This window comes from Bradyrhizobium sp. WSM4872 (genome assembly GCF_055811715.1).
Genome location: NZ_JBVVPT010000042.1, coordinates 1 through 46,991, shown reverse-complemented (window position 1 = coordinate 46,991; position 46,991 = coordinate 1). Strand labels below are relative to the sequence as shown.

46 protein-coding genes are annotated in these 46,991 nt (G+C 63.4%); 31 read left to right on the top strand and 15 right to left on the bottom strand.

Translation table 11 applies throughout. The features are described 5' to 3' along the window. The first annotated feature begins 341 nt into the window (after nucleotides 1-341). From AC0L3C_RS33760 to AC0L3C_RS33730, 7 genes are all read left to right on the top strand, one after another. The gene (locus AC0L3C_RS33760; RefSeq protein WP_473410152.1) at nucleotides 342-680 is read left to right on the top strand and encodes a hypothetical protein; all 339 of its coding nucleotides are present in this window, start codon (nucleotides 342-344) and stop codon (nucleotides 678-680) included. Between the two features lie 34 nt (nucleotides 681-714). Continuing rightward, nucleotides 715-1,098, top strand: coding sequence for a phage terminase large subunit (locus AC0L3C_RS33755; protein WP_473410151.1), 384 nt, complete (start codon nucleotides 715-717; stop codon nucleotides 1,096-1,098). Next, on the top strand, nucleotides 1,095-1,394 hold the full coding sequence (locus AC0L3C_RS33750) for a hypothetical protein (RefSeq protein WP_473410150.1): 300 nt from the start codon (nucleotides 1,095-1,097) through the stop codon (nucleotides 1,392-1,394). Before AC0L3C_RS33755 ends, AC0L3C_RS33750 begins: the two co-directional genes overlap by 4 nt. A gap of 64 nt (nucleotides 1,395-1,458) precedes the next feature. Next, nucleotides 1,459-1,887: a GNAT family N-acetyltransferase gene (locus tag AC0L3C_RS33745; RefSeq protein WP_473410149.1), complete on the top strand. Its 429-nt coding sequence runs from the start codon at nucleotides 1,459-1,461 to the stop codon at nucleotides 1,885-1,887. A 237-nt stretch (nucleotides 1,888-2,124) separates the two neighbouring features. Then, nucleotides 2,125-3,393 carry a CaiB/BaiF CoA transferase family protein gene (locus AC0L3C_RS33740; protein WP_473410148.1) on the top strand — a complete coding sequence of 423 codons (1,269 nt, stop codon included), beginning with the start codon at nucleotides 2,125-2,127 and terminating at the stop codon, nucleotides 3,391-3,393. Nucleotides 3,394-3,580: 187 nt separating this feature from the next. Continuing rightward, nucleotides 3,581-4,810: an acyl-CoA dehydrogenase family protein gene (locus AC0L3C_RS33735; RefSeq protein WP_473410147.1), complete on the top strand. Its 1,230-nt coding sequence runs from the start codon at nucleotides 3,581-3,583 to the stop codon at nucleotides 4,808-4,810. 9 nt (nucleotides 4,811-4,819) lie between these two features. Next, nucleotides 4,820-5,365: a flavin reductase family protein gene (locus tag AC0L3C_RS33730; RefSeq protein WP_473410146.1), complete on the top strand. Its 546-nt coding sequence runs from the start codon at nucleotides 4,820-4,822 to the stop codon at nucleotides 5,363-5,365. 25 nt (nucleotides 5,366-5,390) lie between these two features. Here the strand turns inward: AC0L3C_RS33730 and AC0L3C_RS33725 are convergent, their stop codons facing one another. Continuing rightward, complete coding sequence (locus tag AC0L3C_RS33725) at nucleotides 5,391-6,428, bottom strand: NAD(P)-dependent oxidoreductase (protein WP_473410154.1); 1,038 nt, start codon at nucleotides 6,426-6,428, stop codon at nucleotides 5,391-5,393. 56 nt (nucleotides 6,429-6,484) lie between these two features. Between AC0L3C_RS33725 and AC0L3C_RS33720 the strand changes: the two genes are divergently transcribed. From AC0L3C_RS33720 to AC0L3C_RS33695, 6 genes are all read left to right on the top strand, one after another. Next, complete coding sequence (locus tag AC0L3C_RS33720; protein WP_007601560.1) at nucleotides 6,485-7,468, top strand: ABC transporter substrate-binding protein; 984 nt, start codon at nucleotides 6,485-6,487, stop codon at nucleotides 7,466-7,468. Between the two features lie 78 nt (nucleotides 7,469-7,546). Continuing rightward, entirely contained in the window at nucleotides 7,547-9,241 is a 1,695-nt protein-coding gene (gene ilvD, locus AC0L3C_RS33715; protein ID WP_473410145.1) for a dihydroxy-acid dehydratase, read from the top strand. A gap of 121 nt (nucleotides 9,242-9,362) precedes the next feature. After that, on the top strand, nucleotides 9,363-10,208 hold the full coding sequence (locus AC0L3C_RS33710) for an ABC transporter ATP-binding protein (RefSeq protein WP_473410144.1): 846 nt from the start codon (nucleotides 9,363-9,365) through the stop codon (nucleotides 10,206-10,208). Further along, nucleotides 10,205-10,990, top strand: a complete 786-nt coding sequence (locus AC0L3C_RS33705) for an ABC transporter permease (protein WP_473410143.1) — start codon at nucleotides 10,205-10,207, stop codon at nucleotides 10,988-10,990. The genes AC0L3C_RS33710 and AC0L3C_RS33705 overlap by 4 nt, the downstream gene beginning before the upstream one ends. Next, entirely contained in the window at nucleotides 10,987-11,754 is a 768-nt protein-coding gene (locus AC0L3C_RS33700) for an ABC transporter permease (protein WP_473410142.1), read from the top strand. Before AC0L3C_RS33705 ends, AC0L3C_RS33700 begins: the two co-directional genes overlap by 4 nt. A 37-nt stretch (nucleotides 11,755-11,791) precedes the next feature. Next, entirely contained in the window at nucleotides 11,792-12,838 is a 1,047-nt protein-coding gene (locus AC0L3C_RS33695) for a 2,5-dihydroxypyridine 5,6-dioxygenase NicX family protein (protein ID WP_473410141.1), read from the top strand. Here the strand turns inward: AC0L3C_RS33695 and AC0L3C_RS33690 are convergent. The 5 genes from AC0L3C_RS33690 to AC0L3C_RS33670 are packed head-to-tail and all read right to left on the bottom strand — an operon-like array spanning nucleotide 12,835 to nucleotide 18,541. After that, the gene (locus AC0L3C_RS33690) at nucleotides 12,835-13,827 is read right to left on the bottom strand and encodes a 3-hydroxybutyryl-CoA dehydrogenase (RefSeq protein WP_473410140.1); all 993 of its coding nucleotides are present in this window, start codon (nucleotides 13,825-13,827) and stop codon (nucleotides 12,835-12,837) included. The two genes, AC0L3C_RS33695 and AC0L3C_RS33690, sit on opposite strands and share 4 nt — an antisense overlap. 3 nt (nucleotides 13,828-13,830) lie before the next feature. After that, the gene (locus AC0L3C_RS33685; protein WP_473410139.1) at nucleotides 13,831-14,919 is read right to left on the bottom strand and encodes an NAD/NADP octopine/nopaline dehydrogenase family protein; all 1,089 of its coding nucleotides are present in this window, start codon (nucleotides 14,917-14,919) and stop codon (nucleotides 13,831-13,833) included. Beyond that, complete coding sequence (locus tag AC0L3C_RS33680) at nucleotides 14,916-16,439, bottom strand: class I adenylate-forming enzyme family protein (RefSeq protein WP_473410138.1); 1,524 nt, start codon at nucleotides 16,437-16,439, stop codon at nucleotides 14,916-14,918. The genes AC0L3C_RS33685 and AC0L3C_RS33680 overlap by 4 nt, the downstream gene beginning before the upstream one ends. 2 nt (nucleotides 16,440-16,441) lie before the next feature. After that, complete coding sequence (locus AC0L3C_RS33675; protein WP_473410137.1) at nucleotides 16,442-17,731, bottom strand: acyl-CoA dehydrogenase family protein; 1,290 nt, start codon at nucleotides 17,729-17,731, stop codon at nucleotides 16,442-16,444. Between the two features lie 12 nt (nucleotides 17,732-17,743). Continuing rightward, entirely contained in the window at nucleotides 17,744-18,541 is a 798-nt protein-coding gene (locus AC0L3C_RS33670; RefSeq protein ID WP_473410136.1) for an alpha/beta fold hydrolase, read from the bottom strand. Between the two features lie 215 nt (nucleotides 18,542-18,756). Here AC0L3C_RS33670 and AC0L3C_RS33665 point away from each other — a divergent pair, with 215 nt between their 5' ends. From AC0L3C_RS33665 to AC0L3C_RS33650, 4 genes are all read left to right on the top strand, one after another. After that, the gene (locus AC0L3C_RS33665; RefSeq protein ID WP_473410135.1) at nucleotides 18,757-19,518 is read left to right on the top strand and encodes an SDR family NAD(P)-dependent oxidoreductase; all 762 of its coding nucleotides are present in this window, start codon (nucleotides 18,757-18,759) and stop codon (nucleotides 19,516-19,518) included. A 43-nt stretch (nucleotides 19,519-19,561) separates the two neighbouring features. Next, nucleotides 19,562-20,398: an enoyl-CoA hydratase family protein gene (locus AC0L3C_RS33660; protein WP_473410134.1), complete on the top strand. Its 837-nt coding sequence runs from the start codon at nucleotides 19,562-19,564 to the stop codon at nucleotides 20,396-20,398. Between the two features lie 93 nt (nucleotides 20,399-20,491). Beyond that, nucleotides 20,492-22,843 (top strand): bifunctional salicylyl-CoA 5-hydroxylase/oxidoreductase, encoded by a 2,352-nt coding sequence (locus tag AC0L3C_RS33655; RefSeq protein ID WP_473410133.1) that lies wholly within the window; start codon nucleotides 20,492-20,494, stop codon nucleotides 22,841-22,843. 54 nt (nucleotides 22,844-22,897) lie between these two features. Then, the gene (locus AC0L3C_RS33650) at nucleotides 22,898-24,148 is read left to right on the top strand and encodes a flavin-dependent oxidoreductase (protein ID WP_027519267.1); all 1,251 of its coding nucleotides are present in this window, start codon (nucleotides 22,898-22,900) and stop codon (nucleotides 24,146-24,148) included. 2 nt (nucleotides 24,149-24,150) lie between these two features. On the opposite strand, the gene AC0L3C_RS33645 is transcribed toward AC0L3C_RS33650, so the two are convergent. Together AC0L3C_RS33645 and AC0L3C_RS33640 are read right to left on the bottom strand one after the other, a co-directional pair. Continuing rightward, nucleotides 24,151-24,606, bottom strand: a complete 456-nt coding sequence (locus AC0L3C_RS33645) for a cupin domain-containing protein (RefSeq protein WP_007601580.1) — start codon at nucleotides 24,604-24,606, stop codon at nucleotides 24,151-24,153. 29 nt (nucleotides 24,607-24,635) lie between these two features. Then, entirely contained in the window at nucleotides 24,636-25,811 is a 1,176-nt protein-coding gene (locus AC0L3C_RS33640) for an ABC transporter substrate-binding protein (RefSeq protein WP_027519266.1), read from the bottom strand. A 64-nt stretch (nucleotides 25,812-25,875) separates the two neighbouring features. On the opposite strand from AC0L3C_RS33640, the gene AC0L3C_RS33635 reads away from it, so the two are divergent. The 4 genes from AC0L3C_RS33635 (at nucleotide 25,876) to AC0L3C_RS33620 (ending at nucleotide 28,896) form a co-directional block, all read left to right on the top strand. Then, entirely contained in the window at nucleotides 25,876-26,067 is a 192-nt protein-coding gene (locus AC0L3C_RS33635) for a hypothetical protein (protein ID WP_156949011.1), read from the top strand. 21 nt (nucleotides 26,068-26,088) lie between these two features. After that, entirely contained in the window at nucleotides 26,089-26,580 is a 492-nt protein-coding gene (locus AC0L3C_RS33630; protein ID WP_473410153.1) for a MarR family winged helix-turn-helix transcriptional regulator, read from the top strand. 144 nt (nucleotides 26,581-26,724) lie between these two features. Then, nucleotides 26,725-28,416 carry a benzoate-CoA ligase family protein gene (locus AC0L3C_RS33625; RefSeq protein WP_473410132.1) on the top strand — a complete coding sequence of 564 codons (1,692 nt, stop codon included), beginning with the start codon at nucleotides 26,725-26,727 and terminating at the stop codon, nucleotides 28,414-28,416. 15 nt (nucleotides 28,417-28,431) lie between these two features. Next, on the top strand, nucleotides 28,432-28,896 hold the full coding sequence (locus tag AC0L3C_RS33620; RefSeq protein WP_199198712.1) for a RidA family protein: 465 nt from the start codon (nucleotides 28,432-28,434) through the stop codon (nucleotides 28,894-28,896). A gap of 45 nt (nucleotides 28,897-28,941) precedes the next feature. On the opposite strand, the gene AC0L3C_RS33615 is transcribed toward AC0L3C_RS33620, so the two are convergent. After that, on the bottom strand, nucleotides 28,942-29,670 hold the full coding sequence (locus AC0L3C_RS33615; protein ID WP_473410131.1) for a CBS domain-containing protein: 729 nt from the start codon (nucleotides 29,668-29,670) through the stop codon (nucleotides 28,942-28,944). Nucleotides 29,671-29,855: 185 nt separating this feature from the next. Between AC0L3C_RS33615 and AC0L3C_RS33610 the strand changes: the two genes are divergently transcribed. Both AC0L3C_RS33610 and AC0L3C_RS33605 read left to right on the top strand, forming a co-directional pair. Continuing rightward, complete coding sequence (locus AC0L3C_RS33610) at nucleotides 29,856-30,275, top strand: hypothetical protein (protein ID WP_473410130.1); 420 nt, start codon at nucleotides 29,856-29,858, stop codon at nucleotides 30,273-30,275. Then, nucleotides 30,272-32,122 (top strand): PHA/PHB synthase family protein, encoded by a 1,851-nt coding sequence (locus tag AC0L3C_RS33605; protein WP_473410129.1) that lies wholly within the window; start codon nucleotides 30,272-30,274, stop codon nucleotides 32,120-32,122. Before AC0L3C_RS33610 ends, AC0L3C_RS33605 begins: the two co-directional genes overlap by 4 nt. On the opposite strand, the gene AC0L3C_RS33600 is transcribed toward AC0L3C_RS33605, so the two are convergent. Then, nucleotides 32,119-33,090: a CHAD domain-containing protein gene (locus tag AC0L3C_RS33600; protein WP_473410128.1), complete on the bottom strand. Its 972-nt coding sequence runs from the start codon at nucleotides 33,088-33,090 to the stop codon at nucleotides 32,119-32,121. The genes AC0L3C_RS33605 and AC0L3C_RS33600 overlap by 4 nt on opposite strands. A 12-nt stretch (nucleotides 33,091-33,102) precedes the next feature. Further along, nucleotides 33,103-34,635, bottom strand: a complete 1,533-nt coding sequence (locus tag AC0L3C_RS33595) for a bifunctional aminoglycoside phosphotransferase/ATP-binding protein (protein WP_473410127.1) — start codon at nucleotides 34,633-34,635, stop codon at nucleotides 33,103-33,105. A 193-nt stretch (nucleotides 34,636-34,828) separates the two neighbouring features. Here AC0L3C_RS33595 and AC0L3C_RS33590 point away from each other — a divergent pair, with 193 nt between their 5' ends. Further along, on the top strand, nucleotides 34,829-35,668 hold the full coding sequence (locus AC0L3C_RS33590) for a universal stress protein (protein ID WP_473410126.1): 840 nt from the start codon (nucleotides 34,829-34,831) through the stop codon (nucleotides 35,666-35,668). Nucleotides 35,669-35,738: 70 nt separating this feature from the next. Beyond that, a complete protein-coding gene (locus tag AC0L3C_RS33585; protein WP_473410125.1) occupies nucleotides 35,739-38,432 on the top strand; it encodes a bifunctional acetate--CoA ligase family protein/GNAT family N-acetyltransferase in 2,694 nt (897 codons plus the stop codon). A 9-nt stretch (nucleotides 38,433-38,441) separates the two neighbouring features. Here the strand turns inward: AC0L3C_RS33585 and AC0L3C_RS33580 are convergent, their stop codons facing one another. After that, on the bottom strand, nucleotides 38,442-38,930 hold the full coding sequence (locus tag AC0L3C_RS33580; RefSeq protein WP_027519255.1) for a phage holin family protein: 489 nt from the start codon (nucleotides 38,928-38,930) through the stop codon (nucleotides 38,442-38,444). Continuing rightward, nucleotides 38,931-39,197: a hypothetical protein gene (locus tag AC0L3C_RS33575; protein WP_473410124.1), complete on the bottom strand. Its 267-nt coding sequence runs from the start codon at nucleotides 39,195-39,197 to the stop codon at nucleotides 38,931-38,933. 175 nt (nucleotides 39,198-39,372) lie between these two features. On the opposite strand from AC0L3C_RS33575, the gene AC0L3C_RS33570 reads away from it, so the two are divergent. The 3 genes from AC0L3C_RS33570 to AC0L3C_RS33560 are packed head-to-tail and all read left to right on the top strand — an operon-like array spanning nucleotide 39,373 to nucleotide 42,386. Further along, the gene (locus AC0L3C_RS33570; RefSeq protein WP_027519253.1) at nucleotides 39,373-40,509 is read left to right on the top strand and encodes an MlaE family ABC transporter permease; all 1,137 of its coding nucleotides are present in this window, start codon (nucleotides 39,373-39,375) and stop codon (nucleotides 40,507-40,509) included. 2 nt (nucleotides 40,510-40,511) lie between these two features. Further along, complete coding sequence (locus AC0L3C_RS33565; RefSeq protein WP_027519252.1) at nucleotides 40,512-41,279, top strand: ABC transporter ATP-binding protein; 768 nt, start codon at nucleotides 40,512-40,514, stop codon at nucleotides 41,277-41,279. 3 nt (nucleotides 41,280-41,282) lie between these two features. Next, nucleotides 41,283-42,386 (top strand): ABC-type transport auxiliary lipoprotein family protein, encoded by a 1,104-nt coding sequence (locus tag AC0L3C_RS33560; protein WP_027519251.1) that lies wholly within the window; start codon nucleotides 41,283-41,285, stop codon nucleotides 42,384-42,386. A 6-nt stretch (nucleotides 42,387-42,392) separates the two neighbouring features. Here the strand turns inward: AC0L3C_RS33560 and AC0L3C_RS33555 are convergent, their stop codons facing one another. After that, a complete protein-coding gene (locus AC0L3C_RS33555; protein WP_027519250.1) occupies nucleotides 42,393-42,710 on the bottom strand; it encodes a c-type cytochrome in 318 nt (105 codons plus the stop codon). Nucleotides 42,711-42,858: 148 nt separating this feature from the next. Between AC0L3C_RS33555 and AC0L3C_RS33550 the strand changes: the two genes are divergently transcribed. Together AC0L3C_RS33550 and AC0L3C_RS33545 are read left to right on the top strand one after the other, a co-directional pair. Further along, a complete protein-coding gene (locus AC0L3C_RS33550; RefSeq protein ID WP_027519249.1) occupies nucleotides 42,859-43,569 on the top strand; it encodes a helix-turn-helix domain-containing protein in 711 nt (236 codons plus the stop codon). A gap of 496 nt (nucleotides 43,570-44,065) precedes the next feature. Beyond that, entirely contained in the window at nucleotides 44,066-44,794 is a 729-nt protein-coding gene (locus tag AC0L3C_RS33545; RefSeq protein WP_007601607.1) for a Crp/Fnr family transcriptional regulator, read from the top strand. On the opposite strand, the gene AC0L3C_RS33540 is transcribed toward AC0L3C_RS33545, so the two are convergent. Then, a complete protein-coding gene (locus AC0L3C_RS33540) occupies nucleotides 44,791-45,567 on the bottom strand; it encodes a cyclase family protein (protein WP_027519248.1) in 777 nt (258 codons plus the stop codon). The two genes, AC0L3C_RS33545 and AC0L3C_RS33540, sit on opposite strands and share 4 nt — an antisense overlap. Nucleotides 45,568-45,889: 322 nt before the next feature. On the opposite strand from AC0L3C_RS33540, the gene AC0L3C_RS33535 reads away from it, so the two are divergent. Further along, nucleotides 45,890-46,861 (top strand): TRAP transporter substrate-binding protein, encoded by a 972-nt coding sequence (locus AC0L3C_RS33535; protein ID WP_027519247.1) that lies wholly within the window; start codon nucleotides 45,890-45,892, stop codon nucleotides 46,859-46,861. The last annotated feature ends 130 nt before the right edge of the window (nucleotides 46,862-46,991 follow it).

The window sequence follows — 46,991 nt, the reverse complement described above, 5'->3', positions numbered from 1 at the left end:
GCGGCCCGGGTCCCCCGCGCCGGCCGCCGCCGCCCGGGCCCCGCCCGCCCCCCCGCCCCCCCCCCCCCCCCGCGGGGGCCCCGCGCGGGCCCCCCCCCCCCCGCCCCCCCGCGCGCCCGCCCCCGCCGCCCCCCCGCCCCCCCCGCGCCGGGCGCCGCCGCCCCCCCCCCCCCCCCCCCCCCGCGGCGGTCTCCGGAACGGAGATAGGGTTCGCGCCCGAAACGATCGCGCCTCATTCGCGATCTGCCGCGCATTTCTTTTCAAGGAGAGACGATGACCGCCTATCTGATATCGCTCGCGCTCGCGGGCCTGGTTGCAATCGCGCTGTGGGAGACGTTGTCTTGAGCGAGGACATGGAAATTGCCCTCGTGAGCGAGCCGGTCCGCGCGCCTGCGCGACGGAAGACGTCCAGCGCGCGCACCCTGACCGAAATCCGCTCGCTGGCGCGGAGCCACACCAGGACCGCGCTCAGGGTGCTGGTCGGCGTCATGCGCAGCGACGACGCGACACCGGCCGCCCGTGTCTCGGCCGCCAATGCAATCCTCGATCGCGGCTGGGGCAAGGCGGCGCAGCCGATCGAGAGCGGCGAGGATGGCGTGCTGGAACTGATTCACCGGATCGAGCGGATCATCGTGTATCCGGGGAATGCGGCTGGCGGCACCGCTGGGCGCGACGCCTGAGCCAACGGCTGTGAAGGGTGAGCGAGCGCATCCATTGTCCATCCTGAAAATTCCGACGGCCAAGATCTTCGAGCCGCTGCTCAAGCCCGCCCGCTACAAGGGCGTCTACGGCGGGCGCGGCTCGGGCAAATCGCATTTTTTCGGCGAGCTTCTCGTCGAGACCTGCCAGGCCGAGCGCGGCACGCTGGCGGTCTGCATCCGCGAGGCGCAGCGGACGCTGGCGCAGTCATCCAAGCGGCTGATCGAGGGCAAGATCGCAAGTCTTGGTCTCGGCCACGGCTTCCAGTTGTTCAGCGACAAAATCGAAACGCCCGGGGACGGGTTGATCATCTTTCGCGGGCTTCAAGCCAATCTGGTTGTCTCCTTCTACTTCGCCAAGCGCGGCTTCGAGAATGTTGCGAGGGTCATCAAGCGGTGAAGATGCCAGATGACGAGATCAGGGCGATCGTTGCCGAGATGCTGGCTGAGCAACACAGGCTTCAGCAAGCGAATATCGATGCGATCGTATTGAGGACGGTGGCGTCGGTGCTGGCGTCTTTCGGAATCGAGAATGACGACCGAAAGGAGCTGAGGGCTGATTTTCAGCACCTGCGCCGATGGCGAACGAGCGTGGAGCAGGCGCAGAGCTACACCTTCAAGGCTGTCATTACGGTGATCGCCACCGGGCTGATGGGCGCGGTTTGGCTAGGTGTCAAGGTCGTGCTGGGCAAGTGAGCCTCAATCGGCACGACATTCTGCACTTCCACTCACGTTCATTTCGTCTCCAATGGACCGTCCCATGTACAGAATTCGCACCGTCGATGCATCCGATGACGACATCGTCGATACATTGGCCGACCTGCATCAGTCGACGTTCTTCGATGCGGCTCCCTTGCCACAATTCGAGTTAGGGACGTGGTGGCTTGCCTATCACGGCGATGAGCCAGTGGCCTTCGCCGGTGCCGCGCCGTCAACGCACATTCGAAATGGCGGTTATTTCTCCAGGGTCGGTGTGTTGCAGCGGCACCGGGGACGTGACCTCCAGTGCAGGCTGATGCGGGTGATCGAGGCAAGGGCACGGCGTATTGAATGGGACAGCATCGTCTCGGATACGACGGACAATCCGGTGTCTGCCCATAATTTCATCCGGGCGGGCTATCGGCTCTTTGAACCTCATGTGCCCTGGGCTTGGTCGCATACGCTTTACTGGCGAAAGGCGCTTCGCTGAGCGAATGGAGCGAAGTTTCCCGTGGTGCGGAACGTGATTCACGCAACGTAAGAATGGTTCGCACGAGATGAAGCGCAACACGGACGTTCAAGGGCCCGGCAGCTTGACAGCTGCCGGGCCCTTTTTGCGTATTGAAGCGATGCGGGCGAAGGACTTGCGAAGTCAGCGGTGGCGGGCTTTAAGTTTGCTCCTGCGGGAAATTCGGCAACCATAAGCCGATGTAAGGGAGCGCCGTCGATGCCCACCAAGCCTCAATTGCCGGAACGTTCGTCGCGCGCGACGGGGGCGCCTACCGCGCTCGACGGTCTGCTGGTCGTCGATTTCACGCGTGTGGTTGCTGGCCCGGCCTGTACGCAGACGCTTGCTGATTTCGGCGCGCACGTCATCAAGATCGAGAATCCAGACGGGGGCGACGACACGCGTGCGTATGAGCACGCCGAGATCGGTGGAGAGAGTGCTGCCTATCTGAGCCTCAATCGCAACAAGCGCGGCATCACGCTCGACCTTACCGTGCCGGAGGCTCGTGAGATTGCGCTGGATTTGATTCGCAAGGCCGACGTGGTCGTCGAGAACTTTTCCAGCGGGGTCATGAAGAAATTTGGCCTCGACTATGAAACGGTTGCGCCGCTCAATCCGCGGTTGGTCTATTGCTCGATCTCCGCCTACGGGCGCACCGGACCGTTTGCCTCGCGTCCCGGCTTTGATCCGATCACGCAGGCGGAAAGCGGCTTCATGTCGCTCAACGGATTTGCTGATGGCCCTGCGGTTCGCACCGGCCCGCCCATCGTGGACATGGCGACGGGGATGTCTGCCTGCAACGCCATCCTGATGGCGCTGTTGGCGCGGGATCGGCTCGGTCGCGGCCAGCATGTCGAGGTCGCCCTGTTCGACGTCGCGATGGGTATGACCGGCTTCTATGGCATGGCCTATCTGATCAACGGCGAAAATCCCGGCCGGTTTGGTAATTCGCCGAGTGGCTCTCCTACCGTCGGCGTGTACGAGGCCTCCGATGGACCGCTTTACATGGCCTGCGCGAATGACCGGCTCTATCGCCGGCTGGTCGTTGAAGTGCTGAACCGGCCGGATCTGATCACCGATCCGCAGTTTGCCTCGCGCAAGGCGCGTTCCGAGCACAAGGGGCTTCTGCGGGCAGCCATCGCGGAGGTCTTTGCGAGCGATACTCTCGAGAACTGGATGACCAAGATGAAGCTGGCCAATATCCCGGTCGGCTATCTCCGGACGGTCGAGGAGGGGTTCAATGCACCGGAGGCGCGAGCGCGCCATCGCTTGAACCGGATTCCACATCGTACGGCAGAGTGGGTCCCGAACATCGAGCCGCCGATTGCCATGAGCTTGACCGGCCCGGTTGATCCTGTGGCTGCTCCGTTGCTGGGCGAGCACACGGAGCAGGTGTTGCGTGATACGCTCGGTTACGACGAACGTCGGATATCGCAGTTCGCCCAAAAGGGTGTCTTTGGCTCGGGCAAACCCGCGACGTCGGGCTGAGCCTGAGCGTTGATCGTACAGGCCAGGCCTCGCGCGGCTTGCGGATCACGGCTTGGCGATGCCGGCGCCTTCGCGACATCGCATCCTTCCTGGCAGCCGGGTTCAGGGCGACCATACCCGGCCAGCGCGGCCTTGGCTTGATTTGGCGATGTTCCAGCCGCATAAATGCTTGAAGCGAGGGATACGAATGGCGCCTAGTCAAGAGCCGAGCGCGGGCCGGTCCGCGGCGGCGCAATCCGATGAAACTGCCCATGCGGCCATGGTCGCGAAGGCCCGTGCGCTCGTCCCACGGCTGCGAGAGCGGGCGGCGCGGACGGAGGAGTTGCGGCATCTGCCGCCCGAAACGGAGAAGGATCTGCACGACGCGGGCCTGTTCCGGATGCTTCAGCCCAAGCGCATTGGCGGCGCAGAACTCGACTATGTCGCCTTGATCGATTGCGCGGACCTGCTCGGACAAGCAGATGCCTCGGTGGCATGGAATCTGGCCAATCTGGCGAGCCATCATTGGATGCTCGGCATGTTCGAGCCGACGGCGCAGGATCTGGTCTGGGGTCGTGACCCGGACGCGCTGATCGCGTCCTCGTTCATTTTTCCGGCCGGGCGTGCCACGAGAGTCGCGGGCGGATACCGGCTCCATGGCAGCTGGCCGTTCTCCTCGGGCGTTGCCTCTTGCGCATGGAACATGCTTGCAAGCGTCGTCTACTCCGACGACGAGGCAGACGGCATCGAGTATCGGATATTTCTGCTGCCGAGAGCCGACTACAAGGTCCTCGACACCTGGAATGTCGCGGGACTGCGGGGGACAGGGTCTTGCGACGTGGAGGTCAGGGACGCTTTCGTGCCCGACGATATGACGGTCGCGGTCGGCGATCTCGACGGCGGCCCGACGCCGGGAAGCAAGCGCAATCCCAACCCGCTGTATGCGCTTCCGGTGTTCTCGCTGTTTCCCTACGTCCTCTCCGGCGTCGCGCTGGGGAACGCGCAGGCGTGTCTCGACGATTATGCGGAGGTCGTCCGTCATCGCATTTCCACCTACAACCACGCCAAGCTGAGCGACTTTCAAAGCACCCAAATCAAGATCGCCAAGGCCTCGGCGAAGATCGACGCTGCACGCCTGATCATGCGCTCGGCCTGTCTGAATGCCATGGAGGATGCACGGCGCGGTCGTATCCCCGATATGGCGACCAAGACCAGATATCGGCGCGACGGTGCTTTTTCAGTAAACTTCTGCACGGATGCGGTGTCGATGCTGTTTGCCGCGAGCGGAGCGCGAGGCCTGTTCACGACGGGCGCGTTGCAGCGGCAATTCCGCGATGCGCACGCGATCAATTCGCATCTCGCGTTCAATTTCGATGCGGCCGGAACCAATTATGGACGTGTGGCACTGGGCCTGCCGTCCGAGAATCTCACGCTGTGAGGCCGGCCGATGAATGATCTGCCGAAGCAGCCGGCCGTTCCCGATCCGGGCAACGAACTCGCGAGCGACAACTCGCCGATCGATCCCCGTGATTTTCGCAGCGCGCTCGGCACCTACGCCACGGGGGTGACGATCATCACGGCTGCGGCTCCTGACGGCAAGCCCTATGGCCTGACGTGCAATTCGTTCGCCTCGGTCTCGCTGAATCCGCCGTTGGTTCTTTGGAGCCTGGTCGTCTATTCCTCTAGTCTGACCATCTTCCAGAACGCCAGTCATTTCACGGTCAACGTGCTTCGCGTTTCGCAACAGGCGCTTGCGAGCAAATTCGCCAAGTCGTCTGATGACAAGTTCACCGGTGTCGACTGGACGCCGGGCCTCGGCAACGCGCCGGTGCTCGCCGAGAGCGTCGCCAATTTTCAATGCCGCTCGGTCAATCGTTATTACGGCGGCGACCACGTGATCTTTCTCGGTGCAGTCGAGGCCTATACTTACAATACGAAGGAGCCGCTGCTCTTCGCGCGCGGCGCGTTCGGCCGATTTCTTGCCGACGGCTAGCGCAAGCAGTCAGTGCAAGCGTGCTTCAGTTCGCGCTCGATGGTTTAGCGCTCCCCGCCGAAAGCTTGTAGATTTCGAGCGCATCCGCATCCGCGCCTCGCGCGGCCTTGGCGAGCCTGAAAAGTTGTCCGGCAAGCGAGGCCATGGGCACCGGCGTCGACGTCGTCTGCGCGACATCGGCGACGGTATCGAGGTCTTTGAGCATTGTAGCGATATGACCAAGCGGCGGTGAGTGAATGCCCTGGACCATCCGCGGCACGAACAGCTGCAACGGAATGGAGTCAGCAAAGCCGCCGGCGAGTGCTTCGGGCAACCGGTTGGCGTCGATTCCGGCGTTCACTGCAAGGCGTGTTGCCTCCGCAAGAACGGCCATTGCGCATCCGACGATCACCTGGTTGCATAGCTTTGTGGTCTGGCCGGCGCCGGTCGGGCCCATGTGGGTGAACCTGCGTGCCATGGCGAGCACGTAGGGGCGGACCCGCTCGATATCGCCGGCTTTTCCGCCGGCCATGATGGCAAGCGTGCCTTCCTCGGCGCCCTTGGTACCACCGGACACCGGCGCATCGATCCAACCCGCGCCGTTCGCAGCTAACAATCGCATTGCAAGGTCCCGTGCGGCATCGGGATGGATGGACGAGAAGTCGACCACGAGCTTACCCGCGCCGGGCGCTGTTGAGATGCTCGCGGGCCCGAAGATCACCTCTTCCACGGCGGCCGCATCCGTCACGCACATGAAAACGATGTCCGAGCTCTCCATCAAGTCGCGGGGGGTGGCTGCACGCCTGGCACCGGCCTCCACGAGCGCGGCCATCTTTCCTTCCGAACGGTTCCAGACAGCGACCTGATGGCCGGCGTTGAGCAGGCGTCGGCTCATCGGTGTCCCCATCAGTCCAAGGCCTAGATAGCCGAGCCGCTCGGCGCCTTGCGGGTTTGTCTTGCTCGCTTCAGCCATAGGTTGCCTCCATCTGTCGGTCCGCGGCGCTGCATTACCATATATCGCGCAACTCACGACGAAACCGCCCCGGCCGGCATGGCTTGCTTGATTGTTTGAACCATGAAACATTTGCTGCGGTCGGGTTGGATGGCGCCGGTCGGCGCCTGGGCAGCGGAGTGGGCACGATGCGAACCGTTTCGAAGTGGATCCTGGCTTTGGGGGCGGCAGCGGCCGTGAGCGCGAGCGCAGGCCCGTCATGGGCGCAGCAGACAATTCGTGTCGGCTGGACGATTCCGGCCGAAGAATCCAAGTACTGGATGATGCGCCGCCCGGCTGAGTTTCCCAATATCGGCAAGGCCTACAACATCGAATGGACCCAGTTTCAGGGCACCGCTCCGATGACGCAGGCATTGGCGGCCGGCGCGCTGGATTGCGCGACGCAGGCGCCGCTGTCGCTCGCCAACGGCGTAGTTGGCGGCAACCTCAAGGCCTACATCGTGGCGCAGCACGTCTTCGAGAAGGCCGGCGGTTTCTCGGTCTACTGGGCTGTCATGGACGACTCCCCGATCAAGACGATCGCCGATCTCAAGGGCAAGACGGTCGGAATCTCCGTGATCGGCGGCGGCACCCAAGGCCCGTTCAATCTGTTGCTGAAGCAGAACGGCATTGATCCGGCCAAGGACATCAAGCTGGTCGAGGTCGGCTTTGCCGTCTCCGAAGATGCGTTGCGGCAGGGCCGCGTCGATGCGGTCAACATGAACCAGCCATTTGCCGCGCGCGCGGAGGCAAAGGGCGGCACGCGCAAACTGTTCTCGCTGTCGCAGGCGATGCCGAACATCGTGCACATCCTGGAAGCCTGCCGTGCCGATTTCGTCGACAAGAACCCGGAACTGGTCAAGGCTTACGTGCGTGACATTACCTCTGGCATGAAGAAAGCGCTGGCGAACCGCGAAGAGACGTTGAAGGTCGTCAACGAAGTCCTGAAGGCACCTATTCCGGTTCTCGAGACCTATCTGCTCAAGGACAATGATTTCGGCCGCGATCCGGGCGCTGCACCGAATTTCCCCGCGATCCAGAAGATGCTGGACATCTACGCGGAGACAGGGATGCTGCCAAAATTGGATGTCGCGCAATTCAAGCATTCGACGATTGTCGCTCCGCTGCAATAGGCGATCGGGCGAATGAACCGAGCGAGAACGTCGCCGCGTCCAGGATGATCCGGGACGTTGCATGAAGAAGATGCACGTATGAAGAAGCTCCGATCTCGGATCACGACGGATGGCCTCGACCGGGCTCCGCACCGCGCGTTCATGCGCGCCATGGGGCTCGACGACGCTGCGATTGCCAAACCGATGGTCGGCGTCGTCAGCATGAAGGGCGAACAGACGCCCTGCAACATGACGCACGACTTTCAGGTCGCAGCGGCCAAGACCGGAATCGAGGAGGCAGGCGGCACGCCGCGCGAGTTTTCGACCGTATCGGTTTCCGACGGTATCAGCATGAATCACGAGGGGATGAAGTTCTCCCTGTTTTCGCGGGAGCTGATCGCCGATTCCATCGAAGCCGTCGTCCATGGTCTCGCCTACGATGCGCTGATCGGATATGGCGGATGCGACAAGACGCTTCCCGGCGTGATGATGGGCATGGTCCGGTGCAACGTCCCGTCCATCTTCATCTATGGCGGCAGCGCGCTGCCGGGCCGCGTGGATGGGCGGACCCTCACCGTGCTCGACTCCTATGAGGCTGTCGGCAGCTTCATGACCGGAGAGATCGACAGTGCCACGCTCGAGCGGATTGAGCGGGCCTGCCTGCCGACCATCGGCGCGTGCGCCGGCCAATTCACTGCCAACACCATGGGGATGGTGTCGGAGGCGATGGGCCTCACCATTCCCAACGTGTCGATGGTGCCGGGTGTCTATGCCGAGCGCGCGCAGATATCCAGGCGGGCCGGGCGCCTCGTCATGGAGATGCTGGAGCGCGGCGGGCCGTTGCCGCGCGACATCGTGACGCGGAAATCCCTGGAAAACGGCGCGGCAATCGTAGCCGCCACGGGCGGTTCGACCAATGCTGCGCTACATCTGCCGGCGATCGCGAACGAGGCTGGCATCGCATTCACGATCGATGATGTCGGCGAGGTTTTTGCCAGGACGCCGCTGATCGGAAACCTGCGGCCTGGAGGCAAATATACGGCGAAGGACGTCTACGATATCGGCGGTGCCGCCGTGGTGATCCGGGAACTGATCCAGAGCGGGCATATCGATGGCAGTTGCCTGTCGATCACGGGCCGTACGCTTGCCGAGGAATATGGTGCCGCCAATGCACCTGACGGAGAGGTCGTTTACGCGGCTCGCACGCCGATCATGCCAGATGGCGGCGTCGCGGTGCTGAAGGGAAACCTCTGCCCTGACGGCGCGGTCATCAAGGTCGCGGGCCTGAAGAGCCAGTTCTTTGAAGGCGTGGCGCGCGTTTTCGAAGACGAGGAGGCCTGCGTCGCGGCGGTTCGTGATCGCACCTATCAGGCGGGCGAGGTTCTCATAATCCGCAACGAGGGGCCGGTGGGCGGCCCCGGCATGCGCGAGATGCTCGGCGTCACCGCGCTGATCTACGGACAGGGCATGGGCGAGAAGGTGGCCCTGATCACGGATGGACGCTTCTCCGGCGCCACGCGCGGAATGTGCATCGGCTATGTGTCTCCCGAGGCCTTCGTCGGCGGTCCCCTGGCGCTGGTACGCGATGGTGACAGAATCCGGATCGATGCTGCGAACCGGCGGATGAATATGCTGGTCGACGAGCAGGAGCTCGCTGCTCGCCGGCAAGATTGGAAGCCGCGTCCGCCTCGTCACCGCGCCGGGGCGCTGGCGAAATATGCGCGATTGGTTGGCCAGGCACCGGGCGGGGCCGTGACGCATGAGGGGCCCGCGGAATGGCCCTGGTTCGGATGATACGGCGCACTTGCCCGAAAACAGCCGATGGTCTGGCAAGTTTCTTGCTAAGCTCGCGTCGCTGACGGAGGATGTTCAGCAAGCCTGTTGCGCAGGGTTCGCGCGCATGAAGTGAGACGGGATGAAGGTAGTGCCTTCGAGATCGAGCGAATGGGTGAGACCGGTGACGCCGAAAAAACCGGCTTCTACAATCATCGAGATCGAGAGCGTCTCGCAGGTATTTCAGACCTCGGCGCGCAAGGATCATGTAGCGCTATCGGACATCTCGCTGGCGATCGGCGAGGGAGCCTTCGTCTCCATCCTTGGTCCGTCCGGCTGCGGCAAGTCGACACTGCTTTACGTCGTCGGCGGCTTCGTCAGCCCGACCAGCGGTTCAGCGAAGATCAAGGGACGGACGATCACGGGTCCAGGGCCGGATCGCGGTCCGGTGTTTCAGGAATTCGCGTTGTTTCCGTGGAAGACCGTGCTGGGCAATGTGATGTATGGCCCTCGCCAGCAGGGCGTGCGCACCACCGAAGCGGAAGTACAGAGCCGGGCCTTGATCGAAATGGTCGGGCTCAAGGGCTATGAGAACTTCTATCCCAAGGAGCTGTCCGGCGGCATGAAGCAGCGCGTGGCGCTGGCACGAACGCTGGCTTACCATCCTGAGGTTCTGTTGATGGACGAGCCGTTCGGCGCGCTCGATGCTCACACGCGAACGCGGCTGCAGAACGATCTGTTGAATATCTGGGAGCGTGATCGCAAGACGGTGCTGTTCGTCACGCATTCTGTGGACGAAGCGGTTTTCCTGTCAGACAAGGTCGTGATGATGTCGAAGTCTCCCGGCCGCATCCGCGAGGTTATCGACATCGATCTGCCGCGGCCGCGCCGCCGCAGCGAGCTGCTGCTGGATCCACGCTACCAGAAATACGTTGTCGATATCGAGCGGATGTTCGACGAGACCGACCCTGTCGGGTCTCCGTCATGATGTCGCCCGCCGCCCTGGCGAGACGGGCTGCCCCGGTGCTTGCCTGCATCGGATTGCTCGCGATCTGGCAGGCGGCGTCCCTCGCGTTGAAGAATGACAGCTTCCCGACGGCAGTCGAGGCGATCCGTGCAATCCCGGACATCCTCGGAGACAAGGAAGCGTTGATCAATATCCTCGCCTCCCTTCGTCGGATGGCGATCGGGTTCGGGGTGGCGGTGCTGATCTCCATCCCACTCGGCCTGTTGATGGGCCGCAGCCGGGCCGTCGCGGCATTCTTCAATCCGCTCTTGATGGTGATCTACCCGGTGCCGAAGGCGGCCTTGATGCCGATCATCATGCTGTGGCTCGGCGTCGGCGACATCACGAAGACGCTGGTGATCTTCCTCGGTGTCAGCCTGCCCGTGATCTATCACAGCTTCGAGGGCGCCAAGGCGGTGGAAGAGAAGATGCTGTGGTCGGGTGCCGCGATGGGGCTTTCGCCTGCGCAACGGCTGGTCCGGATCGTACTGCCGGCGGCGCTGCCGGAAATTCTGACCGGTTGCCGCACCGGACTCGTGCTGGCGCTGATCACGATGATCACCAGCGAGATGATCGCCCGTCAGTCCGGCGCCGGCAATATCCTGTTCAATGCGCTCGACATGGGCCAATACGACACCGTCTTTGCGATGATCATCATCGTGGGGGCGATGGGAATTTGCCTCGATGCGATCTTCGAGCGGGTCCGCGCAAGGCTGGTGCGCTGGTCCGAACCGCAGTTCGACATGCCGCTGAGCTTCTCATGATCCCACAGCTTCGCTCCACCAGCATCATCCTCGGGCTCGCGCCGATCGTGCTGGTGATCGCACTGTGGCAGGGCCTGGTATCATTTGGCTTTGCGCCTGCGGTGTTGCTGCCGCCGCCGGGATACGTCTTCAGCAGGCTGCTTCAGCAACTCCTGACGTGGACGTTCCAGCAGGAGATCGCGGCGACTCTGATCCGGCTGTTTGCCGGTTTTGCGATTGCGGTCGTGCTCGGTATCAGCATCGGCATCGCAGCCGCCGCCAGTCCGGCTATCAACGCCGTGGTTCGGCCAATTGTGCGTGTGCTCGCGCCCTTGCCCAAGGTCGCGCTCTATCCAGCATTGCTGCTGCTGCTCGGTTTCGGTCACGGATCGAAGATCACGCTGGTGGCGGCAGATGCACTCTTTCCCATTCTGTTGTCTACCTATTACGGCGCGTCGACGGTGGAGCAGAAGCTGATCTGGTCGGCCATGGCGGCGGGAACGCCGCGCTATGAGATCCTGTTCAAGGTGGTGCTGCCGGCCGCGATGCCGTCGATCCTGACCGGTTGCCGGATCGGCCTTGTCATTTCCTGCATCGTGGTGTTTCTGGCGGAGATGATCACGTCGAGCGACGGGCTCGGACATGTGCTCGTCACGGCGGCTCGGACCTTTCAGGCCGTCGATATGTTCGTGCCGCTGATCACGATCTCGCTGCTGGGCCTGATCCTCAATGGCCTGCTGGGGGCAGTGCGCGCGTATCTGCTGCGGGGTTTCCCCGAAGCATGAACTGACGAAGAAGAAACAGGAAGACCGGGAGTAGACCATGCTGGCTGATCGCATCGAGGCAAAATGGATCGACGCATTTTGCGAGATTTTTGAGCGATGCGCCGTCAAGGCCGGTGATACCGCGGCGATCCTCTCGGAAACTCAGTCACGTGCGTTGAATGTCCACCTGGCGGAGCTCGCGCTGCTGCGGATGGGCGCCCGACCGTTTCACGTGGTCATGCCGACCCCGCGTAACCGGAATATCGTTCCGGTTCGCTCGACAGGGGCGAGCGAGGCGATCCAGCGGCTCGCTCCGGTCATCACTGCGCTTCAGCAAGCCGGCTTTGTGGTGGATTGCACTATCGAGGGCCTGATGCATGCGGTCGAGACGCCCGAGATCCTCAAAGCCGGCGCGCGCATCCTGGTGATCTCCAACGAGCACCCCGAGGCGCTGGAGCGGATGGTGCCGGATTCCGCGCTCGAGAAGCGCGTTCGCGCGGCGGCGAAGATGCTGCGCGGGACCAAGCGGATGCGGGTGACGTCAAAAGCCGGCACGGCGCTCGACGTCGATATGGTTGGCGCGTCCACGGTCGGCGTGTGGGGCTGGACGGACAAGCCCGGTACGCTGGCGCATTGGCCCGGGGGCATCGTCGTCAGCTTCCCCAAGAGCGGAACGATCAATGGCACGCTGGTGATGGCGCCCGGCGACATCAACCTGACCTTCAAGCGTTACCTGACCTCGCCGGTGAAGATGACGCTGAAGGACGATTATGTCGTCGAGCTGGAAGGCGAGGGCACCGATGCCGCAATGATGCGTGCCTATCTTGCCGCCTGGGGCGATCGGGAAGCCTATGCGGTGTCGCATGTCGGCTTCGGCATGAATCCCGGCGCGCGCTACGAGGCGCTGTCGATGTATGACCAGCGCGACACCAACGGCACGGAAATTCGTGCCGTTTCCGGCAACTTCCTGTTCTCGACCGGTGCCAACGAATTCGCCGGCCGTTACACGGCGGGCCATTTCGATCTGCCGATGATGGGGACGACGATAGAGCTCGACGGCATTGCGGTGGTCCGCGAAGGGGTGCTGCAGGACGTCTTCGGCTAACCGCGATCGAGCACTGGTGGCCGCGCCAGGTCAAAGTGCCGAAGCAGGTCGACCATGGCCTGAAGCCGTTTTGCCCGATAGGCGTCGATGTCCATGCCTGAATAGTCGAGAAAGCCCGCACCTGTGCGCAGGCCGATCCGGCCCTCGTGCATGTTCCTTGAAATTACGTCCGGCGCGCGATAGCGGTCGCTGCCGAGTGCGCCTTCGAGATAACGGCTGGCGTAGTACAAAATGTCGCCGCCACCCCAGTCGATGAATTCGAGCAAACCAAGTACGGCGTAGCGGAAGCCGAAGCCGTAGCGGATCGCCTTATCGATCTCCTCGGCGCTGGCGACGCCTTCCTCGACCATCCGTGCGGCCTCGTTCATCGCCAGCGCCTGGATGCGCGGAACGATGAAGCCGGGTGTCGCCGCGCAGACCACCGGTACCTTGCCGATGCTTTCGAGTAGCGCCTTGACCTCCTCGATGATGCCTGGATCGGTGGCCTTGCCTGGCGAAACCTCGACCAGCGGGATCAGATAGGCCGGATTGAGCCAGTGCACATTGAGGAAGCGGCGAGGATTCACGATCGCGCCTGAGAGATCGTCGACAAGGATGGTCGACGTCGTCGATGCGATGATCGTATCGGGGCCGACTTGTTTTGAGGCCGCCCCCAGCACATCCCGCTTGAGCTCGACGATCTCGGGCACCCCTTCGAAGACTATTCCCGCATCGGACAGTGCCGCCTCGCTCTGACTGGCCGGCACCACCGAGACCCGCGCGTTCAGCGGATCGACATCCGCCTCGGTCAGTAGCCCCAGCTTCGCCAGACTGGCAAAGGTCTTGCTGACTTCGCCGAGCGCATCTGCCTCCAGCCTGGCGAAATCTTCGGCTGAACGGGCCTTGATGTCGATCATCGTGACCATATGCCCCGCATAGGCGAACGCGACGGCGATGCCGCGGCCCATGCGGCCGGCCCCAAGACAGGCAATGGTGGCTCGGCTGGTCATCGGTCAAAATCCCCCGCGAAGAAGCGTCAGCAAAGCGGCCTTGTCGAGATTGCCGAGGCCCAGCGTCTCGAGGGTTCGGCCGCCTTGCGTAAAATCCTCACCGCAGATTGCGCCACCGATGGCCAGAAATCCTTTGGCCAGCGGCGTAGCAACGCCCGCCAGGCCGGCGACAGAGACCAGCAGCGATAGCCCAAGCCGCAAATCTTCTCTCATGTAGCGGTGCTCGGTCAGCACGATCCGCTCGCGCCAGTCGCCGGAATCGGTCAGCCGGTCATGCGAGCCGCGGCCGTACATCCAGATCTCGCCTTCCTTGGCATAGTGATGGGCGAGCGGAAAATGCGGTGCGCCATATCCGAGCGCCTCACGCACGGCAATTCGTTCGGCATCGAGCGCGTCGGTGACACGGCGAATCGCGGCTTGCGTTCCTTCCTTGTGGATGTCCCACTTCTCGAAATGTTCGATCGGGCCAGCATTCATCACGATCAGGGGCGGATGGATAATCGGGCCTGCATTCATCAGCGCACCGGAGAGAGCATCGCCGCACGGCTGGACCGCGCCGGGGAAAGCCTGTCCAATCACCTCAAGTGCACGCGGCGCCTGATCGAGCGGGAAAACGCCGACCGGCAGCCGCTTGGCGCGGATCGTGATCGCGACCTCGAATGGCCCGTGCTTGCGGGTCAGCCAGGGCAAGGTCCCGGTTTCGGCAAAGCACGCCTTGGCGCGGTTGCCGGCATCCCGCGCAGCCTGGGCGAAGATCATCGAGCCGAACGTGGCCGGCGGCAGAAACACGACCTGTCCATCCCGCAGATGCGGAGCAAGCAGGCGGGCAATATCAGGCTGCGCGAAGGCCGGGGCGGGGCACAGGATCAACTCTGCACCGTTGACGGCCTCGGCGATGCCGGTCGTCACCAGCGCCAGTTTCACGTCATGACGGCCGTTATGATCCTTCACCAGGACGCGCGAGCCGGCGGCGCGATGGGCAGCGACCCGATCCGCGTCGCGGCGCCAGAGTCGGACCTCATGTGCCGACAGCGCAAAATCGCCCGCGGCCGCGAAAGAGCCGTTTCCCCCACCCAGAACCGCAATCTTCAAGATGCTTCTCCTTGCGTGCGCGATTGCGCATCAAGCTGCTTCAGCAGGAAATGCTGGACCTTGCCCAGCGCTGTGCGCGGCAGGTCGGTGACGAAAACGATGTCGCGCGGAACCTTGTAGCGGGCGAGTTGGGTCTGAAGATGCGCTTTCAACGCGTCTGCTTCGAGCCGACAGCCGGATCGCGGGATCACATAGGCGATGGGCACCTCGTCCCAGCGTGGATCGGGCCGGCCGATCACGGCGCATTCGCTGACATCGGGATGTTCGAGCAGGACGCGTTCAACCTCCGCCGGATAGACGTTCTCGCCACCGGAAATGATCATGTTCTTCTTGCGATCGCGCACCCAGAAATAGCCGTCCGCGTCGCACAGGCCGATATCGCCGGTACGATACCAGCCGTCGTGCAGCGCATCGCGCGTGGCGTCCGCATTGCCCCAATATTCGAAGAACACGTTGGGGCCGCGCACCGCGATTTCCCCCGGTGCGCCCGCCGGCACTTCGTTGCCGGCGTGATCGATCACTTTCGCTTCGCAGCACAGGCCGGCAAGTCCGGTCGATCCCGCGCGCGAAAGATCGCCACCAAGCCGGGTGTAGGCTGCGATGGGACAAGTTTCCGTCGAGCCGTAGACCTGAAGCACGGGTACGCCGCGCGCTACGAAGCGGTCGATCAGATGCGGCGGCACGATGGTCGAGCCGGTCGCGACGGCTTTGAGTGACGAAAGGTCGGTCGTGGTCCAGGCGGGATGCTCGCTTACGGCCTGGATGATCGCCGGCACCATCACGGTCAAGGTCGGCCGGTCCCGTTCGATGGCTGCAAGCGCGGTGTCCGGCATGAAGCGTGCGTGAACCGTGACTGTCGCGCCCAGCTGGAGCGCCGCCGTGGTCTGGATGTTGAGGCCACCGACATGGAAGAACGGCAGCAGGGTCAGCACATGGTCATCGGACGTCATGTTGTGCATGTGCTGGCTCATGACGCCGTTCCAGAACAGCGCCTCCTGGCGCAGCACCGCGCCTTTGGGCCGTCCGGTCGTTCCCGATGTGTAGACAATGAGGAGTGGACAGGAGAGATCGGTGTGCGGGTTGCGGCCGATGCCCCGGCTCCGAGCCAACAGGTTTTCGAACGTCATGCCGCGGGGCGGCTCGAAATCAAGCCCGACGATTGCGGTCCCCTCAAGCTCGGCAAGGACCCCCTCAAATGCCTGCTCGAGCACCAGGACCTTGGCGCCGGCATCGTTGAGGATGAAAAGCTGCTCGGCGACAGCGAGCCGCCAGTTCAGGGGCACCAGCATCGCTCCGAGCCGCGCGCAGGCATAGAGCAGAACCAGATAGTCCGGCCGGTTCAGGCTGAGGATCGCAACGCGGTCGCCCCGGCCTACGCCGAGCTCCTGCTTCAATATTGCCGCCGTCCGCTCGATGCGTGCAGCGAATGCCGCATAGCTCAACCGTTCGCCCTCGAAGGCGATGGCCGTCTTGTCTGGCGCGAACGCCGCGTTGCGATCGATCAGACTGCAGAGATCCACCGTCAGTCGTCCGTTTCGCCGGCCTCGTACAGCGCCTCGCGCCCAATCCGGTCGAGGCAGAGCTCGGCTGTCCAGGGCAGCATCAGCGAGCCGCAGCGGCTGTCGCGATAGATCCGCTCCAGCGGCAACGAGCGCAGCATGGCCTGACCGCCGCAGGTACGGATCGCGAGCGCGGCGAGCTCATTGGCACCCTCCATCACCGAATATTGTGCGGCATAAGCGCGAAGCACCTGCTCCTTGCTCGGATTGGCGCGCGCTTCGGTGACTGCCTGGAACCAGATCGCCTTGATCTGCTCGAGCTTGATCTGCATCTGCGCGACCGCAATTTGCTTGGTCGGATACATCCTGCGCTTGACCGGCGGCATGCCCGGTACTTCGCCGCGCAGATATCGCACGGTGAAGTCATAGGCGGCTTGAGCAAGGCCCATATAGGTCGGCGACAGCGTCAGGAACATGTGCGGCCAGCGCATCGCGGCCTGGAAATAGACGCCGCGCGGCATCAGCGCTGAATCTGCGGGCACGAACACGTCCTTGAACAGCAGCGTGCGCGAGACCGTTCCGCGCATGCCGAGCGGATCCCAGTCGCCGACGACCGAAACGCCGTCCGATTTCGAGGGGATGGCGAGGTAAAGCGTGTTGCGGCGCGAAGCCTTCTCGCCTTCCTCGATCTCCGTGCAGAGAACCCCGTAATAGTCGGCATGGCCGGAGAGTGATGCAAAGATCTTCTTGCCGTTGACGATCCAGCCACCCTCGACCGGCCGTGCTTCCGTGCCGAAAGCGACGCCGCCTGCCGCTGCCGCACCGCCCTCCGAGAAAGGCTGCGAATAGATCGCGCCGTCCTCGACGATGCGCTTGTAGTGGACTGCACGCCGCTGCTCGTGCTCGGCGCGGGTTTGAGCATCCATGTCGAGATCGTCGGCGAGCGGACCGGACCACAGCGTCGAGCAGACATGCATGTTCCAGGTGAGCGCAGTCGCGCCGCAGTACCGGCCGATCTCGGCTGCCGCCAAAGCGTAGGTTTGATAATTCGCGCCGAGCCCGCCATGCTTCTTGGGCACGGCAATACCGAGCAAGCCGACGCGATGCAGGTCGCGATAATTCTCCGACGGGAAGATCGCCTCGCGATCGTAAGTCGCGGCGCGGCCGGCGAATACACTCTGGCCGATCTCGCGCGCCCGCGCGATGATGCCGGCCTGCTCGTCGCTTAGTCGGAATGCGACGGGATCGAAGATCGGTGCATCCAGCGCGACCTTGTCAGTCGCGCCGATGGTCTTGCTGACTTGCATGGTCATTGCGCAGTCATCCTACGTGTTGATCGCGACGGAGTTCAGGAAGCGGCCGAGGGCCTCGTCAAAGGCATCGGGGCGCTCCAGGTTGGCGAGATGGCCGACACCGGCCAACTCGACATACTCGGCAGATGGAATGTAGGTCGCCGTCTTTGCCATCATTGGCGCCGGCGCGTTGTTGTCCTTGGAGCCGGACAGCAGCAGCGTCGGGATGGAAATGTCCTTGAGGGTGCTGCGTTGGTCGAAGCCGATCAAGGCCAGCATCATGGCGCGATAGCTCGCCTCGGGCACGCTTGCCATGCACTCGCGTGCAAGCTCCATTCCCCTGGGATCGGGATCGTCGCCCACCAGTTCCTTCACCAAAGAGGGCGCCAGCGACTTCATCGTTTCGCCGCGATCGAGCGGCCCGAGCCGTGCGGCGATAAACGATTTCTGCCAATCGCCATCGGCCTTGCCGAACGCCGGGCTGGTCTGCGCCAGCACGACCGCGCGCGCCAGTTTTGGGAATTGCACCAGCCATTTCTGGACGATCATGCCGCCGATGGAATGGCCCACCAGAATTGGCTTGCTCGCCCCAAGCTGCTCGATGAATTGCTGAAGCGCATCCGCCAGGGCAGCGATGCTGTCGCTGGCGAGCGGCGCCGATCCGCCATAGCCTGGCATGTCCCATGCAATCGTGTGGAAGCGGCCACCGAATGTGGCAAGCTGCTGCCGCCACGCCCGTGCCGCACCGCCGATGCCATGCAGGAAAATCAGAGGTGTCCCGCCCGGATCGCCCGCTGCTTCATAGGCGAAGCGGCCGTCGTTTGTTATCATTGGCGCAGGCTGCGACACGCGACATCCTTTCGCTTGGCCCTTCGATGCTAACAGGCCTGTGAGGGATGGGAAGCGATAATTTTATACTTAAAGCAATTTTCGGGCCGCTCTTCGGTGTGCGGTTGTTCTTAAGGGCGAGCGAGCCTCGTTTGCAAAAGTTTGAAGGTTAAAATATATCAAGAAGAGCGATCAGCAGAATGCAAGGAAGCCAGCGCATGTCCGGATTACCGCATTCGCCGCACGCGCTGGTGACCGGTGGCGGTCGCGGCATCGGTCGCGCGATCGCAGCAGCGCTCGTCGAGGCCGGTGCGTCTGTGACCGTTCTTGGGCGGAACGCTGCGAGGCTTGAAGAAGCTGTCAATGCAGGAGCAGCGCATTTTGCGGCCGTCGCCGACGTCTCGGACGAAACCTCATTGAAAGCCGCCATCGCTCAAGCGAGTGCACGCCAGCCGATCGATATTCTGATCGCCAACGCGGGAAGCGCCGAGTCCGCGCCGTTCTCCAAATCCGACAGCGCCCTGTTCGCGCGCATGATGGATGTCAATTTCATGGGCGTGGTCCATGCTGTCAGCGCTGTGCTGCCCGGGATGAAAGATCGCCCCTATGGCCGTATCGTCGCGATCGCGTCGACGGCGGGGCTCAAGGGATATGCCTATGTCAGCGCGTACACCGCGGCCAAGCACGCTGTGGTCGGTCTCGTGCGGTCCCTCGCACTCGAGATGGCTGGCAGCAATGTGACCATCAACGCAGTGTGTCCCGGTTTCACCGACACAGATCTCGTCGCCGGCAGCATCGAGAACATCATGAAAAAGACGGGGCGTAGCCGCGAGCAGGCCATTGCCGAGCTCGCAAAGCATAATCCACAGGGACGATTGATCTCTCCTCAGCAGGTCGCGGATACCGTGCTCTGGCTGTGCGGCGAGGGCGCCGGCGCAATCACCGGGCAGGCGATCGCCGTTGCCGGTGGTGAGATTTAGCGCGCATGGCACCGGCACGGAACAAGAAAGCCAAGGAGATCGTATGAGCAGACCAGCCAATCCCGTGACCTTACCGCTTGCGGACTATTCGCCGCAGCACTTCCTGCTGGCCGTCGTCGATGGTGTTGCAACCGTGACGCTCAATCGTCCGGAACGGAAGAATCCGTTGACCTTCGAGAGCTATCGCGAACTCACCGATTTTTTTCGCGCCTGCGCGTTCGACGATGCGGTCAACTGCATCGTCGTGACCGGCGCTGGTGCCAATTTCTCGTCCGGTGGCGATGTGTTCGAGATCATCGGTCCGCTGGTGAAGATGGACACCAAGGGGCTGACGGCGTTTACGCGGATGACCGGCGACCTCGTCAAGGCGATGCGGGCCTGTCCGCAGCCGATCGTTGCTGCGGTTGAAGGCATCTGCGCAGGCGCTGGCGCGATCATCGCCATGGCGTCGGACATGCGGCTTGCGGCGAGCGGGGCCAAGGTTGCATTTCTCTTTAACAAGGTGGGCCTTGCCGGTTGTGACATGGGCGCCTGCGCGATCCTGCCGCGGATCATCGGACAGTCCCGCGCTTCCGAGTTGCTCTACACCGGCCGGTTCATGACTGCGGAGGAGGGCGAGCGCTGGGGCTTCTTCAGCCGCCTCGTCACGCCGGAGCAGGTGCTGCCCCAGGCACAGCTACTGGCCAAGCAGATTGCTGAGGGACCAACCTTCGCCAACACCATGACCAAGCGGATGCTGGCCATGGAATGGGCGATGTCGGTGGAGGAGGCGATCGAGGCGGAAGCCGTTGCTCAAGCGCTGTGCATGACGACGGCCGATTTCGAACGGGCCTTCGAGGCTTTTGCCAACAAGGTCAAGCCGGTATTCAGGGGCGACTAAGCCGGGCTTTGCGGCAGCCGGCCGCAATGGGGACTTGCGCGAGATTATTTTAGGCTTAAAATAGTTTCGCCGGGTTGAATTGGCGAGGCTCCCATGAAAGTCGCGATCATCGGTGGCGGACCTGCGGGTCTCTATGCTGCAATCCTGCTGAAGAAGCAGCGGCCGAGCGCCGAGATCGCGGTGTACGAGCGCAACCGCGCCGACGACACCTTCGGCTTCGGCGTGGTGTTCTCGGACGCCACGCTCGATAATTTCGAGAAGCACGATCTTCCCAGCTATCGCCGCATCACCCAGGAATTCGCCTACTGGGATGACATCGCCGTGCACTTCCGCGGAACGGTCCATCGGGTCGGTGGCAACGGCTTTTGTGGCTGCTCGCGGCAGAAGCTGCTCCTGATCCTGCAGGCGCGCGCGCGCGAACTGGGCGTCGTCCTGAACTTCGAAGCGGACGTCGAGGACGAATCACGCTTCGCCGACGCCGATCTGATCCTGGTCGCGGACGGCATCAACAGCCGCTTTCGCGATAAATACGTCGATCATTTCGCGCCGGAGGTCGATCTCCGTGCCAACAAGTTCGCCTGGATGGGTTCGACCAGGCCGCTGGATGCCTTCACCTTCATCTTCCAGGAGACGGAGTGGGGACCGTTCATCGCCCATGCCTATCAATATGAAGCCGGGCACTCGACCTGGATTTTCGAGACCGATCCGGACACGTTCGAACGCGCCGGACTCACAGGGCTGAACGAGACCCAGTCGGCTACGCGAATGGCCGAGATCTTCGGCTGGTTCCTCGATGGGCACCAACTGCTCACCAACCGCTCGACGTGGCGCAACTTCCCGATGATCCGCAGCAAGCGCTGGGTCAAGGACAACATGGTTCTGCTCGGGGACGCCAAGGCGAGCGCGCATTTCTCGATCGGCTCGGGCACCAAGCTCGCGATGGAAGACGCGATCGCGCTGGCAGAGGCGATGGAGAAGGCGCCCAGCATCAAGGCGGCGCTGGACGTCTACGAGCACGGCCGCCGCGAAGAGGTCGAGAAGACGCAGCACGCCGCTGACGTCTCGCTGGTCTGGTTCGAGCATGTCGACCGCTTCTGGGATTTCGATCCCGTGCAGTTTGCCTTCGGCGTGATGACGCGCTCGAAGGCGATCACCTATGACAATCTGAAACTCCGCGCTCCTGACTTCGTGGCGGAGGTCGAAAGATCGTTTGCCAAGCGTGTTCGTGACAGCGGTTTCGACGTCGACACCGAAAAGCCGATGGTGCCGCTGTTCCAGCCCTTCCGGCTGCGTGAGATGGAGATCGCCAATCGCGCCGTGGTGTCGCCGATGTGCATGTATTCGGCGAAGGAGGGCGTGCCGACCGATTTCCACCTGGTGCATTATGGATCGCGCGCGATCGGCGGCGCCGGCCTGATCTTCACGGAGATGACCTGCGTCGCCCGCGAGGCCCGCATCACGCCCGGCTGCACAGGACTGTGGAACGACGAGCAGGAGGCGTCCTGGCGACGCATCGTTGATTTCGTCCATGCCAATTCAGCCGCAAAAATCTGCCTGCAGCTGGGGCACGCCGGGCGCAAGGGTGCGACCAAGCTGATGTGGGACGGCATGGATCGTCCGCTCGAGGAGGGCGGCTGGGAGGTGTTTTCGGCGTCTCCGCTGCCCTATTTCCCCGACAGCCAGGTTCCGCGCGAGCTCGATCGGGCCGGCATGAACGCGGTGAGAGATGCTTTCGTCGCGGCGGCCGAGCGCGGCGAACGCTGTGGCTTCGACATGCTCGAACTGCACTGCGCCCACGGCTATCTGCTTGCGAGCTTCATCTCGCCGCTGACGAACACCCGCACGGATGAGTATGGCGGCTCGCTGAAAAACCGCCTGCGCTTCCCGCTCGAAATCTTCGAGGCGCTGCGGGCCGCGTGGCCGTCGCGTAAGCCGATGTCGGTGCGCATTTCCGCGACCGACTGGGCCGAGGGTGGCATCGGCGGCGATGATGCGGTGGCGATCGCGCGCGCGTTTGCCGAAGCCGGCGTCGATCTCGTCGACGTCTCGACCGGGCAGACCGTGCGCGATGCGCAGCCGATCTATGGGCGCATGTTCCAGACGCCGTTCTCCGACCAGGTCCGCAATGAGGCGCGCGTGGCCACGATGTGCGTCGGCAACATCACGACGGCGGACCAGGCCAACACCATCCTGGCTGCCGGCCGGGCGGACCTCGTCGCGCTCGGGCGGCCGCATCTGGTCGATCCCTCCTTCACCATGCGGGCGGCGGCCTGGTACGGGGCGGACGACGCGTTCTGCCCGCCGCAATATCTTCCCGGAAAAGATCAGATTTTCCGCAACAGCGTGCGCGACCGGCAGGATCTCGAGGAGCTGAGAATTAAGGCTAAGCCCAAGACCCGGGCCGAGCTCAAGGCGGAGGCGACAAAGCCGCTTGCGGCGGAGTGACCGGCCGTGCGAATTTAGCCCGTTGCCTGGTGTGTACCGAGTGGAGTGAGGGCGATGAAGGCGATTATCGTCGGTGGCGGTATCGGTGGTCTCACCACCGCATTGATGCTGCGCTCGCGGGGCCTGGCTTGCGAGATCTTCGAGCAGTCCGACACCATCCGCGAGCTTGGCGTCGGCATCAACACGCTGCCCCATGCCATGCGCGAGCTGGCGGGCCTTGGTCTGCTCCAGCAGCTTGACGATGTCGCGATCCGCACCGACCAGCTCTATTACCTCAACCGCCATGGCCAGGAAGTCTGGCGCGAGGCCCGCGGTATCGACGCCGGCCACGATGTGCCGCAATTCTCGATCCACCGCGGCCGCCTTCAGGGCGTCATCCATCGGGCTGTCGAGGAGCGGCTCGGGCCGGAGGCCATCCACACCGGCTGCCGCCTCGGTGCCTTCACGCAGGACGAGGCCGGCGTCACCGCTTACTTCTTCGATCGCGCTGGCGCGCACATCCATACCGCGCGCGGCGACATCCTGATTGGTGCTGACGGCATCCATTCGCGGGTCCGTGACACGCTGTTCCCGGGCGAGGGGCCGCCATGCTGGAACGGACTGATGCTATGGCGCGGTGCGCGGGATTGGCCGCTATTCCTCACCGGCAAATCGATGATCGTCGCCGGCGGCCTCAACGCCAAGGTGGTGATCTATCCGATCGCGGAGGGATCGAGCCCGGCGAGCCGTCTCACCAATTGGGCGGTGCTGGTGAAGGTCGGCGAGGGCAATGCCCCGCCGCCCCGGAAGGAAGACTGGTCGCGGCCGGGCCGGCGCGAGGAGTTGATGCCGCATGTGGCGCGCTTCTCGGTGCCTTACGTCGATGTGAAGAGCCTGATCTCGGCCACGCCCGAGTTCTACGAATATCCGACCTGCGACCGCGATCCATTGCCCTATTGGTCATCGGGCAGAGTCACGCTGCTCGGCGATGCCGCGCATCCGATGTATCCGGTTGGCTCCAATGGTGCCTCGCAGGCCATCCTCGATGCGCGCTGCCTCGCCGACGCGCTGGTGCGCGCCGAGCACCCGCGCCAAGCCTTGCTTGAATACGAGAAGAAGCGCCTGCCCATGACTGCGGACATCGTCCGCTCCAACCGGCGCGGCGGCCCCGAGGGCGTCATCGACGCCGTCGAGCAGCTCGCGCCTGATGGTTTCGACAATATCGACAACGTGCTGAGCTATTCTCAGCGTGAGGCGATCGTGCGCGGCTATGCCACCAAGGCCGGCTTCGCCGCAGTGCCGGGACTTGCGGCGGTGCGCGCCTGAAGCTAGCCGCCGGGAGGCGGCGGCAGGAAGTGGATGTTGAACTCGGCCGCCATCGCCACCACGTCCTCGGGCTTCTGTTCCTTCATGTTGTGAAGGCCCCAGAACAGGTCGAACAGCTTGCGTGTCGGTGACACCCAGAACAGCACCTTCGCCGTTTGCTCCGATTTGTTGAAGATGCCGTGCGGCACGCCCATGCCGAGCCGGATCAGGTCGCCCGCGGTCGCCTGTGACTCGGAATTGCCGAGCATGAAATCGAGCTTGCCCTCCAGCATGTAGAGATATTCATCCTGGTCCGGATGAATGTGCGGCGGCACGAACGTGCCCGGCGGCAGCGTCGCATGCCAGGAGAAGCTGTGCTCCGTATTGCTCTTCGGCACATAGGTCTGGCCGAGGATGTTCCAGGAGATGCCCTGGATTCCCTCATTGGCCCGTGTGATGCCGGTGATTTCGCTCTTCATTGTGATCCTCCCTCGACGCGACCTGCGGCTTAGTTCGCCGCCTTGCAGTCCTTGGCGTAGCGGTCGCCGTAATTCTCAAAGACTTTCTGGACGATCTCGGTCTGGAACTTGCCGTCCGCGCGCTTGGCGACTTTGGTAAGGTAGAAATCCTGGATCGGATAGCCGTTGGTGTTGAACTTGAAGGCGCCGCGCAGCGAGGTGAAGTCGGCCTTTTTCAGAGCGGCCGCGACCGCGTCCTTGTTGGAGAGGTCGCCCTTCACGGCCTTGACGGCGCTGTCGATCAGCATCGCGGCATCATACGCCTGGAAGGCGTAGGTGCCCGGCACGCCGTTATAGGCGGCCTCGTAGGCGGCGACGAACTTCTTGTTCTGGGGATTGTCGAGATTGGGCGCCCAGTTCGCGCCGCCGAACATGCCGACTGCGGCGTCCTGCTGCGCCGGCAAGGTCGATTCATCCACCGTGAAAGCCGAGAGCACCGGAATGCTGTCGGCAAGGCCGGCCTGCCGGTATTGCTTGACGAGATTGACCCCGAGGCCGCCGGGCATGAACGTGAAGAGCGCATCGGGCTTCTGCGATGAAATCTTGGAAAGCTCCGGCTGGAAGTCCAGCGTGTTGAGCGGCATGTAGGATTCCTCGACGATCTCGCCCTTGTAGTCGAGCTTGAAGCCGGCGACCGAGTCCTTGCCGGCCTGATAATTCGGCACCATCAGATACATGCGCTTGTAGCCGCGATCCTGCGCGACCTTGCCGAGGATTTCGTGCACCTGATCGTTCTGGTACGAGGTCACATAGAAGAACGGGTTGCAGTCCTTGCCGGCAAACGTCGACGGGCCGGCATTGGGGCTGATCAGGAAGGTCTTCGATTCCGTGACCGGCCGGTGAATCGCCTGGAGGATGTTCGAGAAGATCGGACCGACCACGAAGTCGACCTTGTCGCGCTCCAGAAGGCCCTTGACCTTGGTGACCCCTGCGTCCGGCTTCAATTCGTCGTCGACCACGACGACCTCGACATCGCGGCCGCCCATCTTGCCGCCAAGATCCTTGACCCCGAGCGCAAAGCCGTCGCGAACCTGTTGGCCGAGCGCGGCGGCGGGTCCCGAGAGGGTTACGATCACACCCAGCTTGATTTTCTCCTGGGCGAGGGAAGGGCTCACCGCGGTGCCAAGCAGCAAGGCGGCTGCGGCCAACGTCATTTGCGTCTTCATGATCTCTCCCCCGTGACGACAGGACTTGCGTTGCAAGCCGCTACTCCAATCCAAGTTTATGCCGATGATTGCTGCCGCGGCAAGCGAGCTCAAAGCGTCGTCATCTGCGGGCAGCGGTGCATGCAAGCGGCGCGCCAATTATTTGAAGCCTAAAGAAATCGGCATGCGGTCGATTGTTGCGGCTTTAGGCTTGCAGCCGGCTTCGATTTATTTGAAGCTGAAAATGTTGGGAATCCGTGCCGGGCGCCAATGCTAGGCCGTGAGTGACTGCATCAACATGCTCGATTCCGAGACCAAGGCCGTCGAAACTCCGGAGGATCACGCCGAGGAGCTTCGGCTGTGGCTACGCCTCTTGACCTGCACGACCCTGATCGAGGGCGAGGTCCGCGGCCGGTTGCGGCAGCGCTTCGACGTCACATTGCCCCGTTTCGACCTGATGGCACAGCTCGACAAGGCACCCGACGGCATGACGCTGTCCGACGTCTCCAAGCGCATGATGGTGTCGAACGGCAACGTCACCGGCCTCGTCGAGCGCCTCGTGGAATCCGGTCATCTCGACCGCCGTACGTCGGAGACCGACCGCCGCGTCCAGGTGATCCGGCTGACCAAACTCGGTCGCGCCGAGTTTCGCAAAATGGCCGCGGAACACGAGACCTGGATCGCCGATCTCTTCGCCGACCTGACGCCGAAGGATGTGCGCGAATTGATGCGGCTGCTCGCCAAGACCAAGGCATCGGCGCAGAAATCGGCCGGTCGCCGCCGGGCCTAGTCCGCGGCTGAACGCCCATCCATCCCATTTGCCGCCCGAAAAAGCACGGATGCCCAAAATCCGCTATTGCACGAAATTGCTTTAAGCCTAAAATGTTTCCAAGTTAGTGCTGCCGGGTGCTTTCCATGCTGAAAGGAGCGTGCGATGGCCAACGCCGCCAAGGTTCAAGTCTCGGGCTCGCATGACGACAATGCCGCGACAGCCCATGTCGATACGTTCGCGCGGCAGTATCTTCCGCCACCCGAGCTCTGGCCGGAATTCGTCTTCACGCGACCGGAACTGCAATATCCGCCCCGCCTCAACTGCGTCAGCTACTTCCTCGACCGCTGGGTCGAACAGGGACATGGCGACGCTCCCTGCGTGATCAGCCCGGCCGTCAGCTACACCTATCGTGAGCTGCAAACGCTCGTGAACCGTATCGCCAATGTGCTGGTCGGCAAGCTTGGTCTCGTCACCGGCGGGCGCGTGCTACTGCGCTCGGCCAACAATCCGATGATGGTCGCGACCTATCTCGCGGTGATCAAGGCCGGTGGCATCGTCGTCGCGACGATGCCGCTGTTGCGTGCCAAGGAGCTGTCCTATCCGATCCAGAAGGCCGAGATCACACTCGCGCTCTGCGACGGCAAGCTCGCCGACGAAATGGAGAAGGCGAAAGCCGCAGCCCCCGGCCTCAAGCGCGTAGTCTATTGGGGCAACGGCGCCGGCGACTCGCTCGAGGCGCTGATGGGGGATGCAAGTCCGGACTTCAAAGCTGTCGATACCGCCTCCGACGACGTCTGCCTGATCGCCTTCACGTCGGGCACGACCGGCGATCCCAAGGGCACCATGCATTTCCACCGTGACATGCTGGCGGTCTGCGATGGCTATGCGCGCAACATCCTGCGCGCGGAGCAGAACGATCGCTTCGTCGGCTCGGCACCGCTCGCCTTCACGTTTGGCTTCGGCGGCGTGCTGTTTCCGATGCACATCGGCGCCTCCTTCGTCGTTCTGGAGAAGACGGCGCCCGACGAGATTCTGAGTGCGATCGAGCAGTACAAGACCACGGTCTGTTTCACCGCGCCGACCGCGTACCGGGCGATGATTGCCAAGCTTCCGGGCCGTGATATTTCCTCGCTTCGCAAATGCGTGTCCGCCGGCGAGACGCTGCCGAAGCCGACATTCGATGCCTGGCTGAAGGCAACCGGCATCAAGCTGATGGACGGCATCGGCTCGACCGAGTTGCTGCACATCTTCATCAGCGCGACCGAGGACGAGATCCGCCCCGGTGCGACGGGCAAGCCGGTGCCGGGGTATGAAGCGAAGATCGTCGATGATTCCGGCAATGACGTTCCGCCGGGCGTGATGGGACGGCTTGCCGTGCGCGGGCCGACCGGATGCCGCTATCTCGCCGACGAGCGGCAGCGCAAATACGTCCAGAACGGCTGGAACATCACGGGCGACACCTATCTGATGGATAGCGAGGGCTATTTCTGGTACCAGTCACGCTCGGACGACATGATCGTGTCGGCCGGCTACAACATCGCAGGCACGGACGTCGAGGCGGCGCTGCTCACGCATCCGTCCGTCGTCGAGTGCGGGGTCGTCGGCGCGCCGGACGAGGCGCGCGGCATGATCGTGAAGGCCTATGTCGTTGCCGCGCCGGGCGTAACGCCGGACGCCGGGCTCGTGGCTGCGTTGCAGGAGCATGTCAAACGCGAGATCGCGCCGTACAAATATCCGCGCGCGATCGAGTTCGTGACGCAACTGCCGAAGACCGAGACCGGCAAACTAAAGCGCTTTGCCCTGCGGCAACTGGCGCAGACCGCGGTGACCTCCTCCGGCGTCGCGGCGGGATGAGAGAAGGATAGAGAATTGTCCGTAACGACGCCGAAAGGCCCGCATCTCGCGGTGCTGCCGACAGCAGCCGAGGATGAAACCCGCGCCAGGGCGCAGGTGCTCCAGCCGTCCGGTTGGCCGGTGCCGAAAGGCTATGCCAACGGCATGGCCGCCGAGGGACGCATCGTCGTCACTGGCGGCGTCATCGGCTGGGATGCCGAGGAGCGTCTCGCGGAGGGTTTTGTCGCGCAGGTGCGCCAGACCCTGAGCAATATCGCCGCGATCCTCGCGGAGGCCGGCGCGCAGCCCGAGCATCTGGTGCGCCTGACCTGGTACGTCGTCGACATGGACGAGTATCTGACGAACCTGAAAGAGCTCGGCAAGGCCTACCGCACCATCTTCGGCGCGCACTACCCGGCGATGGCGCTGGTTCAGGTCGTCCGGCTTGTCGAGAAGGCGGCGCGCGTCGAAATCGAAGCCACCGCCGTCATTCCCCGCTGAACCGCGATCGGCGCGCGCTCAGCTTGCCTTGGTCAGCTTGCCTGGTCAGCTTGCTTTGGCGAGGTCATCGTCCTCGGGCGAGTTCAGGTATATTCCTGACATGGTGTCGACCCAGCAGAGATGGTCATGCACCTTTTTCACGCCGCTGACGTTCTCCGCTGCGACGACCGCGGCCTGTCGCGTGCGCTCCTCGGTGATGACGCCGCTGAGATGAACGATGCCGTCGCGGACGATGACGTTCAGCCCAAACGGGCACCAGTCGTTCTTCTCCATGGTATCGATGATGCGGCTGCGAATGTGATCGTCGTCCGCGGTCGGGTCGGGTACGTCTCGGGCGAGGTCCGCCACCGCCTGGAGCAGGTTCGCCCGCGACACGATGCCGACGATTTTGTCGCCGCGGATCACCGGCAGACGCTTCACATTGTTCCGTTCCATGAGATCGACGATCTCGGCAAGCGCCGTATCCTCGGTGATGGTAACCGGTGAAGAGGTCATCACCTCCGAGACCTTGCGGCCGTGCTCGTGGACGAAATCGCTGGCCGATTTGCCGGATCCCAGAATGAACCGCAGCCAGCGCCCGCGTTTGCGTCCCGTTCCGATTTCGCTGCGGCGGATGAAGTCGCCTTCCGAGACCACGCCGACCAGCTTGCCGGCATCGTCCACGACCGTGAGACCGCTGACATGCCGCTTCAGCATGATGTTTGCCGCCTCGACGATGCTGGTGTCGGGGGTAACCGAGATGACCGACCGGGTCATGATCTGATGGGCACGCATGGCGGACTCCGCTGATTGTGATGACGTCTGAAGTTCAGCTTAATCTCGGCATCGCCACTCGATTTGATGCAGGTCAAGCGAGGAAAGTCCGCCGCGGCGGGTGCGTAGCCCGACTTGATGCAGCTCAACGTTCCCGGCCGGGTTGGCTGTACCCTGATTGGAGAAGCACCCCAAGGAGACTGATCGTGAGTGAGCTCGTCCAGTTGCAAGAGCCTGCGGCCGAACCATTGCCTTTAAATCCAGTTGCAGGGCTAGCCAGCGCGAACCAGCGTGCACTGGATACCGCTCTTGGTGCGCAGGGGCTCATATTCGAAGAGGTCGTGTTCATGGCCAACGAATTCCTGGACCGAACGCAAACCGAAACGCATTTGTTTGCGGAGTTCGCGTCGAAACTGGCCGGCTCTCACTCCGTGAAGGATTGGACGACCATGTACCAGGAATGCAGCCAGCATCAGCTCGACTTCATTCGTCGCGACTGCGATCGGTATCTTCGGCATGGCGAACGGGTCGCGGCAGCCATCTTCGTCATGCTCAACCCGCGGTCGCGAGTGACCGGCGCGGGCGCTAACGGAAAGTCCGAAACGAACAAGAATATTCAGCCATGAACGTTGCGCAGGCATCGAACCTCCTGTTGGCTGAACGGCAACTGGCGTCCGAGCCGCCCGTCGATCTGGTAAAGAGTTCCGCAACGCCGGCCGCGGTCGTCCAGCAGCCTATTCCGGCTGCCGATGCGCCGTCCGTGCCCGAACCATATCCGCTCGATCGGGCCTTCCATGCGATGCTGGCGCGATTCACGGGTGGAATTTCGCCCTTAGCGCTGTCGCTCGCCTATCTCGATTGGAGTTCGCATCTTGCAGCAGCACCGCAGCGCCAACTGGAAGGGGCGCGCGACATCGTTCGGGACACCACCCAATATTTCGACGCAGTCGCGCATGCCGCTGCACCAGGCCAAAACCCCTGGTCGGTGATCAAGCCTCAAGCGCAGGACCGTCGCTTCGCAGGGCCGTTATGGCAAAGCCCTCCTTTCAACTTGATGGCGCAGTCGTTTCTCCTCGGAGAGCGCTGGTGGCACGATGCCGCGACCGGCGTACGTGGCGTCACGCCCGCGAATAAGGCAATCGTCGAGTTCTCAGGGCGCCAGATGCTCGACATGCTTGCACCATCGAATTTTGCCGCCACCAATCCCGAGGTCCTTCAGAAAGCCTTACAGAGCGGAGGAGAGAATTTCGTACTCGGCTGGCAGAACTGGTCCAGGGACTTGATGCGCATACTCTCCGCGGGGAAGCCGGCAGGCAACGAGCAGTTCGTTGTCGGCAAAACCGTCGCGACGTCGCCCGGTAAGGTGGTTTATCGCAACGAGCTGATCGAGTTGATTCAGTATCATCCCACCACCGAAAAGGTGCGGCCGGAGCCGATCCTGATCGTGCCAGCCTGGATCATGAAATACTACATCCTCGACCTGTCGCCGCGGAACTCGCTCGTCAAATATCTGACCGGCGAGGGTTTCACCGTATTTGCGATATCCTGGCGCAATCCGAGCGCGAGCGATCGCGACGTGGCGTTTGATGACTATCGCACATCGGGCGTCCTTGCTGCGCTGGATGCGATCGCCTGCATCTTGCCGCGCCGGAAAGTTCATGCTCTTGGCTACTGCCTCGGTGGCACGCTGTTGTCGATCGCGGCCGCCGCGATGGCGCGCGACGGCGATAACCGGCTGAAGACGATCACGATGCTCGCTGCGCAGACAGATTTCACCGAAGCGGGCGAGCTGACGCTTTTCATCAACGAGAGTCAGGTCTCGTTTCTCGAAGACATGATGTGGGAGCGGGGATATCTCGATACGACGCAGATGGCGGGCGCCTTTCAGCTGCTGCGCTCCAACGATCTAATTTGGTCGAGGCTCTCGCACGACTATCTGCTGGGCGAGCGCGCACCGCCGAGCGACTTGATGAGCTGGAACGCCGACGCTACGCGCTTGCCCTATCGCATGCACTCCGAATACCTGCGCAAGCTGTTCCTCGGCAATGACCTGGCTGAAGGTCGCTACCGCGTCGACGGCAAGAGCATATCACTCTCCGACATCCACGCGCCGATGTTTGTCGTCGGTACGGTCAGGGACCACGTAGCCCCGTGGCAGTCCGTCTACAAGATTCACTATCAGGTCGATGCCGATGTGACCTTCTTGTTGACGAGTGGAGGTCATAACGCCGGCATCGTCGCGCCTCCTGAGGAGCCCAGGCACAGCTACCAAGTCATGACCAAGGCGGAGGATGCGCCCTACGTCGACCACGATGAATGGCTGAAACTGGCACCGCGCGCACAGGGATCTTGGTGGCAAGAATGGTCCAGATGGCTGACTGCCCGCTCTGGTGAACTCGGTGAGTCGCCACGGATGGGGTTTGGGAACGTCGACAGCCTGCCCGATGCGCCGGGAGACTACGTCCACACCTAGTCCTCAGGCTCCGCATTCGGCGCAAGGTCGGCGGAGCGGAACGGCTTGGCCTTGTCGAGTTTCTGGTAGGCGCGCGAGGCGGTCCGCAACAGTTTCTTTTCGCGCTTGCGATTGCGGAAGCGAATGCCCGCCTCGGGGACGGTCTCGTTCAACGACGCCGCCAGGGCCTGCCCTCGCGCATCGTCGTTCAATTGCCCGAGAGATTTTTGCGCCTTGCGCAATTGCTTGAGGATCGACTTCTGCTTGGCCAGCGATTCGTCGGCGAATAGGTCGTCCAAGGACTCGATCGAATAGGTCAACCGCTTGTTGAGAAGCCGCAGCTTGTGCCGCTTCTCGACGTCGAGCTTGCGGAGCTTGCGCGCTTTCTTGAGCAGCGTCTTTTCCCATTCCGTGAGTTTCGCTGTTGCGTGGTCGGCGAGCGTGCAGCGGCGCAGCCTGATGGCTTCCTTGCTGCGCCGGGTCGACCACGGGCCGCTCTCGATCCAGGCTGACGTCTGTCCGACAAGACGGCGATACCGCGCGGATTGCAGCGCGCGCGCCAGCTGGCGATGGCTCTCGGCGCGCTTCTCGTCCCAGTGCTGGAGCTCGGCAATCACGGTCAACTCGCCGCCACTTTCGGCGATGACCCGCTCGATCGCTACGTCGAGGTCCCGTACGATGCCGAGTTGGCTGTTCAACCATTTCAGTTCGGTCCAGACCTCCGGCCGCACGGCGTCATCGACCATCGGCGAGAAGAAGCGGATGGCGGTGCGCAGATGCGTGAGTGCAATCCGGATCTGGTGCAGCGCCTCGGGGTCGCCGCGGCAGGTGCCGTCATGCTGGGCGAGAACAGCGGCGAGGTGACGGCGGGTGATGATCCGGAAGGCCGTGTCGCAGACCATGCTGGGGCTGAGGCGGCCGGGCAGGACATTGCGCCTCGCCGAAGGCTTAACGCGCGCGGCCGTCGAACTCGTGCTGGGTCGCGCCATTTGCAGATTGCCTTACTTGCTCCCGGCGATCGCGTCCCGGCAGTTCTGGAGCGTCTGCTCTTGCGTCCCGGATGCATCGATGGTCGCCCAACCGACATGGCCGATATTATAGTGCTCTTGCAGCGCGGCAACCTCCTGCGTGGCGTCGGATGCGTCGCCCCGGCGGCCGCCGATCCGCGCCTGCCGGGTCGCAAGGTCCGCAACCAGAAAGAGGCCGCTTAGCGGCACTTTGCGCTCGCGCGCCAGTGCGGCGACCGCGTCTCGTTCGTCCTCGCGGGCGAACACGCCATCGATGATCGCTGAATGGCCTTGCGCCAGCACCCGCCCGGCGTGCCGAGCCAACATGTCGTAAACGCGGGCCGTGACCTCCGGCGTGTATGCGGATGCCGGCAGCCGGTCCGTGTCCTCGACCCCGAACATCTGCTTGCGGACGAGGTCGCTGCGCAGTACGACGGCCCCCGGCTGCGGCGTAACCTCCGGCGCGAGCGCGCGTGCCAAAATCGTCTTTCCGGTGCCTGACAATCCGCCGATTGCAATCAGCCGGGGAGCGGGAGGATGGATCAGCGCGCGGGCGAGGCCAAAATAGCGCCGTGCCCCGTCGAGAATACTGGGATCATCGGAATGCGGCGGCTTCAGCCGTGCGAGCGCGACCTGGGCGCGGATCGCCGCCCGGATGGACATGAATAGCGGCAGTGCGGAGAGCGCGTCGAGATTTTCGACCGGAGTCGCGGCGAGATAGCGGTTCAGCACGATGTTGGCCGCGCGTGGCTGATCGTGGTGCAACAGGTCCATCAATCCGAATGCGAGATCGTAGAGGACGTCAGTGGTTGCGATCCGGGCGTCGAATTCGATGGCGTCGAACAGCACCGGCCGCTCGTCGATCGACACGATGTTCGCAAGATGCAGGTCGCCATGGCAGCGGCGCACGAAGCCTTGGCGGCCGCGCTCTTCGAGCAAAGGCCGGAGGCGGAGGAACATTGCTTGCGAGTCTCTGCCGAGTTCTGCAATCTCTTCGGTTTCGAAATGATTGCCGGTCCGCAGGCCATCGCTGTTGCCATCGATCAGGCCGGGAATGGAGGAAACCCATGCATATCCGTCGGCGCGAACAGCCTGCGCATGCGAAGCCACGATCGCGTCGGCGACAGCCGAGGCAAAATTTGCATCCAGCGGGCCTGCCTTGGCCAGATGATCCAGCGTCCGGCTTTCGTCGAAGCGCGACATCTCGACCGCATACTCGAGCGGCCGGCCACTTCCGTCGATCTTCACCGATCCATCGGGCTCTTCCGTGATCGGCACGACGCGGTGATAGATCTGCGGCGCCAGCGGCCGGTTGATCCTGATCTCCTCCTCACACGCCGCCTTGCGCTTCTCGAGCGTCGAATAATCGAGGAACGGAAATTTCACGGCGCGCTTGATTTTCAGAGCGCGCTTGCCTTCGAGAAAGACCGAAGCTGCGTGCGTATCGATCCGCCTCACGTTCGGATGCCCAGCGGAATTGGTGAGCGCCGCAAAGATCCGGTCCTGGGTCGCAGAATCGTCGGTCATTCCAGCTGGTTCGTCCAGATGCGTCGGAAGGCGGCTCGCCCCGGGATCAGGGTAATCCATAGAAGCAGATCGCGGCCAGTCCTTGACTTCGGTCAACGCCTGTCTCCCTCCGACCGGTCGGAGCTCCCGGGCTTGACGAGGATCAAGCGTCCCAACCAAAGCCAGCCTATTCTGGCGCCTGAGGAGAATCCCGATGCCGATCAAGGACGTCTTTCTGCCGCTCGTCGGCCAGCCACGCGGCCCGGCCCTTGCTGCGATCGAGAAATGCGTGGCCGTTGCCGCCGACCTCGGCGCCAGGATCACCGCGCTTGCGCTCGAAGAGGATGTTTTCGTGCGGCCGAAGGTGATGTTCCCGGATGATTCCGATGCGGCCGAGGCAAACGGATCGCTTGGGGCGGGCGACACGCAGGATCTCCTGGGTGCGTTCACCCGTGCAACCTCCCGCACCGGCATTCGCGCTCAAAGCCGGTCGGCCAGGGTGCCGGCAGACCAGATCGCGTCAGTCCTGGCCGAATATGGGCGCTTCAGCGATCTCACGCTGGTCCCCGTAAAGCCACACGACAGCCGAACCGAGCACATCATCGAGACGCTCCTGTTCGAATCCGGGCGGCCCGTGCTGCTCTGCCCGGAGCAGCATGTGGACGAACTGCGCCCGGAATTCGAGAACATCATGATCGCCTGGGATCACTCGGCGCGTGCGGCCCGGGCGGTCGGCGATGCGCTGCCTATCCTTCAGGCAGCGGCCCTAGTCCGCGTGGTGACCGTGGCGGACGACAAGTCCGAGGCGATCGTGCAATCCGGGACGGCTCTCGTCGATCATTTGAGGGAACACGGGGTCTACGCCTCGTTCGAAACCGCGAAAGGCAACGGCAGCTCGGTTGGCAAGGTGCTCGGAAGCTGGGCGAATTTCCATGCCATCGATGCGATCGTGATGGGCGCCTACCATCATTCGCGCCTGAACGAAATCGTTTGGGGCGGTGTGACAAAGACTGTCATTGGCGAGCCACCGTGCTGGGTTATGATCTCGTACTAGGCGGGTCGCCAGTCTATCGGGCTTGATCGTCAACCATCGGAACCGCCACCGACCGGGCGCATTTGCTTTCATGTCAACCTATCGTCTGAAGAACCTGCTGTCGCCGCGTTCGGTCGCGCTCGTTGGTGCCAGCGCCCGCCCGGTCTCCGTTGGACGCGCCGTTCTGGAGAACATACGTAAGGCTGGATTCACGGGGCAGTTCGGCCTCGTCAATCCGCGCCATGCCGAGATCGGCGGCATCGCGGCCGTGGACAGCCTCGATCAACTGCCGTTCGTGCCCGAGCTTGTGGTCATCACCGCGCCGGCGCGCGCGGTTCCCGGCATTGTCGATCAAGCCGGGCGACGCGGCTCGGCGGGTGCCCTGATCGTCTCGGCCGGGCTCGGTCACGGACCGGGGTCCCTGCACGAGGCCGCCATCGCTGCGGCCCGCAAATACGGCATGCGGCTGATCGGGCCGAACTGCTTGGGCATCATGATGCCCGGCGTGAGCCTCAATGCGAGCTTTGCCGCGCACATGCCGGGGCCGGGGAATCTCGCGCTGATCTCGCAATCGGGCGCGATCGCGGCCGGTATGGTCGATTGGGCCGCACAGCGCGGCGTCGGCTTCTCCGGCATCGTCTCGATCGGCGATCAGATCGACGTCGATATTGCCGATCTGCTCGACTATTTCGCGATGGATCACAAGACCCGCGCGATTCTGCTCTACATCGAAGCCATCAAGGACGCCCGCAAGTTCATGTCGGCCGCGCGTGCCGCGGCGCGTGTGAAGCCCGTTGTCGTGGTGAAGTCCGGCCGAATGGCGCAAGGCGCGAAAGCGGCCGCCACCCATACCGGTGCACTCGCGGGCGCCGACGCCGTCTATGACGCGGCGTTCCGGCGCGCGGGCGTCCTGCGGGTCTCCGATCTCCGCGAGCTGTTCGATTGCGCCGAGACGCTCGGCCGCGTCGAATCGCCGGCGGGAAAGCGCCTCGCCATCCTGACCAATGGCGGCGGCATCGGCGTCCTCGCTATCGACCGATTGGTAGAGCTCGGCGGCATTCCGGCGACCATCTCGGCGGACGCCCGAAAGAAACTCGATGACGCGCTGCCGCCGACCTGGTCCGGCGCAAATCCCGTCGACATCGTGGGCGACGCCGATGCGTCGCGCTATGCGGCGGCGCTGGAGGTGCTGCTCGCCGATCCCGACAACGATGCGGTCCTCGTCCTCAATGTGCAGACCGCGATCGCCTCGGCTGCCGATATCGCAACGATGGTGACCGAACGCGTCAAGGCATATCGCGAGAAGCACCGCAGTTGGGCCAAGCCGGTGCTTGCCGCCTGGATCGGGGCAGACCAGAACATCATCGAAACACTGTCCGGCGCGGGCATCCCGAACTATCCGACCGAGGACGACGCCGTGCGCGGCTTCATGTACCTTGTGAGGCATCGCGAAGTCGTGGAGGAGCTGAGCCAGGTTCCACCCGCAATGCCCGATACGTTCGTGCCGGACGCACGTGCTGCGAAGCAGATCGTCGCTGCTGCCATCGCAGATGGCCGCCAATGGCTCGAACCCGTCGAGATCAAGCACCTGCTCGAAGCCTACGATATCGCGATGGTGCCCACACACGCCGCGGCGGATGTCGAGCAGGCGGTGGCCTACGCGAAAGACATCTTTGCGCAAGGCGCCACCGTCGTGCTGAAGATCATGTCGCGCGACATCGTCCACAAATCCGATGTCGGCGGCGTCGTGCTCAATTTGACCACGCCCGACGCGGTGCGCGCCGCCGCCACCGACATCTTCGCCCGGGCAAGCAAGCTGCGTCCGCAAGCCCGCATCGAGGGCGTCATCGTGCAGGCGATGGTCGTGAAGGCGAAGGCGCGCGAGTTGATTTTGGGCCTCGCCGACGATCCGACCTTCGGCACCGTCGTCGTGTTCGGGCGCGGCGGGACCGCGGTCGAGATCATCAACGACAAGGCGCTTGCGCTGCCGCCGCTTGATCTGCAATTGGCCCGCGACCTGATCGACCGCACGCGTGTGTCACGGCTGCTTCGCGCTTACCGGGACGTGCCGGCGGTGAAGCCCGACGCCGTCGCCATGGTCCTGGTCAAGCTGGCGCAGATGGCCGCCGACATTCCCGGGATCCGCGAATTCGACATCAATCCGCTGCTGGCGGATGAAACCGGCGTGACCGCGGTCGATGCCCGCGTCGCGGTCGGGCTGCCGCAAAGGAAGTTTGCGGGCTCCGGCGCTGCCAATTTCGCCGTTCGGGCCTATCCGTCGCAATGGGAGCGCCGCCTCAAGCTCAAGGAGGGCTGGCGGATCTTCGCGCGGCCGCTGCGTCCGGAGGACGAGCCGACCATCCACGCATTCCTGCGTCATGTCACGGCGCACGACCTTCGCCTGCGTTTCTTCGCGCCGATGAAGGAGTTCACCCACGAGTTCATCGCGCGCCTGACCCAACTCGATTATGCACGCGCGATGGCCTTTATCGCGTTCGACGAGGCGACCGGTGAGATGGTTGGCGTGGTCCGACTCCACTCGGACTCGATCTACGAGAGCGGTGAATATGCGATCCTGTTGCGGTCCGATCTCAAGGGCAAGGGTCTGGGATGGGCGCTCATGCAGCTGATCATCGACTACGCGAGATCGGAGGGGCTCAAAGCGATCTCCGGTGATGTTCTCAGGGAGAACACCACCATGCTCGAAATGTGCCGGCAGCTCGGCTTCGAGGTGAAGCCGGATCCCACCGAACCGGATATTTGCGACGTCAGGCTGAAACTCTGAGCGCGACCGCTATGAGCGCGCTTCAGCCGGATTTGCGGCGGGGGCCTCGTTGGCCGTTTTCCGCAAAGTCTTGATCAGGACCGCAATCAGCGGCACCAGCACGGGCAAGATCGTGCTGAGCGGATGATGTACGGCCCCCGACACCTGGGCCTGGAATGTGCGTGCCTCGAGCTGAAGTGCTTCGATGGATGCGCCGTGAATCTCGTTGGCGAGTTCGATGTCGCAGCCTGCAGGAGGCCGGCCGGCAATCACAAAGAGAATTGCGGCGATGGCAAAATTGACGGTGCCGAGGATGGCCGCCGCGCCAATGGCACTCCAGATCTGCACCAGTGCGAAATAGGCGGAGAGCTCCAGCATCAGGAGCCCGAATGCGGCGATCAGCGCCGCAAAGGCGCGCAGGCCGAGGCCGATCAGCAGGTGGCGCAGCCTGATGTCCGCGATGATCCTGTCGGTACGCCAGAGCACACGCAGATGTTTGACGACATTTTCCGTGTTCACCTAGTGCCTCCGCAGCATGAAGCCGACGACCACGCCGAGCGCGAAGGCCGAGGCAAGTGATGTGATCGGGCGGTCCGTAATGAGGCCCTGAAGCTGCTCCTGCTCCTCGTCGACGGTCTCGCCGAGCGCAGCCTTGATCTGATCGGCAAGCGCCTCCGCACGGGCTTTCGAACTGTCGAACATCTCCTCGCCGGCGGTGCTCAGCAAGCGTGTGACGTCAACCTTCAGCGTGCGCAGTTCTTCGCTCATCCTGTCGCTGTCGAACATGGATCTGATTTCCCCGTTGATGGAATCAAACTTAGGACCCGCCGGCGCGACCGCGCTTGATTTGCGTCAAGGAGGCAGACGCGTCGTGGTCTTGAGACAGGTCAAACCGGCTGCCACATGCCGGCCTAGAATGACCGGCTGAATGGGGACCCGGTTGTCCCGATGAGGTGGAAGCGTGAACTCCGAACCGCTGTTGCTGGCAACGCCCTCCGGCGAAGAGCTGAAATTGTGCCCGGAAGGGCCGTGGATTGCCGCGAATGTGTCGATGCTGGAGACGTTGTCCCGGTCGGTCGGGGCGGATGTCGATCGATCCAGAACCGTGACGCTGGACATGTCAGGCGTCAGCGCGCTCGACACGCTCGGCGCCTGGGTCCTGGAAAAGCTGTCGCGCAGAGCTTCATCATCCGGCAGGTCGGCCGAGTTTATCGGTGTCGCCGACCATTTCAGTGGCCTGATGGACGAGGTGCGTCAGGTCAACCGCCACACGCCGGCGCCGACGCCCGCACCCAACCCTGTTCTGCTCAGGCTGAACGATCTCGGCAAGTCCACGGTCGGCGCGCGCGAAGACATCACGATCTTTCTTCAAATGCTGGGCGCGCTGTTCATGGCCGTGATCGGCGTGCTGCGCCGGCCGCGCTCGCTGCGACTGACATCGTTGATCTATCAGCTCTACCGCATCGGCTGGCAGGCCATCCCCATCGTCGTGCTGATCACCTTCCTGATCGGCGCCATCATCGCCCAGCAGGGCTTCTTCCATTTCCGCAGGTTCGGTGCGGAGTCCTACACTGTGGACATGGTCGGCATCCTGGTGCTGCGCGAGCTCGGCGTGCTGATCGTCGCCATCATGGTCGCCGGCCGCTCGGGAAGCGCCTACACCGCCGAGCTCGGCTCGATGAAGATGCGCGAGGAGATCGACGCGCTCTCGACCATGGGCCTCGATCCCGTCCACGTCCTGATCCTGCCGCGGGTTGCGGCCCTGGTCATTGCGCTGCCGATCCTTGCTTTCATCGGATCGATCGCCGCACTCTATGGCGGCGGCCTGGTCGCGCAGTTCTACGGCGGCATGGCGCCGGCGATCTACATCGCGCGGCTGCACGACGCGATCTCGGTCGCCCATTTCGAGGTGGGCATCCTGAAGGCGCCGTTCATGGCGCTGGTGATCGGAATCGTCGCCTGCAGCGAGGGCTTGCGCGTGAAGGGCAGCGCCGAGTCGCTGGGACGACAGACCACGACGTCGGTCGTCAAGTCGATCTTCCTGGTGATCGTGCTCGACGGCCTGTTCGCAATCTTCTTCGCCTCGATTGGAATGTGATGATGGGCGAATCGCAGGAGCAGTTCGCGATCCGCGTCCGCGACCTCGTGGTCGGCTTCGGCCGGCAGACCGTGCTCGATCATCTGTCGCTCGACGTGCGCCGGGGTGAGATCCTCGGACTCGTGGGGGCGTCCGGTGGCGGCAAGTCGGTGCTGATGCGAACTATCATCGGCCTCATCCCGCGCCAAGGCGGGACCATCGAGGTCACGGGACGGCCGATCGGCGGCCGCACCGAAGGCGCGGCCACGACATGGGGCATCCTGTTCCAGCAGGGCGCGCTGTTCTCCTCGCTGACGGTCCGGCAGAACATCCAGTTTCCGCTCCGTGAGAATCTCGTCCTGTCGCAGGAGCTGATGGACGAGATCGCGATCGCCAAGCTCGAAATGGTCGGACTGCGGGCGCAGGACGCCGATAAATATCCGGCGGAGCTGTCCGGTGGCATGACCAAGCGCGTCGCGCTGGCGCGCGCGCTCGCACTTGATCCGCCGATCCTCTTCCTGGACGAGCCGACTTCGGGCCTCGATCCCATCGCGGCGGGTGATTTCGACGCGCTGATCGGGACCCTGCAAAAGACCCTCGGCCTCACCGTGTTCATGGTCACCCATGATCTGGCGAGCCTGACCACGGTCTGCGATCGGGTCGCCGCTCTCGCCGATGGCAAGATCGTGGCGATCGGTCCGATGCGCGAACTGCTGCAATCCGAGCATCCCTGGGTGCGCGCCTATTTCCATGGCAAGCGCTCGCAGATGCTGCAACACGAGATGAGATGAGACATGGAAACCCGCGCTCCCTACGTGTTGATCGGCAGTTTCGTCCTGGCGGCGATCCTCGCTGTGTTCGGCTTCGTCTATTGGCTGAACAACACCGGCGGCATCGGACCGCGCACGAGCTATCACGTGCAATTCCAGGGCCCGGTGCCCGGTCTTCTGGTCGGCGCCGGCGTGCTGTTCAACGGCATCCGCGTCGGTGAGGTCACCCAGCTCGGGCTTGCGCCGGACAATCCGCGCTTCGTCAATGCGACGATATCGGTTGCTTCAACCACCCCGGTGCGCGCCGACACCAGGGTCGGGCTCGATTTCCAGGGACTGACCGGCGTGCCGGTGGTGACGCTGGAGGGAGGCATCATCGTCACCAAATCCGGCGAGCCCCCGACCCTGATTGCCGAGGCCGGAGCGGGCCAGAGCATGACGCAGGCCGCGCGGGATGCACTGCGGCGGGTTGACACCGTGCTGGAGGACAATTCGGGCCCGCTGAAGGACACCATCGCCAATCTCAAGACCTTCTCCGACGGGCTTGCGCGCAACACCGGCAAGATTGACGGCATTTTGGCGGGCCTGGAGAAGATGACCGGCGGCGGAACGCCGGCGCAGAAAGTCACCTACGACCTGCGCACGCCGCAGAACCTCGGTCCGGCCGGCAAGACGCTCTCGGCGTCACTGGCGGTCCCCGAGCCGACCGCGGTCGCCATGCTGCAGACCCAGCGCATGCTGTTCGCCCCTGGCGGCGACAATCCGGGCTTTGCCGAGTTCCTCTGGGCCGACAGCATTCCCAAGCTGGTGCAGGCGCGGTTGATCGACAGTTTCGAGAACTACGACATCGCCCACGCGCCATTGCGAACGGCCGATCTCGGGCAAGCGGACTATCAGCTGCTGATCGACATCAGGCGCTTCCGCATTGCCACCGAAGGGGAGACACGGGTCGAGATCGGCCTGTCGGCCCGGATCGTCGACAAGAACGGCAAGGTGATCGCCTCGCGTCTCGTCGAGACCAGCGAGAAGCTCGACAAAGTCGAACCGGTCCCAGCGGTCGCAGCGTTCGATAGGGCCTTCACGCGTATCGCGAAAGAGCTGATCGGCTGGACGGTGCAGGCGGTGTGAGGCCGGCTATTCCAGGGTCTTGAGGTAGGACAGGAGATCGTGGATCTGGTCCGGACTGAGCTCGAAGGCCGGCATGTCGGCGTGGCCGGTGTTGATGCCCTCGGCCAGCGCCTCCCCAAGGCTCTCGATCGGATAGCGCTGGTGCAGGGCCCGCAGCGGCGGTGCGATCTTGAGCGGACTGTTCGACGCACGGTCGATCGCGTGGCAGCGCGCGCAATTGGCGCGCGCAAAGGCCTTGCCGCGTTGTTCGGCGGTCGGGGCCGCCACGGCAGGCGTCATCAGAAGCAACCCGATCAACCCGTGACGCAGCGTTCCTTGCAGCATGTAAAGTGACCCCGTTTAAGTCTGGGAGAAGAATAGGGCGGGGATTCCCTCCAAAATTGATCTGGGTCAACCGGCTTTGGCGCAGTGCAGTAAAATGCAGCTGCGCGGCGGAATGGGCCTGATGGGCAGCCGGCGCTTGGAGCGGTCGATGAAGCCCGTAGTCACGATTGAGCCGAACTGGCAGCTCTGCAGCGATTGCGCCGTTCGGGCATCAGCGGTTTGTTCGTCGTTGGATGCGGTCGAGCTTCGGGAATTCGAACATCTCGGTCGGCGCGTCCATTTTGCCTCGGGCGAGACCGTGTTCTCCGAGGAGGACATCACCACCTCGTTCTACAATCTCATCGAGGGCGTCATGCGGCTGTACAAGCTGCTGCCCGACGGCCGCCGGCAGATCGTGGGCTTTGCCTTGCCCGGCGATTTCCTGGGGATGAATATCTCGGGCAGGCACAATTTTTCGGCCGATGCGATCGGCGCGGTGACCGTGTGCCAGTTCGCGAAGGTACCCTTCGGCCGCTTCATCGAGGACCGGCTGCACCTCCTCAGGCGGATCAACGAGCTGGCAATTCGCGAGCTGAACCAGGCCCGGGACCACATGGTCCTGCTCGGCCGCCGTTCGGCGGACGAAAAAATTGCGGCCTTTCTGCTGGGCTGGCGCGAGCGGCTGGTTTCGCTGAAGGGGGCGTCGGACACGGTTCCGCTTCCGATGAGCCGCCAGGACATCGCCGACTACCTCGGCCTGACCATCGAGACCGTCAGCCGCACCTTCACCAAGCTGGAGCGCCACGGCGTGATCGAGATCATTCATGGCGGGATCAGCCTGCTCGATGCGGCAAAGGTCGAGGCCTTGGCCGCAGCCTGATTTCGACGCAGCGCGGCTCGATTTTGATCGGGATCAATGCATTCGGCCGGGTGCCTCGAATAATGCCTGAAACCACAGGGGAGGGCATCATGCCGGCTGACGCGTTGCTTATGAGCATCTTTGTCGTGGCAATCTTTGTCACATTCGCCGGGGCACTGGTCTGGGCAGACCGGCAAACCAGTCCAGGCCGGCTCAAGTCAGACGTCAAGCGTCAAAGCTCCTGAGATCGCGGTCGCATTTGCGGCGCCCGCGGCGTGGGCTATGCCGTGCGAGTCCGGGAGGGTTGGCAGCGCCTCAACGCAAGGCGGCGTGCGGCGCCTGCAACTCTGCATCGCCTAGGACGCATTGGCTCATCCTTCGGCTGCCGGCTTCGCACCTGACCGCGGCATTTTCGCCGCGTTTGCCTCAAATCGAGAGCATGCTTTCCGGTTGAAAAACTGGGCTACACTGACTACGCAGGGACCCCAGTGCCTCGCAGTCTTAGGAGCCCAGTGGCGTGCCTCAGGACAAGACCGGCGACGACCCCCGACAAGCGGCGGGGAATAAATTATCGGTCCTGCGCAAGCACCCGATCTTTGCGGATCTGGAGCCGGAGGCGCTGGATCAGCTCTGCCGTTACGCCAAGCACACCACGGTGAAGCGCGGCGCGACGATCGCCGCCAAGGGCGATCCCGGCAACAATCTGTTCGCGGTGATCACTGGGACGGTGAAGATTTCCTCTTCGTCGCCCGACGGCCGTAACGCCATTCTCAATCTGATCGGTCCCGGAGAGATCTTCGGCGAAATCGCGGTGCTCGACGGCGCCCCGAGGTCGGCCGATGCGACCGCCAACACCAATTGCGAGCTCTACATCATCGATCGCCGGGACTTCCTGCCGTTCGTGAAGAGCCAGCCGGCGCTCGCAATGAAATTCATCGAGCTGCTCTGCGCGCGCCTGCGCTGGACCAGCCAGCAGGTCGAGCAGGTGATCCTGCAAAATCTGCCGGGCCGGCTCGCGAGCGCGCTGCTCGGCCTCACCGAAGAGCGCAAGTTCGACTCCGGCAGCGGCACGCTTGCCATCACGCAACAGGAGATCAGCGAGATGGTGGGGATGACGCGCGAGAGTATCAACAAGCAATTGCGCGCCTGGGCGGGCCGCAACTGGGTTCGCCTCGAGCACGGCGCCATCGTCGTGCTCGACATGGATGCCTTGCGCGAACTCGCCGAGAGCGGGCTCGACAGCTAGCTGTCGATGATCGCGACGGCGCGGGTCCAGCCCGCGGAGGCCCGCTCGATCTTCACCGGAAAGCACGAGACCGTGAACCCGGTCGAAGGCAGCTGGTCGAGATTGTGCAGCTTCTCGAGATGGCAATAGCCGATGTGCCGCCCCGCCTTGTGGCCCTCCCAGATCAGGCCGGCATCTTTCGTTTCGGCGTATTTCTTCGCGGTATGGACGAAAGGCGCGTCCCAGCTCCAGCCGTCGGTGCCGGTCAGCCGCACGCCGCGTTCGAGCAAATACATGGTGGCCTCATAGCCCATGCCGCAGCCTGAGCTGACATAGTCGGCTTGGCCGAACCTGGCGCCGGCGCCGGTGTTGACGACGACGATCTCCAGCGGCGACAGCGTATGCCCGATCCGCCTCAACTCCTTCTCGACGTCGTCGGCGCTCGCCACATAGCCATCGGGGAGACGCCGGAAGTCGAGCTTCACGCCGGGCTGAAAGCACCATTCCAGCGGCACCTCGTCGATCGTCCATGACGGCTCGCCGCGATTCATGGTCGGATGGAAGTGCCAGGGCGCATCGAGATGCGTGCCGTTATGGGTCGAGAGCGAGACCTGCTCGACGGCCCAGCCCTGGCCGTCCGGCAGGTCCTGTGCCGTGAGGCCCTCGAAGAACTGCAGCATCCGCGGCAGGCCCTGCTGGTGATCGATGTACTGGATCGTCGGGTGATTGCCCGGCGGATCCGCCGTCACGTCGTTTCTGAGCGGCACGGAGATGTCGATCAACTTCCGCGGCATGGGCATTCCTCGGGATGGTCCGTTTTGTTTCGCAGCATCTTGAGGGGGCCCACCGGCGGCGTCAAGCAACGCGCATGAACGCTTGCCGCGCCAGACGACAGATGATTTCGGAAAAACTGGACGATGGGCCGGTTGTCTGCCCAAAGCCGGCTTGATCCATCGATGCAACTCTAGCATCGATCGATGCCGGATTTGGCTTGGACAGAGAATGCCGCGCGCCCTAGGGACGACAATGGCGCTTGACTTCACACCGGAAGTGGAGCGACCCAAGGCGGCCCGCAGCATCTGCCCAACGACATAATCAACTCAGGAGGAAGCTCAGATGAAGATACTTACCGGGGTCATCACAGCCGCTCTGATGGCGGTCTCAGCCCCCTTGGCGACCGCACGCGATTTCCGTTCCGCCGACATCCATCCGGCCGATTATCCGACCGTCGAGGCCGTCAAGTTCATGGGCAAGCAGCTCGCAGCGGCGAGCGGCGGCAAGCTCGGCGTGAAAGTGTTCCCCAACGGTGCGCTGGGCTCCGAGAAGGACACCATCGAGCAGCTCAAGATCGGCGCACTCGACATGATGCGGATCAACGCATCGCCCTTGAACAACTTCGTGCCGGAAACCATCGCGTTGTGCCTGCCCTTCATCTTCCGGGACACGCAGCACATGCGTACCGTCCTTGACGGGCCGATCGGCGATGAGATCCTGGCGGCCATGGCGCCCGCAGGCCTGATCGGTCTCGCCTATTACGACAGCGGCGCCCGGTCCATCTACACCGTCAAGGCACCGATCAAGTCGCTCGCGGACGTCAAGGGTCTGAAAATTCGCGTCCAGCAATCCGATCTGTGGGTCGGCATGATCCAGAGCCTCGGGGCCAATCCGACCCCGATGCCGTATGGCGAAGTCTATACCGCTCTCAAGACCGGTCTGGTGGACGCTGCCGAGAACAACTGGCCGTCTTACGAGTCCTCGCGCCATTTCGAGGCCGCCAAGTTCTACAACGTCACCGAGCACTCCCTCGCGCCCGAAGTTCTCGTGATGTCGAAGACGGTCTGGGACACGCTGAGCAAGGAAGATCAGGCGATGGTCCGCAAGGCGGCCAAGGAATCGGTTCCCGTCATGCGCAAGCTCTGGGACGAGCGTGAGCAGGCGTCCCGCAAGACCGTTGAAGCGGCCGGTGTTCAGGTCGTGACGATCGCCAATAAGGCGGAGTTCGTCGACGCGATGAAGCCGGTGTACGACAAGTTCGCCGGTGACGAGAAGCTGAAGGGCCTCGTCAAGCGTATCCAGGACACGAAGTAAGACCATAGCGTCGGGGGGGGGGGGGCGGGCGCGGGGCCCCCCCCCCCCCCCGGGGGGGCGGGGCGGCGGGGCGGCGGGGGCCCCCCGAGCACCCCCCCCACCACCCCCCCCCACACCCCCACCCTCCCGC

Excerpts from the sequence above, each read along its gene's own strand:
- AC0L3C_RS33745 (WP_473410149.1), top strand. The coding sequence starts at position 1,459 with ATGTACAGAATTCGCACCGTCGATGCATCCGATGACGACATCGTCGAT.
- AC0L3C_RS33740 (WP_473410148.1), top strand. The coding sequence starts at position 2,125 with ATGCCCACCAAGCCTCAATTGCCGGAACGTTCGTCGCGCGCGACGGGG.
- AC0L3C_RS33735 (WP_473410147.1), top strand. The coding sequence starts at position 3,581 with ATGGCGCCTAGTCAAGAGCCGAGCGCGGGCCGGTCCGCGGCGGCGCAA.
- AC0L3C_RS33730 (WP_473410146.1), top strand. The coding sequence starts at position 4,820 with ATGAATGATCTGCCGAAGCAGCCGGCCGTTCCCGATCCGGGCAACGAA.
- AC0L3C_RS33725 (WP_473410154.1), bottom strand. The coding sequence starts at position 6,428 with ATGTTTCATGGTTCAAACAATCAAGCAAGCCATGCCGGCCGGGGCGGT.
- AC0L3C_RS33720 (WP_007601560.1), top strand. The coding sequence starts at position 6,485 with ATGCGAACCGTTTCGAAGTGGATCCTGGCTTTGGGGGCGGCAGCGGCC.
- ilvD (WP_473410145.1), top strand. The coding sequence starts at position 7,547 with ATGAAGAAGCTCCGATCTCGGATCACGACGGATGGCCTCGACCGGGCT.
- AC0L3C_RS33710 (WP_473410144.1), top strand. The coding sequence starts at position 9,363 with ATGAAGGTAGTGCCTTCGAGATCGAGCGAATGGGTGAGACCGGTGACG.
- AC0L3C_RS33705 (WP_473410143.1), top strand. The coding sequence starts at position 10,205 with ATGATGTCGCCCGCCGCCCTGGCGAGACGGGCTGCCCCGGTGCTTGCC.
- AC0L3C_RS33700 (WP_473410142.1), top strand. The coding sequence starts at position 10,987 with ATGATCCCACAGCTTCGCTCCACCAGCATCATCCTCGGGCTCGCGCCG.
- AC0L3C_RS33695 (WP_473410141.1), top strand. The coding sequence starts at position 11,792 with ATGCTGGCTGATCGCATCGAGGCAAAATGGATCGACGCATTTTGCGAG.
- AC0L3C_RS33690 (WP_473410140.1), bottom strand. The coding sequence starts at position 13,827 with ATGACCAGCCGAGCCACCATTGCCTGTCTTGGGGCCGGCCGCATGGGC.
- AC0L3C_RS33675 (WP_473410137.1), bottom strand. The coding sequence starts at position 17,731 with ATGACCATGCAAGTCAGCAAGACCATCGGCGCGACTGACAAGGTCGCG.
- AC0L3C_RS33670 (WP_473410136.1), bottom strand. The coding sequence starts at position 18,541 with ATGATAACAAACGACGGCCGCTTCGCCTATGAAGCAGCGGGCGATCCG.
- AC0L3C_RS33665 (WP_473410135.1), top strand. The coding sequence starts at position 18,757 with ATGTCCGGATTACCGCATTCGCCGCACGCGCTGGTGACCGGTGGCGGT.
- AC0L3C_RS33660 (WP_473410134.1), top strand. The coding sequence starts at position 19,562 with ATGAGCAGACCAGCCAATCCCGTGACCTTACCGCTTGCGGACTATTCG.
- AC0L3C_RS33655 (WP_473410133.1), top strand. The coding sequence starts at position 20,492 with ATGAAAGTCGCGATCATCGGTGGCGGACCTGCGGGTCTCTATGCTGCA.
- AC0L3C_RS33650 (WP_027519267.1), top strand. The coding sequence starts at position 22,898 with ATGAAGGCGATTATCGTCGGTGGCGGTATCGGTGGTCTCACCACCGCA.
- AC0L3C_RS33645 (WP_007601580.1), bottom strand. The coding sequence starts at position 24,606 with ATGAAGAGCGAAATCACCGGCATCACACGGGCCAATGAGGGAATCCAG.
- AC0L3C_RS33640 (WP_027519266.1), bottom strand. The coding sequence starts at position 25,811 with ATGAAGACGCAAATGACGTTGGCCGCAGCCGCCTTGCTGCTTGGCACC.
- AC0L3C_RS33635 (WP_156949011.1), top strand. The coding sequence starts at position 25,876 with ATGATTGCTGCCGCGGCAAGCGAGCTCAAAGCGTCGTCATCTGCGGGC.
- AC0L3C_RS33630 (WP_473410153.1), top strand. The coding sequence starts at position 26,089 with ATGCTCGATTCCGAGACCAAGGCCGTCGAAACTCCGGAGGATCACGCC.
- AC0L3C_RS33625 (WP_473410132.1), top strand. The coding sequence starts at position 26,725 with ATGGCCAACGCCGCCAAGGTTCAAGTCTCGGGCTCGCATGACGACAAT.
- AC0L3C_RS33615 (WP_473410131.1), bottom strand. The coding sequence starts at position 29,670 with ATGCGTGCCCATCAGATCATGACCCGGTCGGTCATCTCGGTTACCCCC.
- AC0L3C_RS33605 (WP_473410129.1), top strand. The coding sequence starts at position 30,272 with ATGAACGTTGCGCAGGCATCGAACCTCCTGTTGGCTGAACGGCAACTG.
- AC0L3C_RS33600 (WP_473410128.1), bottom strand. The coding sequence starts at position 33,090 with ATGGCGCGACCCAGCACGAGTTCGACGGCCGCGCGCGTTAAGCCTTCG.
- AC0L3C_RS33595 (WP_473410127.1), bottom strand. The coding sequence starts at position 34,635 with ATGACCGACGATTCTGCGACCCAGGACCGGATCTTTGCGGCGCTCACC.
- AC0L3C_RS33590 (WP_473410126.1), top strand. The coding sequence starts at position 34,829 with ATGCCGATCAAGGACGTCTTTCTGCCGCTCGTCGGCCAGCCACGCGGC.
- AC0L3C_RS33585 (WP_473410125.1), top strand. The coding sequence starts at position 35,739 with ATGTCAACCTATCGTCTGAAGAACCTGCTGTCGCCGCGTTCGGTCGCG.
- AC0L3C_RS33575 (WP_473410124.1), bottom strand. The coding sequence starts at position 39,197 with ATGTTCGACAGCGACAGGATGAGCGAAGAACTGCGCACGCTGAAGGTT.
- AC0L3C_RS33565 (WP_027519252.1), top strand. The coding sequence starts at position 40,512 with ATGGGCGAATCGCAGGAGCAGTTCGCGATCCGCGTCCGCGACCTCGTG.
- AC0L3C_RS33560 (WP_027519251.1), top strand. The coding sequence starts at position 41,283 with ATGGAAACCCGCGCTCCCTACGTGTTGATCGGCAGTTTCGTCCTGGCG.
- AC0L3C_RS33555 (WP_027519250.1), bottom strand. The coding sequence starts at position 42,710 with ATGCTGCAAGGAACGCTGCGTCACGGGTTGATCGGGTTGCTTCTGATG.
- AC0L3C_RS33550 (WP_027519249.1), top strand. The coding sequence starts at position 42,859 with ATGAAGCCCGTAGTCACGATTGAGCCGAACTGGCAGCTCTGCAGCGAT.
- AC0L3C_RS33540 (WP_027519248.1), bottom strand. The coding sequence starts at position 45,567 with ATGCCGCGGAAGTTGATCGACATCTCCGTGCCGCTCAGAAACGACGTG.
- AC0L3C_RS33535 (WP_027519247.1), top strand. The coding sequence starts at position 45,890 with ATGAAGATACTTACCGGGGTCATCACAGCCGCTCTGATGGCGGTCTCA.